General features: G+C 60.5%; 43 protein-coding genes and 3 pseudogenes (1 of these 46 running past the window's edge). 21 read left to right on the top strand and 25 right to left on the bottom strand.

Features of this window, described 5'->3' with window-relative positions:
* The 5 genes and pseudogenes from IF809_RS26400 to IF809_RS26380 all read left to right on the top strand — a co-directional run.
* Positions 1-130: the end of an OsmC family protein gene (locus tag IF809_RS26400; protein WP_462838981.1), read on the top strand. 296 nt of this gene lie to the left of the window's left edge; 130 of the gene's 426 nt are visible here — the last part of the coding sequence; its start codon lies beyond the left edge, outside the window; its stop codon occupies positions 128-130.
* Positions 131-165: 35 nt separating this feature from the next.
* Positions 166-594: a cupin domain-containing protein gene (locus tag IF809_RS26395; protein ID WP_462838980.1), complete on the top strand. Its 429-nt coding sequence runs from the start codon at positions 166-168 to the stop codon at positions 592-594.
* Between the two features lie 10 nt (positions 595-604).
* The gene (locus IF809_RS26390; RefSeq protein ID WP_462838979.1) at positions 605-1702 is read left to right on the top strand and encodes a mandelate racemase/muconate lactonizing enzyme family protein; all 1098 of its coding nucleotides are present in this window, start codon (positions 605-607) and stop codon (positions 1700-1702) included.
* 2 nt (positions 1703-1704) lie between these two features.
* Positions 1705-3501, top strand: a complete 1797-nt coding sequence (sdhA, locus tag IF809_RS26385; RefSeq protein WP_462838978.1) for a succinate dehydrogenase flavoprotein subunit — start codon at positions 1705-1707, stop codon at positions 3499-3501.
* 5 nt (positions 3502-3506) lie between these two features.
* Positions 3507-3647, top strand: a pseudogene (locus IF809_RS26380) (peptide-methionine (S)-S-oxide reductase); the annotation flags it as partial.
* Here the strand turns inward: IF809_RS26380 and IF809_RS26375 are convergent.
* Together IF809_RS26375 and IF809_RS26370 are read right to left on the bottom strand one after the other, a co-directional pair.
* Entirely contained in the window at positions 3644-4285 is a 642-nt protein-coding gene (locus tag IF809_RS26375; RefSeq protein ID WP_462838977.1) for a response regulator transcription factor, read from the bottom strand. The pseudogene IF809_RS26380 and the gene IF809_RS26375 overlap by 4 nt on opposite strands.
* A gap of 108 nt (positions 4286-4393) precedes the next feature.
* A complete protein-coding gene (locus IF809_RS26370; protein ID WP_462838976.1) occupies positions 4394-5068 on the bottom strand; it encodes a sensor histidine kinase in 675 nt (224 codons plus the stop codon).
* Positions 5069-6038: 970 nt separating this feature from the next.
* Between IF809_RS26370 and IF809_RS26365 the strand changes: the two genes are divergently transcribed.
* Positions 6039-6407, top strand: coding sequence for a response regulator transcription factor (locus tag IF809_RS26365; RefSeq protein WP_462838975.1), 369 nt, complete (start codon positions 6039-6041; stop codon positions 6405-6407).
* Positions 6408-6792: 385 nt separating this feature from the next.
* Positions 6793-13212 carry an ATP-binding sensor histidine kinase gene (locus IF809_RS26360; RefSeq protein WP_462838974.1) on the top strand — a complete coding sequence of 2140 codons (6420 nt, stop codon included), beginning with the start codon at positions 6793-6795 and terminating at the stop codon, positions 13210-13212.
* A gap of 16 nt (positions 13213-13228) precedes the next feature.
* On the opposite strand, the gene IF809_RS26355 is transcribed toward IF809_RS26360, so the two are convergent.
* A complete protein-coding gene (locus tag IF809_RS26355) occupies positions 13229-16027 on the bottom strand; it encodes an ATP-binding protein (RefSeq protein WP_462838990.1) in 2799 nt (932 codons plus the stop codon).
* 101 nt (positions 16028-16128) lie between these two features.
* Entirely contained in the window at positions 16129-16563 is a 435-nt protein-coding gene (locus IF809_RS26350; RefSeq protein WP_462838973.1) for a GFA family protein, read from the bottom strand.
* A 406-nt stretch (positions 16564-16969) separates the two neighbouring features.
* Here IF809_RS26350 and IF809_RS26345 point away from each other — a divergent pair, with 406 nt between their 5' ends.
* The 4 genes from IF809_RS26345 to mdoH all read left to right on the top strand — a co-directional run bounded on the left by IF809_RS26345 (position 16970) and on the right by mdoH (position 23412).
* Positions 16970-18136, top strand: coding sequence for an adenylate/guanylate cyclase domain-containing protein (locus IF809_RS26345; protein ID WP_462838972.1), 1167 nt, complete (start codon positions 16970-16972; stop codon positions 18134-18136).
* Positions 18137-19329: 1193 nt separating this feature from the next.
* Complete coding sequence (locus IF809_RS26340; protein ID WP_128966891.1) at positions 19330-19491, top strand: DUF2934 domain-containing protein; 162 nt, start codon at positions 19330-19332, stop codon at positions 19489-19491.
* Positions 19492-19930: 439 nt separating this feature from the next.
* Positions 19931-21310 (top strand): glucan biosynthesis protein G, encoded by a 1380-nt coding sequence (locus IF809_RS26335; protein ID WP_462838989.1) that lies wholly within the window; start codon positions 19931-19933, stop codon positions 21308-21310.
* Entirely contained in the window at positions 21298-23412 is a 2115-nt protein-coding gene (gene mdoH, locus IF809_RS26330; protein ID WP_462838971.1) for a glucans biosynthesis glucosyltransferase MdoH, read from the top strand. The genes IF809_RS26335 and mdoH overlap by 13 nt, the downstream gene beginning before the upstream one ends.
* Positions 23413-23890: 478 nt before the next feature.
* Here mdoH and IF809_RS26325 read toward each other — a convergent pair whose 3' ends face one another.
* The 16 genes and pseudogenes from IF809_RS26325 to IF809_RS26250 form a co-directional block, all read right to left on the bottom strand.
* On the bottom strand, positions 23891-25213 hold the full coding sequence (locus IF809_RS26325) for an MFS transporter (protein WP_462838970.1): 1323 nt from the start codon (positions 25211-25213) through the stop codon (positions 23891-23893).
* 188 nt (positions 25214-25401) lie between these two features.
* Entirely contained in the window at positions 25402-26199 is a 798-nt protein-coding gene (locus tag IF809_RS26320) for a Crp/Fnr family transcriptional regulator (protein WP_462838969.1), read from the bottom strand.
* Positions 26200-26491: 292 nt separating this feature from the next.
* Positions 26492-26816: pseudogene (locus IF809_RS26315) on the bottom strand (sensory rhodopsin transducer).
* A 42-nt stretch (positions 26817-26858) separates the two neighbouring features.
* Positions 26859-27158 carry a cytochrome C oxidase subunit IV family protein gene (locus IF809_RS26310; protein WP_453979314.1) on the bottom strand — a complete coding sequence of 100 codons (300 nt, stop codon included), beginning with the start codon at positions 27156-27158 and terminating at the stop codon, positions 26859-26861.
* Positions 27155-27799 (bottom strand): cytochrome c oxidase subunit 3, encoded by a 645-nt coding sequence (locus IF809_RS26305; RefSeq protein WP_462838968.1) that lies wholly within the window; start codon positions 27797-27799, stop codon positions 27155-27157. The genes IF809_RS26310 and IF809_RS26305 overlap by 4 nt, the downstream gene beginning before the upstream one ends.
* Complete coding sequence (locus tag IF809_RS26300) at positions 27799-29469, bottom strand: cytochrome c oxidase subunit I (RefSeq protein WP_453979312.1); 1671 nt, start codon at positions 29467-29469, stop codon at positions 27799-27801. Before IF809_RS26300 ends, IF809_RS26305 begins: the two co-directional genes overlap by 1 nt.
* Positions 29462-30403 (bottom strand): cytochrome c oxidase subunit II, encoded by a 942-nt coding sequence (gene coxB, locus IF809_RS26295; RefSeq protein WP_462838967.1) that lies wholly within the window; start codon positions 30401-30403, stop codon positions 29462-29464. Before coxB ends, IF809_RS26300 begins: the two co-directional genes overlap by 8 nt.
* The gene (locus IF809_RS26290) at positions 30400-31173 is read right to left on the bottom strand and encodes an SCO family protein (RefSeq protein ID WP_128965744.1); all 774 of its coding nucleotides are present in this window, start codon (positions 31171-31173) and stop codon (positions 30400-30402) included. Before IF809_RS26290 ends, coxB begins: the two co-directional genes overlap by 4 nt.
* Positions 31170-31574, bottom strand: a complete 405-nt coding sequence (locus IF809_RS26285; RefSeq protein ID WP_128965745.1) for a hypothetical protein — start codon at positions 31572-31574, stop codon at positions 31170-31172. Before IF809_RS26285 ends, IF809_RS26290 begins: the two co-directional genes overlap by 4 nt.
* Positions 31564-32634: a hypothetical protein gene (locus tag IF809_RS26280; protein WP_462838966.1), complete on the bottom strand. Its 1071-nt coding sequence runs from the start codon at positions 32632-32634 to the stop codon at positions 31564-31566. Before IF809_RS26280 ends, IF809_RS26285 begins: the two co-directional genes overlap by 11 nt.
* On the bottom strand, positions 32631-33161 hold the full coding sequence (locus IF809_RS26275; protein ID WP_462838965.1) for a c-type cytochrome: 531 nt from the start codon (positions 33159-33161) through the stop codon (positions 32631-32633). Before IF809_RS26275 ends, IF809_RS26280 begins: the two co-directional genes overlap by 4 nt.
* A complete protein-coding gene (locus IF809_RS26270; RefSeq protein WP_128965746.1) occupies positions 33158-33676 on the bottom strand; it encodes a DUF3341 domain-containing protein in 519 nt (172 codons plus the stop codon). Before IF809_RS26270 ends, IF809_RS26275 begins: the two co-directional genes overlap by 4 nt.
* A complete protein-coding gene (nrfD, locus tag IF809_RS26265) occupies positions 33673-35040 on the bottom strand; it encodes an NrfD/PsrC family molybdoenzyme membrane anchor subunit (protein WP_462838964.1) in 1368 nt (455 codons plus the stop codon). The genes IF809_RS26270 and nrfD overlap by 4 nt, the downstream gene beginning before the upstream one ends.
* Entirely contained in the window at positions 35037-37889 is a 2853-nt protein-coding gene (locus tag IF809_RS26260) for a 4Fe-4S dicluster domain-containing protein (RefSeq protein WP_462838963.1), read from the bottom strand. The genes nrfD and IF809_RS26260 overlap by 4 nt, the downstream gene beginning before the upstream one ends.
* The gene (locus IF809_RS26255) at positions 37877-38530 is read right to left on the bottom strand and encodes a cytochrome c3 family protein (RefSeq protein ID WP_462838962.1); all 654 of its coding nucleotides are present in this window, start codon (positions 38528-38530) and stop codon (positions 37877-37879) included. Before IF809_RS26255 ends, IF809_RS26260 begins: the two co-directional genes overlap by 13 nt.
* A gap of 27 nt (positions 38531-38557) precedes the next feature.
* Positions 38558-40852, bottom strand: a complete 2295-nt coding sequence (locus IF809_RS26250) for an FdhF/YdeP family oxidoreductase (RefSeq protein ID WP_462838961.1) — start codon at positions 40850-40852, stop codon at positions 38558-38560.
* Between the two features lie 294 nt (positions 40853-41146).
* Between IF809_RS26250 and fdhD the strand changes: the two genes are divergently transcribed.
* The gene (fdhD, locus tag IF809_RS26245; protein ID WP_128965751.1) at positions 41147-41974 is read left to right on the top strand and encodes a formate dehydrogenase accessory sulfurtransferase FdhD; all 828 of its coding nucleotides are present in this window, start codon (positions 41147-41149) and stop codon (positions 41972-41974) included.
* A 620-nt stretch (positions 41975-42594) separates the two neighbouring features.
* Positions 42595-43497 (top strand): annotated as a pseudogene (locus IF809_RS26240) (HNH endonuclease).
* Between the two features lie 118 nt (positions 43498-43615).
* Here the strand turns inward: IF809_RS26240 and IF809_RS26235 are convergent.
* The 3 genes from IF809_RS26235 to IF809_RS26225 all read right to left on the bottom strand — a co-directional run bounded on the left by IF809_RS26235 (position 43616) and on the right by IF809_RS26225 (position 48484).
* Entirely contained in the window at positions 43616-43969 is a 354-nt protein-coding gene (locus IF809_RS26235; RefSeq protein WP_128965752.1) for a hypothetical protein, read from the bottom strand.
* Positions 43970-44202: 233 nt separating this feature from the next.
* Positions 44203-45126 (bottom strand): response regulator transcription factor, encoded by a 924-nt coding sequence (locus IF809_RS26230; RefSeq protein WP_128965753.1) that lies wholly within the window; start codon positions 45124-45126, stop codon positions 44203-44205.
* Positions 45116-48484 (bottom strand): hybrid sensor histidine kinase/response regulator, encoded by a 3369-nt coding sequence (locus tag IF809_RS26225; protein WP_462838960.1) that lies wholly within the window; start codon positions 48482-48484, stop codon positions 45116-45118. Before IF809_RS26225 ends, IF809_RS26230 begins: the two co-directional genes overlap by 11 nt.
* A gap of 170 nt (positions 48485-48654) precedes the next feature.
* Between IF809_RS26225 and urtA the strand changes: the two genes are divergently transcribed.
* The 8 genes from urtA to IF809_RS26185 all read left to right on the top strand — a co-directional run bounded on the left by urtA (position 48655) and on the right by IF809_RS26185 (position 56422).
* Entirely contained in the window at positions 48655-49914 is a 1260-nt protein-coding gene (gene urtA / locus IF809_RS26220) for an urea ABC transporter substrate-binding protein (RefSeq protein WP_128965755.1), read from the top strand.
* 140 nt (positions 49915-50054) lie between these two features.
* Positions 50055-50981 (top strand): urea ABC transporter permease subunit UrtB, encoded by a 927-nt coding sequence (gene urtB / locus IF809_RS26215; protein ID WP_128965756.1) that lies wholly within the window; start codon positions 50055-50057, stop codon positions 50979-50981.
* A gap of 22 nt (positions 50982-51003) precedes the next feature.
* A complete protein-coding gene (urtC, locus tag IF809_RS26210) occupies positions 51004-52143 on the top strand; it encodes an urea ABC transporter permease subunit UrtC (protein ID WP_462838959.1) in 1140 nt (379 codons plus the stop codon).
* Between the two features lie 65 nt (positions 52144-52208).
* Entirely contained in the window at positions 52209-52964 is a 756-nt protein-coding gene (urtD, locus tag IF809_RS26205; RefSeq protein ID WP_453979292.1) for an urea ABC transporter ATP-binding protein UrtD, read from the top strand.
* A gap of 11 nt (positions 52965-52975) precedes the next feature.
* On the top strand, positions 52976-53665 hold the full coding sequence (gene urtE / locus IF809_RS26200) for an urea ABC transporter ATP-binding subunit UrtE (protein WP_462838958.1): 690 nt from the start codon (positions 52976-52978) through the stop codon (positions 53663-53665).
* 24 nt (positions 53666-53689) lie between these two features.
* Positions 53690-54919 (top strand): formamidase, encoded by a 1230-nt coding sequence (fmdA, locus tag IF809_RS26195; protein ID WP_462838957.1) that lies wholly within the window; start codon positions 53690-53692, stop codon positions 54917-54919.
* Positions 54920-54985: 66 nt separating this feature from the next.
* Positions 54986-55336: an FmdB family zinc ribbon protein gene (locus tag IF809_RS26190; RefSeq protein ID WP_462838956.1), complete on the top strand. Its 351-nt coding sequence runs from the start codon at positions 54986-54988 to the stop codon at positions 55334-55336.
* A gap of 45 nt (positions 55337-55381) precedes the next feature.
* A complete protein-coding gene (locus tag IF809_RS26185) occupies positions 55382-56422 on the top strand; it encodes an aliphatic amidase (protein ID WP_462838955.1) in 1041 nt (346 codons plus the stop codon).
* 212 nt (positions 56423-56634) lie between these two features.
* On the opposite strand, the gene IF809_RS26180 is transcribed toward IF809_RS26185, so the two are convergent.
* Together IF809_RS26180 and IF809_RS26175 are read right to left on the bottom strand one after the other, a co-directional pair.
* Positions 56635-57180, bottom strand: a complete 546-nt coding sequence (locus IF809_RS26180) for a hypothetical protein (protein ID WP_462838992.1) — start codon at positions 57178-57180, stop codon at positions 56635-56637.
* Positions 57093-57410: a YrhB domain-containing protein gene (locus IF809_RS26175; protein ID WP_462838954.1), complete on the bottom strand. Its 318-nt coding sequence runs from the start codon at positions 57408-57410 to the stop codon at positions 57093-57095. The genes IF809_RS26180 and IF809_RS26175 overlap by 88 nt, the downstream gene beginning before the upstream one ends.
* Positions 57411-57671 lie beyond the last annotated feature (261 nt).

Here is a 57671-nt window from a genome sequence, read left to right as displayed (position 1 = left end):
ACTGCGCGCGAAGATTCCAAACATCGAAGAAGATGCTTTCGTCCGCATCGCGGGCGAAGCCGAGAAGAACTGTCCGGTCTCCAAGGTCCTCAACGCGACGATCACGCTCGACGCAAAATTGATCGCTTAACGGCAGACGTCCTCGCCAGAGGAAAGGCTAGAAGCATGGCGCGCAATCATCAGCCCGATCAGTCTCGGTTCAGGGTAATCCGGCCCGAAGATATCGACTGGAAGCCGTTCCCAGCATTTCCGACCGGAGCGCGTCTGGCCGTCGTTGTAGGGCATCCCACGGAGCCCGGTCCCTATGTGGTTAGGGTCAAATTGCCCGACGGCACGAAGCTGATGCCACACAAGCATCCAGAAGACCGAATCTACACGGTGATGTCGGGCGTGTTTTACATCGGGCTCGGTGAGACCTTTGACGGGGACCAGGTCAATGCCTATCCCCCGGGAAGCGTCATCGTTTTGCCTGGCGACACCTGGCATTTCCATTGGGCGAAGTCCGGTGAGTACGTCACGCAGGTGACGGCGATCGGTCCGCTCGGCCTCGAGTACCACGATCCCAGCGACGATCCGCGTCATAAGCACGCGTAGGGCCGACCTTATGATCATCACCGCAATCGAAGCTATCCCGCTACGCATTCCATTCAAGGCCGGAACCAAGTCGGCCTCTTCCGTCTGGGGTGATAGCAATCTGCCTGCCGCCGACTCCTTGCTCGTCAAGGTGGCGACGGATCAGGGGGTGGTGGGGTGGGGTGAGGCCTTCGGCTTTCGCGCGGTTGCATCCGCAAGACTCGCGATCGAGCAACTGATTGCGCCAATTTGCATCGGCCAGAACGCTACGCAGATCGAGCCTCTGATGGTGGATATTCAGAAGAAGCTGCACGTCTTTGGACGTGGCGGCGCGTTGTCTTTTGCCATCTCCGCGATCGACATCGCGCTTTGGGACCTCGCAGGTAAAGCCGCCAATATGCCGCTGTGCGGGTTGCTCGGCGGCGGCGAGAAGGAACTCGATTGTTACGCAAGCCTGGTACGTTATTCCGAGCCTGCGTTGGTCCGCACAGCCGTCCGGCAGGCGATCGACGCCGGATTTCGCGCCCTTAAGCTTCATGAGATCGAGCTTCCGGCCATTCGCGCCGCCCGTGAGGAAGCCAGTGCTGATATCGAGCTGATGCTTGATGTCAACTGTCCGTGGACGCTCTACGAGGCGCGCCAAAAGGCGGAAGAGCTCAAGGCAATCCACTTGAAGTGGCTGGAAGAGCCGGTCTGGCCCCCGGAGAATTTTGATGGCCTCGCCGTAGTGAGAGCTTCCGGCATGCCGACCGCGGCTGGGGAGAATGTCTATACCTTGATGGACTTCGAGCGCCTGTTGGCAGCAAAGGCCGTGGACTTCATCCAGCCGAGCCCGGCCAAGATGGGAGGCCTCAGCGAGCTCCGCAAAGTCTTTCCGCTCGCCGCAATCCACAACATTCCGGTGATGCTGCACTCCTTCTATGACGGGCCGGGTCTATTGGCGGCGATCCATGCGACAGCGGCGCTCGGGACCGCCGTTTCGATGATCGAATGGCGCTGGTTCGATCTCGAAGCGACGATTTACGGGGACGCGCTGAGGACGAAGGGCGGCAGGATTGCGGTGCCGCAGGGACCGGGCCTTGGACTTGATCCTGATCCCGATGTCATCAAGGCCTATCGCTGGAAATAGTCATGACCGAAGCCTACGAGCTCGTCGAGCACAGCTATGACGTGGTGATTGTCGGGGCCGGCGGCGCCGGGATGCGCGCTGCGCTCGGCATGGCCGCGTCGGGATTACGCACGGCCTGCGTCACCAAGGTGTTTCCGACCCGAAGCCATACGGTCGCCGCTCAAGGCGGCATGGCCGCCTCGCTCGGCAACATGGGCGACGGCGACAATTGGCGCTTCCACATGTACGATTCAGTGAAAGGCTCGGACTGGCTCGGCGACCAGGACGCGATCGAATACATGTGCCGCGAGGCGGGGCCCGCCGTGCTCGAGCTCGAGCACTACGGCGTGCCGTTCTCCCGCACCAAGGACGGTACGATCTACCAGCGTCCGTTCGGCGGACAGACCATCGGTTTCGGCAAGCAAATGGCGCAACGGACGTGTGCGGCCGCCGACCGTACGGGACATGCCATCCTGCACACGCTCTACCAGCAATGCCTGAAGCACAACACCAAGTTCTTCGTCGAATATTTCGCGCTCGACCTCTTGATGGATGACGACGGCGCCTGCCGCGGCCTGCTCGCCTGGAACCTGGAGGATGGCACGCTTCATCGCTTCCTTGCCCATCGCACCGTGCTGGCGACCGGCGGCTACGGCCGGGTCTATTTCTCCTGCACGGCCGCCCATACCTGCACGGGCGACGGCAACGCGATGGTGTTGCGCGCGGGCCTGCCCTTGGAAGACATGGAGTTCACGCAATTTCATCCGAGCGGCATCTACGGTTCAGGCTGCCTGATTACCGAAGGCGCGCGCGGCGAAGGCGGCTACTTCACCAATTCGGAAGGCGAGCGTTTCATGGAGCGCTATGCGCCGAGTGCGAAGGATCTCGCCGGACGCGACGTCGTCTGCCGCGCCATGACCATCGAGATCAACGAGGGCCGCGGCTGCGGTTCGCGCAAGGACTACATCGAACTGCATCTGGAGCATCTCGGCGCCGACATCCTGCATGAGCGCCTGCCCGGCATCAGCGAGACCGCGCGGGTCTTTGCCGGCATCGACGTGACGCGGCAGCCGATCCCCGTGCTGCCGACGGTCCACTACAACATGGGCGGGGTGCCGACCAATCTTCATGGCGAGGTCACGACCAAGCACAAGGGCAATCCCGAAACCGTGGTGCCGGGCCTGATGGCGATCGGCGAAGCCGCCTGCGTCTCCGTGCACGGCGCCAACCGGCTCGGTTCCAACTCGCTGCTCGATATCGTCGTGTTCGGCCGTGCCGCGGCGCTCCGTGCGACCGAGATGCTGCGTCCGGGCGAAGGCCATCCGCCGGCGCCGCAGGCATCCACCGACGAGGCGATCGCGCGGTTTGACCGCATCCGGTGGGCGAAGGGCAAGACGGGCACGGGCGAGATCCGGCTTGCGATGCAACGGACCATGCAGAAGCATTGCGCGGTGTTCCGGACAGGATCCCTTCTGGATGAAGGCGCTCGCGAGTTCGGCAATGTCATGGCGGCGATGCGCGACGATCTTGCACTGGCCGATCGTTCCATGATGTTCAATTCCGATCTCGCCGAGGCGCTCGAGCTTGACAACATGCTGTCGCAAGCCAATGTCAGTCTTAGGTCCGCTATTGGCCGGACCGAAAGCCGTGGCGCCCATGCCCGCGAGGATTTTCCAAAGCGGGATGATAAGAATTGGCTGAAGCACACGCTGTCCTGGGCGGATGGGGAAGGGCATGTACGGCTTGACTATCGGCCGGTGCATCTGCAGCCCCTGACCAATGAGGTCGCCGCGATCCCGCCCAAGGAGCGCGTCTATTGAAATGGATGGAGGTATCAAAGACGACAGAACGCGCCGTGCTGGCCGGCGGTTGCTTCTGGGGCAAGCAGGACCTAATCCGAAAGCTGCCGGGCGTTATTTCGACCTGCGTCGGCTACACGGGCGGCAAGGTGAAGAATGCCACCTATTGGCCAAGTTTCCGGCGGTTCGGCTTTAGGACGTCGGCCATCCGAACAAGCTCGGCGTAGGTGCGTGCGCCCATCTTGTGCATCGCCGCGCCGCGGTGAATTTTGACTGTGATCTCGCTAATTCCGAGATCGCCGGCGACTTGCTTGTTCATTTTTCCGGCGGTGACGTGCAACATTACTTCCTGTTCGCGCGGGGACAGTGTCTCGAACCGTCCTCTCAGTTGCGTAATATCGCTTTCGATCGCACGTCTTTGGCGGTCACGCTCAATGGCAGCCATTACTGCATCGAGCATGTCCTGATCGCGAAACGGCTTGGGAAGGAAATCCACCGCGCCGTGCTTCATCGCGTGAACGGACATCGGGATGTCCCCGAAGCCTGTCATCATAACCACCGGTATTCCGACCCCGATCTGAACCAATCGGCCTTGAAACTCGATGCCGTTCACGCCCGGGAGCCGGACGTCGAGAACAATGCAGCCTGGCCTGTCCAGAAGGTTCGCGGATAGAAAATCCTCAGCCGTTGCATAAGTCTCCGTTTGAAGTCCCACAGAGTCGAACAGCCCCTCCAATGCACTGCGCATGGAAGCGTCGTCGTCGACGACGTGTACAAGGGGTTTCTCGTTGGTGGCGGGCCGCATGCGTCTAGACACACCGTATTTTTGCGGAAATGTCTAACATAAACTGGCGTCGGGCGGCGATCACACCTGTGTATAGGTATCACCGCGGGCCGGTTCCCGTCGCGGATATCAAACGACCGCCAGTGCCTTGGCTACTGCCGAGGCTGAACAGGGCGCATAGATGGAAAACAATGATCCGTGCCCGACCACCGATCGGACCTCAATTCGATGTCCGAGCACCTCGATTGCGTGGCGGACAATCGAGAGCCCGATGCCGAGGCCATGGCTGCGTTCGGGCTTCAGGCGCGTAAAGGACTCGAAGATATGCGGCAACTGATGTTCCGAAATGCCGATACCGGTATCATAGATGTCTATCCTGACATCGGGCGTCTGGCGTCGGCAGCCTATCAGAATGCGTCCTCCAGGATCAGTGTATTTGATGGCGTTGGTCAGTAGATTGCGCAGGACACACTCGAGCAAGACCGGGTTACTTGTAACACAGGCGGTTGTGGAGGCCACCCGAAGGTCGACACCCTTTTGGAGAGCGACCTCTTCGTTTTCGTTGTGCAGCCGCCAGAACATCGGTCCGAGCTCAACGCAGGCGAGCTCCAGCGCCCTTGTGCGTTCGGCCAGGTAAAACGCATCGACGAGCCGATCGAATTGCTCAGTGATCCTGGCTACGGCTCGCTCGCCGCGATCAATCCAGGCTTGTTGCGGCAACCCGTCTACGCGTGAACGCAGCATCGTATAGGTGCTTTGGATGATCTGGAGAGATTGCCGGAGGTCATGTCCGATCATCGCCATGAGCGCCGTTTGTACTTCCCCTTCCACTGGCTGTTCAGGCCGTTGTTCTCTTGAGCTTGACGTAGCAACAAAGCACCCGACCGTTCTCATGGCTGTTCCCGTTGAGTCCTGATCTTCGCACCATCAAAAGCCGGTCCTCCACGACTCGCCATCGTACGTTCCGGTGTCCAGATCAGCCGATCGTATGATGAAAGCGCGTGACGATGGAGCTTCAGTAATTGTTGCGTCGCCCTTGAACTAACCCTTCCGTATAACTGAGCCGACCCCTCGTCTGATTCATTTTGAATTCAGACCGTCTGTATTGATCAACAACGTCCCTGAGACAATGTCGATCAGGAGGGGGTGGTGGAGTCGCTGCGGTCCAACATTGACTGGATCGGTTCGATCTCGGTTGAAGGATTCCGCGGCCTGTTCGCCAGTCTTGCGGCCGCTTTCGTCCGGGAAGGTCCTGCGCGCGCAACCGATCTGGGAGCTGCCTCCGGTCAAAGCGGGGCGACCGTCTACCGGCTTCCTGGGGACTGAGATGGTGCGCGAACTCGCATCAAAGAGGCAGGTCTTGATTGTCAAATGGCTATGTCGGGGAAGTAGCCGGCAATGGCAGCGGCGGTGTCCGCCGCGAAGCGACGTGAACAATCGTGTTGCCTGGGCCCAAGTCCTGCAGAATTGGGCTGGCACGAGGCCCGTATCGGTTCAGGATCGTGAGTATGCCCTTGAGACGGCTCCACGTATCGCCCGCGCGACGGATTGGAGAGCCGCCCCAATATTCAATCCATCGTTCACCCGGGCGGGACGGGCGAAACAGCAATGCACTCGTGCTCGGCCTGAAGACGGTGGTCGACTTTTGAGCGTAACGTAAAGGGTTCCCTCGAAGGGAACTATAACACTCTTGTATAATTCCTGAGCGCCAAAGGCAGGCGCAAACATCGCTGTCCCCGCTTCTCACGACTAATTCGGGGCAAGGATACGTTGAGTGGCGCGGGATCTCGAAATCGCAGTAATCGACGACGACGAATCGTTCCGGACGGCACTTGTAGAGTCGCTGTCTTCTCTCGGATTTCGATCTGACGGTTATGCCTCCAGCGAGGACTACTTGCGTGTGGGCCGGCAGCGGCCGTTCGACTGCATTGTGACGGACATTCACATGCCAGGAATGAGCGGGTTGGACCTGGCAAGGCGCTTGTCTGGCGATGGGGCGACTATACCCGTAGTGCTAATTACGGCACGCTCAGATGCGAACCTGCAGGCCAGGGCCAAGGCTGCCGGAGCGGCGAATCTGCTCAGGAAGCCATTTGAAATCAATGATTTGATCAAGTGCATCGAGGACGCGGTGAACGGTTGAGGAACCGCAAACTGGCGAGCGCACAGCTGCTGTCCATAAGAATTCACAACGATTGACTGGGAGGTAATCGCCGCAGCGTTCAAAGTACTGGCGCGTCAAGCAAAACGGGATGCCAAATGGCCGGGTATGGCAGGTCTGCGGGCACCATCCGCCTTACACCGGGGTGCACATTGATGCTCGGGCGGCCAATGATATCCGGTGACCGCGCCATGGAAGCTGCGCGGGAGGCTCTGGCTTGCCAGCAAATCCATCGCATCGACCTGCCTGCCGCACGAGCTTTGACAAGGGCAGATGATGCGCGTGCTCAGAATTGCTTTAGATTCACAATGTCGGCTCGAGGCGAGCGTCCTGGCAACGGGGCGCTTCCGAGAGTGGGAGTGGGCCCGTGAATACGCTCAATGATCATAAAAAGAATGGCGCGTTCCAGATATTGTCTCGGGATGGTGAGTTACTTTTGCGCAGGATCAAGCGCGATAGGGATGATATAAGGCCAGTCTCTTCGGAAACCGTACTTGCCGCATCCTTACCGACCGAATCCAGCAATCAAGATCATCTAACCCGTGAATTGGAGCTCGCCGAATATCTCGACGAAAGATGGGCGCTCCGGCCTCTGAGCATTATAGAGGAAAATGGCAAAACCATTCTTCTCCGCGAGGATCCCGGCGGCGAGCTGCTAAGCCAGCTCATGGATGCGCCTTTGGACGTCGCGCGCTTCCTGCACACTGCGATCGGCATTACCGACGCGATCGGCAAGATGCACGAGGCGGGCCTGGTCCATAAAGACATAAAGCCTGCCAATATATTCGTCGCAAGCACTGATCGAGGGGTTCGACTGACCGGATTCGGAATAGCCTCTCGCATTCCGCGCGAACGGCAACCGCCTGAACCGCCTGAGTTCATCGCCGGAACGCTCGCCTATATAGCCCCCGAGCAAACCGGACGTATGAACCGATCGATTGACTCGCGAAGCGATCTCTATGCCCTCGGCATTACGTTCTACCAGATGCTGACCGGAAGACTGCCCTTTAGTGCCGCTGACGCGACGGAGTGGATCCATTGCCACATAGCGCGGCGCCCAGCCCCACCGAGCGACCTGCTAGCGGACATCCCGCCCGCGATATCGGCCATTGTGATGAAGCTACTCGAGAAGGCGACAGAGGATCGATACCAGACGGCCATCGGATTGTCGCGCGACCTTCGCCGCTGCCTGGAGGACTGGGACAAGTCGCACCGCATCGACTCATTTCGCCTCGGGGAACATGACGTTCCCGATCGGCTCCTCATCCCCGAGAAGCTGTACGGGCGCGAACGCGATATCGACACGCTCCTTGCCGCCTTTGACAGCGTCCTTGCCAATGGCGCCCCGGAACTGGTGTTGGTCACTGGATATTCCGGTATCGGCAAGTCTGCCGCTGTTAACGAACTGCACAAGGTCCTGGTTTTGCCGCGCGGTCTGTTCGCATCGGGGAAATTCGACCAGTACAAGCGCGACATCCCCTACGCGACATTGGCTCAGGCGTTTCAGAGCCTTGTCCGGCAACTGTTGGTCCGGCCTGAAGAAGAACTGCGCGTCTGGCGTGATAGATTGCTCGAGGCATTGGAGCCAAATGGTCAGCTGATTGTAGAGCTCGTCCCGGAATTGAAGTTGATCATCGGAGAGCAGCCAGTCGTAGCCGAACTTCCACCTCAGCAGGCAAAAGCGCGTTTCCAGCTGGCGTTTCGCCGTTTCATCGGTGTATTTGCTCGCGCAGAGCACCCACTCGCGTTGTTCCTCGATGACCTGCAATGGCTCGATGCTGCGACGCTTGATCTGGTCGAGAGCCTGTTGACTGAGCCTGACCTGCGTTACTTGCTGCTGATTGGCGCATATCGAGATAACGAGGTCGATTCGACCCACCCGCTGGTCCGTAAGCTCGACTTGATCCGCCGCGATGGCGCAAAGACGCGCCAGGTCGCGCTTGCGCCTTTGAGAAGCGAGGACCTGACCCAGCTCATCATGGACGCGCTGTATTGCGGTTCAGGCCGGGCGGCGGCGCTGGCTCGGTTGATACATGAGAAGACCGCCGGAAATCCATTTTTCGCTATCCAGTTCATTTCCACGCTTGTTGATGAAGGGTTGCTCGCCTTCGATCATGTGAAAGCGCGATGGGACTGGGAGGTCAGTCGCATTGATGAAAAAGGGTACACCGACAACGTCGTGGACCTCATGGTCGGCAAATTGAATCGTCTGCCGGCAGACACCCAGGCGACACTGCAGTTGCTTGCGTGTCTTGGTAACAGCGCAGACATCACGTTTCTTCCGACCGCCTTGGGAACGTCTGAAGGCAAGATGCACGCTGATCTATGGGAAGCCCGGCGCGCCGAATTGGTCCTGCGATCAGAGACTTCCTATACTTTCGTTCATGACCGCGTCCAGGAGGCCGCATATTCTCTAATACCGGCAGGGCAACGTGCAAAAGCCCATCTCAGGTTAGGAAGGCTCCTTAACGCGCATACCCCTCCGGAGAAGCGAGAGGACACGATCTTCGAGATCGTCGCTCAGTTGAACCGAGGCATCGAATTGATCGAGTCGCGCGATGAACGCGAGCAGCTTGCAGGGCTCAACCTGATAGCCGGCCGGCGAGCAAAAGCATCGGCCGCATACGCCTCGGCGCTCAAATATCTCGCCTGCGGTGCAGCACTTCTGCCCGACGACTGCTGGGCACGCCAACACAATCTCGCCTTTCAGCTGGAATTACAGCGGGCCGAATGCGAGTTCTTGACAGGTGATCTCAAAGCCGCAGATGAACGGCTGACGATGCTTGCATCCTGCGCGGCGAGCGAAGTTGAGCGCTCTGCTGTCACATGTTTGCGTGTAGATGTGTACACAGCACTCGATCGACCGGATCACGCCGTCGAAGTGTGTCTCGCGTATCTCCGGACATTCGGTATAGAATGGTCCGCTCATCCGACCGGTGACGAGACGCTACGAGAGTACGAGCAAGTATGGGTAAACTTGAGAGAGCGGGCGATCGAGGAATTGATTGATCTGCCTCTGATGAGCGACCTGACCCTACTTGCGGTTATGGACGTCCTGACCAAGGTGGCGGCGCCAGCTATATTCACGGACGCAAACCTCTTTTCGCTTGTGATCTCTCGCATCGTCAATCTCAGCCTCCAGCACGGAAACAGCGATGGCTCCTGCTTTGCTTACGTGTCTTTCGCGCTAACGACTCGCGTGCGCTTTGGAGATAGCAAGCGGGGATTCCGGTTCGGACATCTTGGTTACGCGTTGATTGAACGACGCGGATTGAAACGCTTTCAGGCTCGAACCTACCTGGCTTACGGGAAGCTTTTGCCGTGGATTGAGCATGTGCGAGCGTCCTACGAGGTCGCGAACCGCACGATCGACGCTGCGCTGAAGGTCGGCGACGTGACTTACGCGACCTACAGCCTGAACCTCCGGAATGCATACCGTCTTGCGGCTGGTGATCCACTTGAGGAGGTGCAGTCCGATGCCGAAGGTGGAATCGTGTTCCAGCGCAAGGCCGGGATAGGGCTATCCGTCGTTGCTGTCGCCACGCAATTGAGCCTCATCCGAACCCTTCGAGGGCTCGCGCCGACGTTTGGTTCAATGGACGGCATCGAGTTCGACGAAGTGTCGTTCGAGCGCCAACTGGCGAGTGATCCCAGTATGGCGGCCTCTGAATGCTGGTACTGGGTCCGAAAGCTCCAGGCTCGTTTTATTGCTGGAGATTATTCAACTGCTGTCCAGGCTGCAGCACGAGCGAAGGCGCTGCTTTGGAGTTCCGCAGCGTTTTTCGAGGAGGCCGAGTATCACTTTTACGCCGCTCTGTCCCATGCGGCCTGCTGCGATGTCAGCTCTGCCGAGCAACTTGTCTCTCACCTGGAGGCTGTGGCTGCGCACCATCGACAGCTCGAAGCCTGGGCGCGGGATTGCCCTGCAAATTTTGAGAACCGCCTCGCACTTGTTGGCGCGGAAGTGGCCCGTATCGAGGGCCGGGAGCTGGATGCCATGCGCCTGTACGAACGTACAATCCAGACTGCGCATGCGAACGGATTCGTTAATAACGAGGGTATCGCCAATGAGCTGGCGGCCAGGTTTCATACAGGACGGGGTCTCGAGACGATTGCACGGGCCTATTTGCGTGAGGCGCGATACTGCTATGAGCGCTGGGGAGCGGATGGGAAAGTTCGCCAGCTTGACAGCCTGCATCCCTGGCTTCGTGAGAACGACCCGGTAGGTCGTGCTGCGGATGCGACGATAGCGACACGAACCGAACACCTCGACTTTGCGACTGTCGCCAAGGTGTCAAGGACACTATCCGGCGAGATCGTGCTGGAAAATCTTATCGACGCATTTATGCGGCTTTCCATTGAGCATGCGGGAGCTGAGCGCGGCGTGTTGCTTCTGGCAGGTGCGGATGGACTGCGACAGGAGGCCGAAGCGACAACGGCTGGTACTGGCATCATCGTACGTCGGCCGGTATCGCCCCCAACCACACTTCCCAACTCCGTTGTTCAATATGTCATGCGAACCCGGGAGATCGTCATAATAGACGATGCGTCCGCTCACCCGATCTATTCCGCAGACGCATATGTGATCGAGCGGAGACTACGGTCCGTCCTTTGCTTGCCGCTCATTAACGACGCCAAGCTAAGCGGGGTCCTCTACCTCGAGAACAATCTGGCTCGCCGGGTCTTTACGCAAAATCGGATTGCAGTGCTGAAGTTGCTGGCCTTCCAGGCCGCGATCTCTCTCGATAACACTCGCCTCTACGCCCATCTGGCCCAGGCAGAGCAGGCGCTTTCCACCAGTGAACGTAACCTGCAGCTCACAATCGACACGATACCGGCGCTGGTTTGGTCGACCCGAACTGATAGCACTGTTGAGTTCGTGAATGAGCATTATTGCGAGTACGTCGGGCTGCGTCCCGAGCAGTTCCAATCGTTGGGGTGGACTGTTGCGGTCCATCCGGACGACGTCGACCGGCTGAAGGCGGTCTGGACTGAGTTGGTCGCGTCAGGGAAGGGCGGCGAGGCCGAAGCGCGGTTCCGGAGAGCCGATGGTCAATACCGCTGGTTTCTCGCGCGTGTGAGCCCGTTACGCAATGTCGGTGGAGAGATCGTGAGATGGTACGGCGTCAATACTGATATTGAAGATCGGAAACGAGCGGAAATCCATCTCACTGGCGAGAAGCAGATTCTGGAAATGATAGCCTCCAGATCTCCGCTACGCGAAATCCTGACGGCATTGTGCAATTTCTTTGAAGGCTTTGCTCCAGATTGCTCCTGCGGGATCTATCCAATCGACGCTAGTGGCAAGACATTCCAGTATGGCGTAGCGCCATCTCTTCCGGATAGCTATACCGACCCAATCGAGGGAGCGTTGGTCGATGCTGACGACTCACCTCGCGGCCGGTCGATCAGCCGAAAAACCCAGATTATCGCCAAAGATATTCAGACGGATGACCGTTGGATGGCCGCACCATGTCGCGTCCATGTCCTTGAGCATGGGCTGAGAGCGGTGTGGAGTACACCAATTTTTTCGCGAAAAGGCGCAGTAATTGGCACGGTTTGCATCTACCAGCAGGAGCCGGGGGGGCCGTCGCCACATCATCAGGAAATCATCGCTCATGTAGTTCACCTTGCCAGCATCGCGATCGAACGCTCATTGGCGGAAACAGCGCTCAGGCGAAGCGAGATGTTTCTGACGGAAGGCCAACGGATCAGTTTGACCGGCTCATTCTCCTGGCGGGTAGATGCCGATGAATTCGTCTTCTCCGATCAATTATATCGCATCTTCGAACTCGAGCACGGCACGGCCATGACCTTCGACCTCATAACCCGGCGGGTCCATCCCGACGACCTTGCGTTACTGGCGGACAAGATGGAGCAGGTACGAGCTGGTCAAGACAATCCTGAATATGAAATCCGGCTGCGAATGGACGATGGGCGGCTGAAATACATTCGAATCTTCACCAGGGTGATTTGTCACGATGATGCTCGACTGGAATGTCTTGGAGCGGTTCAGGACGTCACCAGGAGACGTCTGGCTGAGGAAGCTCGCGATAAAGTAAGATCGGAATTGGCGCATGTCGGCCGCGTCGTTAGCCTTGGAGCGTTGACGGCATCGATTGCACACGAGGTCAAGCAACCGCTTGCATCGATCGTCACGAACGGTGAGACGGGATTGCGCTGGCTGGCTCGCACAGAGCCCAACCTTGAGAAGGCCCAGGTCTTCATCAAACGGGTCGTTGATGATGCGCGAAGGGCAGCTGAAATCATAGATCGAATCCGAACGATGGCAAGCCGTGGCGCGGTCAGGCATTCGGAGTTCAAGCTCACCGAGATAGTCACCGAATCGATGGCATTCCTGCAGCACGAGTTTCAGACGCGAAATGTGAGCGTGGCTCTCGATCTGGAGACGGGCATTCCAAAGGTCATTGGCGACCGCACTCAGCTGCAGCAGGTCCTTGTGAACCTTGCTATGAATGCTGTGCAAGAGCTCACCAGCAGGGAAACGATCGACAAGAGGGTCGCCGTGCGTACCCGGCAACTTGATGACGAGACCGTAAGCTGCACAGTTGAAGACAGCGGACCCGGCATTGATCCCGAGCGCTTGCCCCACCTGTTTGACAGCTTTTTCACAACCAAGGAGACCGGCATGGGTCTTGGGCTGCCTATCGCGCAGTCGATTATCGAAGCTCACGGCGGGCGGATTTGGGCTGACAATGAATCGACTCTGGGGGGTGCCAGGTTCGTTTTTGAGCTACCTATCAGCTCACCGGCAACAAACCGGTGATAGCACCCCAAATGGATCACCGAAGTTGCTCAATCAGGGTTTTCGCCGCCACCAGATCTGCCGTTTCAAATCCTTCCCGGAATTGGACAAGCGTAGATTTCAGAAGTTCTCGCGCCTCTGCGGGCCTGTTTTGCCTGACGCGCAAACGTGCGAGACTCATTGCTGTTCGCAATTCCCAGGAAAGGACATGCTGGCGCCTCGCCCAGGTCAGTGATTGTTGGAAGCAATCCTCTGCAGCGTCAGTGGCCGAGGGGCCGTGTTGAAGCTGGAACAGCTCTCCCTTAATTCGGAGGAATTCAGCAATGTGCCAACGTTCCTCGTCCTCCTCGGAGCGGCCGATCGCCTCCTGGATTACAGCCAGACCGTGCGAGACCTCTCCGACCGCTCCAAGAGCCTCGGCCAGATAGGCGTAAGTACCTCCGTATCGCATGTTATGCAGAGGGAGCTTGTTCATCGAAGCACGTAGTGTTTGCAGGCCGGGGCGATGGTCGCCGCTCGCGATCAGGAGCATGCCCTCAAAACAGTGCCCCCAATTGCTCCAGAGATCCAGACCGTGCTTGGCCGAGTTGTCGATCAAGCGGGCGATGAATGACTGCGCTGCACGGTAGTCGCCGCGCCAGAGGGCGATCGGACAAGCGGCCTGAGCCAGACCCAACGAAAGCGACATTGCGTGTTTCATTGAGTCTGCTTCATCAAGCAGATCATGGACCGTACTCATCGCTGCGTCGGGCTGACCCAGCGCCCACAAAATCCTTGCCAGAATGGTCTGGGCCACGATCTTCTGGTCGAACTGGAAACGGACCACGTGAGTGTCGCTGATCAAGCGACTGTGGCCGTCAAGCATTGATTCGATATGCCGTCGTCCATTCACGTGATCTCCAAGATAGAATTGGGCGAGTCCAACCAAACGGTCGCCTAGGAGCGAATCTGCCGGATCTGACGAGTTGGCGCCCAATTGTCGCAGCTGCTCGGCGATACGGAGGGAATCCCTAAATTTTCCCGTATTAAAACGAACCTGGAACAATCCCCAGAGGGCACGCGATTGATAGTCAGTGTTATCCAGGCTTTGAGCATATTTCAGGGAGTGTTCCCAAGCCTCATTTGCTTTTGGGCCTGGACCATCTGTGTAAATCAACGATGCCCCGAGTGCTGCGAAGAGCTTCATCTTGCGGCTCGCATCGATTTCGGCAGAGCCTTGGGTGTATGCCAAGGCCAGCTCGGTAAATTTTCGGCATTCGGCATTCAAGGACAGCTGCGTCCAGAGAGGGATGCAGGCAATCGTGAGGTCTGCGCCAATCTGGTCATTACCAGCAGGCGAAAAGGCCCAGTTCAAGGCTGAACGGATATCCTCGATCAAGGGTGTCGCCGTCGACAGGAAATGCCTTGTCGGAATTTTGTCGTTGTCGGCTTGGCTGCTTTCGAGCGCATGAAGGCAAAACTCGGCGTGTAGCTGTGCGATGTGCTCCGCCTCGCCGGTCTCGGATAACTTGTCGGCAGCGTAAGCGCGAGTCGTATCCAGCAGGCGATATGCACGCTCTGCGTCTCTGATATCAGCACTGACAAGAGACTTCGCGATCAGTTCGTCGATTATTTCGAAGACTTCGGCCGCGGGAATATCACCGTTAGCCACGACGGCGATTGCTGCTTCGAGGGCGAATTTAGCAGGAAAGATGGAAAGACGCCGCAGCGCTGTACGCTCACGTGGCGGCAGCGTCTCGTAGCTCCAATCGAGCGTCGCTTCCAGCGTTTGATGCCTTGGAAGCGCAGTTCGCTTCCCTCGTCGCAGAAGCCGGAAACGGTCTCTCAGATAGTTCGCAACACCCTTTACTCCAAGAGCACTTACGCGCCCCGCTGCCAGCTCAATCGCCAGGGCGATCCCGTCGAGTTGACGGCAGATGTCGGCGACGATTGGCGCGTCTTCATCTACCAGTTCGAATGAGCCGATACTCGAAGCGGCGCGTTCGACGAACAGTTCTACCGCAGGAAACGTCAACGCCTGCTGGGCGCTTAGTTGGTCGGAAGTAGAAGGGGCCGTAAGAGGAGGGAGACGATAGATAGCTTCACCATCGGCGCGAAGAGGCTCCCGACTTGTGGCAAGGACATGAAGGGCTAGCGTGCCCTTGAGTAGTCCTTCCGCCAGCGCTGCCGTAGCCTCGACAAACCGCTCGCAACTATCAAGAACCAACAGGAAGTGTTTATTTCGCAGGAATGTTGTCAATGTCGCCGTCGCGTCTCCTGATCTATTATCAAGACCAAGCAATGAAGCCAGCGTGGTAGACAGTGTCATAGGGTCGATCAGGGGCGCCACATCGACGACGCAGATGCCGTCTGTGTAGACGTCAATCTGCTGCTCTGCCACGGCGAGCGCGACAGTCGTCTTTCCTACACCGCCTGGGCCGACAATAGTCGTGAAACGATTCCGAGCGAGGCGGCTTGTAACCTCGTTGATGGTATCGGCACGGCCGATTACCCTTGTTAATCGCGAGGGTATGTGACTTGTCACGTGAAGGTTACCCACTTCCGATGCCATTGCCCGGTACGAGACAGGTGCTACGAAACGATAACCTCTCCCTGGCACTGTCACGATGTAGCGGGATCCAGACTCTCCATCGCGCAAGGCTTTCCGAATAATCGCCATCTGTGTCCTGAGATTACCTTCGTCGACCGAGACGTTGGGCCAGGCGCGTGCAATCAATTCGCCTTTCGTAACGAGAACCCCAGCGCGCTCGACTAATGCCGTCAGGACGTCGAGAGCTCGAGCCCCTATTTGTATCGGCCTTTCGTTCTCGAGCAGGAGCTGCTCCGATGGCCGCAATCGAAACGAACCGAAAGAAATTTCCCCATCGGCTGTATCAGCCGGGTGAACAGGCCTTGGTGGCAAAGCCGGGCTCCGGTGTTGCAGCGCTCATCGCACGGTCATTCCGACATCAGCGTGCCTGAACCACCAAGCTCTTTCGGAAAGTCCATTTGCTTGGGGAGGCCGTCTTTCATTGGAAGAACCGTTTCTTGATAATGCACATGGATACTTGGAATAAATGACAGGCTTGGCAGCAGGTGGGCGTAGACGTCTACCAAAGCCAAGGGGTTGATATCCGTAAGCAGATGGCCGCCACAGACTGTGCACCATTTGCGTTCGATCTGGGAAGTCTTGCGATAGCCGCGCAGCTTGTCCGTACCCCGGGTAATTCGAACCTTGTCGCGGCGCCAAAGGGTGAATGCATTGACGGGAGCAGCTCCCCATTTGCGACAAGAGTTGCAGTGACAATAGCCCATGACTTCGGGGCGCCCGGTGACTTCGAGTTCGACTGCCCCACAAAAACAGGTTCCAACGTGAGTTGGATCGTCGTTCACGCCATGCTCCGCCAAAGCTTCGACGCCCTCTGGTGGCGGTATCCTAGCCGCTTAGCACGTGCAAACAAGGTGAATTTATACCTTCTGGCCACGCGAGCCACGTCAGTGGGAGTAGGCTGAAGGTCTTCCTTTGTCGTTGCACGTCACTCAGAGCGATTGCGGAAGGAAGACGCAATCTAAGGTCGAGAGGACGGAAACAAGTGTTCGCTCTGATCGCCCGTGGACAAGATGCGAAGCGTTGATCAAACGATAAGGCGCCTTGGTCGGGTCGAAGATCCGCCGGTTAACACGAAAGTATGGCAATGACGTACCAGGGTTTGATGGTGGAGTATTGATCCGGTCAATATCCTTGCTGCGCGCTGGGAGCGCAATATGGACACGCCGTCGAAAGCAGCCTTGGCCTACCATGAATCTTATTGAGGTTCTGCATTGGCTTACGAGCGAGACTCGCAATGAGCGTTTCATCGACAATATTCTCGTTCAATTGTGTGAGCGGCTTCGGAGTGCTGGCATTCCGATCAAAAGGGCATCCCTCCATCTTCTAATGCACCATCCGCAATGGCTGGGAGCTCGAATCATTTGGACAGATGGCCAGCAGGAGGCCGAAGTCATCGCGATAGACTATGACATCAGGGAGCGATCGGAATACATCGACAGCCCCATAAAGCGAATCCACGATGGAGCGGACGAGATTCGTAAGAACCTTGAGCTCATCACGCCATCAGGGCTGGAATATGCGGGATACGATGAACTGCGGGCGAAGGGGCTGACCGACTATTTTGCCTGGCCACTGCATCATACGCTCGGAAAGCGGCACGCTGTGGCTTTTGCCACCGATCGGGCCGGCGGATTTGAGGACGCTCACATTCTGGCCTTGCTTCAAGTGCTGCCAATCTTGGCGCTAGTCAGCGAAATCCGTATGAAGAACCGGCTGACTCGAACGCTGCTCGAAACATACGTGGGGCCGCATGCTGGCGAACTCATTCTCGCTGGCGCTACCCGGCGCGGGAGTGGAACTACGGTTCGAGCTGCTATCATGATTTGCGATCTGCGGGATTTCACGCGCATCTCGGACAGTTGGCCGCGGGACGACGTAATTGATCTGCTCAACGGCTATTTCGATGCGATCTCCGAGCCGATCACGCGGCATGGGGGCGAGATATTGAAGTTTATCGGCGACGGATTGCTTGCCATATTTCCGGTCAGTGAAAGGTCGGCCTGCGCGAACCTTCTCCGTGCAGTTTCCGAAGGAAGTCAAGCTATCGTCGGTCTAAATCGAAAGAACCACGATGTAGGCCGTGGCCCGTTGAACTACGGCATAGGCGTCCACGTCGGAGACGTCATGTATGGTAACATCGGATCGCAGACTCGGCTTGACTTCACGGTTATTGGGCCCGCGGTCAATATGGCTTCACGGCTCGAATGCCTCACGAAGCAGTTAGGCAAGTCCGTGCTGCTCTCCAGGGCGTTCGCGGACCTTGTCGAAAGTGAATTCGTTCTGGAGCGAGTCGGGAAATACTCGGTCCGCGGTTTCGCAGAACCAGTAGAGGTTTTCGCCTACGAGACCGAATGAGTTGAATGAGAGGCCGCGTTTTCGGTTGCTGTCGGGGCTCCGAGGAGCAGACCTGTAGCTAGGCCGGGCATTCAGGCCTTCTAAATCGAGCAGCGTGCATTCAATTGCGATGAGAGGCGCCGCTGCCAAACAGTGGTGCTCTTGATCGCTGACGGTATTTGAAGTTCGTTTCCAATGCGAGCAGATCAGCATCGATTTCGCGCGTGAAGGTGCCGCCGGCCGATAGACCCTGATAGGTAGTGGAATTGGCAGTGCCGTCTGAGGAGCAATTTTTCCTGTGAATTCAAGACCAAAAAATTGCGGCGGGTATACCGTCGGCGTTTGTCCGTCAGTCTTGAAGAATTGTGCTTGCAAATCAACGACGAAGCGTCGTTCGAAATGATTGAGTGGGAATAATTCGGAGCTGCTCGCAGCTATCCGAATTTGCTCAAAACTTCGATCTAACTCGCTGAAGCTCAAAATAAGTCCTGTCGACACTTATCGTCGACTATCGGTGGGCCGTGTTCGCCTTTGTCGGATTGGCTGACGGTACCTTCATCCTTATTCCCGACCCGTTTTGATCGACACCGTTCGGCATCGAGACCGATCTCGCTAATCTGGCGGCGCTGCGCGCGATTGTCGCCGGCGAAAACTTCTCACTGTTGCCGATTTCGAGCTGGCCCTCCAAGAAGATGTGCTCGGCGTGGTTCAGCCCGACATGGCAAAAGGGGCGGGCTTACCGAATGCGGAGAACTCGCCCGCGAGACCCTGAGAAAGGGAAGACGTTCTGTCCGCACTTTCTCGGCGGAGGCATCGGACTGCTTGCGTCTGCGCATCTCCTCGCGGCGGTCGGCGGTGATGGCTGGGTCGAGGTCGACGCCAATGATAATCCCTTGCGCGATGCTCTGTGGCCTGATCGTCAATGTCAGGGACCGCACGATTGAACTGAACCAGAATCCTGGGCTCGGAATAGAGGCTGATTTCTCCGCCATCGAACGCTATCGCAGCATCTGGGCTAGGAAACGAGGCCTGGCGGCTTCCGGCACATTTCCTCTCGCTTGAGGGACCCGATGACGTCGCCCGGAGCGTGAAAAGCTTGATCCTTCAGCTGCGAATGTCGAAGGTCAGGGTCGTTCAACCATCCGATCTATTTGAGCCGTCCATGAAGGAACTCGCGCGCCTCGTGAGGCTTTGCTTCTGAAAGGATGGAAGCAATGGCCGAGCTGAGTGAGGAAGATATCCGCAATCGCGCGTACCGACTTTGGCAAGAGGCCGGCGAACCACCCGGGGAAATGGATACGTTTTGGTACGAGGCCGAGAAGGAGCTCCTCGCCGAGCGAAGACAGGTTGGCGAGATGCCGTTGGAAGGCAAGTAGCTCAGCTGGAAAGTTTCCGCTGCCCCGAACGCGGATCGATCAACATTGTTGGCCCAGTGGGACGAAGCAGGACAGTGCCCGCAAAGGTCATAGGTCGAAACGTCCGCATCTAATTTGTCATGATCGCCGTGGTAATTCAGCTCATCGGGTTGCCGATAGGAATGGCATGTGGCGCGGCAGGGGCAGGGCAGGTCGCCCTATGTCATCGGACCATCCATCGGCAGCTTTTGACCTAAGCTGATGCCCTCCAGTGGAACTCGCGGGCGCTGCGGTCGTTGCTTGGGCGCGGCAGAAGCAGCCAGTAGGAGAGCGTGTGAACCGACGCCAGCTTGTTCAAGGGTCGGCTGTGCTGCCAGCGTTGCTGCTCGCTTCGCGCAGCGGCTTCGCTGCGGCGTCAGACGACGTGTTCGGGCCGTCCACTGTGAGGGACCTAGCCCGTATGCTGGCCAGCAAAGCCTACGAGGCGCCGGATGAGACGCTGCCGAGCGGGTTGAAAGACCTCGATTACGATCAGTACCGGTCGATCCGCTTCCTGCCCGAGCGCGCGCTCTGGCGGGGCAAGAATCTTCCGTTCGAAGCGCAGTTCTTCCATCGGGGCTTCTTCTACAAGAATAGAGTGAACATCTTCGAGGTCGCGGACGGAAAGGCGATCGAGCTCAAGTACCGCAAGGCGGACTTCTCCTTCGGCGATAAGGTGCCCCCGTTCGAGGACAGCGATCTCGGGTTCGCGGGTTTCCGCATACACGCGCCTATGAACCGAGCTGACTATTTCGACGAGGTCTGCGTCTTCCTGGGCGCGAGCTATTTCCGCGCCGTGGCCAAGGGGCAGACGTACGGGCTTTCCGCCCGGGGACTTTCGATCGATACGGGCGAAGCCAAGGGGGAGGAATTTCCACTCTTCAAGGCATTCTGGCTAGAGCGACCGGCGCCTGGCGCGACCTCGTTGGTGATCCATGCCCTGCTCGACAGCAAGAGCTGCGCAGCGAGTTTTCGATTCACCGTGCGCCCCGGGGACACCACGGTGTTCGACGTCGAGATGTCGGTCTATCCGCGCATCGAAGTGCCGCGGGCCGGGCTCGCGCCTATGACCAGCATGTTCTTCTTCGGCCCGAACGACCGCAACGCCGTCGACGATTTCCGTCCGTCCGTCCACGATTCCGATGGCCTTGCGGTCTTTAACGGAAAGGGCGAAAGCCTCTGGCGTCCGCTCAATAACCCGCGCGATCTCCAGATCAGCACCTTTCAGGATCTCAATCCGCGCGGGTTCGGGTTGATGCAGCGGGAGAGAAACTTCTTCGCCTATCAAGACATCGAATCCAGCTTCGAAAAACGGCCCAGTCTCTGGGTGGAGCCGATCGGGGATTGGGGGGAGGGCGGCGTGATGCTGTTCGAAATCCCGACCAAGGAGGAAGTCCACGATAACATCGCCGCATTCTGGCGGCCGAAGACCCCACTGCAAGCCAAGGGCGAGCACAACTACACCTATCGGCTTCACTGGGGGCCGGATAGCCCAAAGCCGCATTCGCTGGCCCGCTTTACGCGAAGTGGGATAGGGGCGCGGGGCGAGGACGCCCGCCTCTTCGTCCTCGATCTGGTCGGTGAGAACCTGAAGGGCATCGATCCTGCCGGCGTCAAAGGTGTCGTTACCGCGGAGAAGTCCGAGGTGAAGAACCTCGTCACGCAGCCTAATCCCCACACCGGCGGCTGGCGGCTGAGCTTCCAATGCCAGGTGAAAGGCGAGCCGATCGAGCTGCGGGCGCTTCTGACCGAGGGCGACAAGCCCTTGTCGGAAGTCTGGGTCTACCGATGGGCTCCCTGAACACGGCGCCCCAGCCGGTCGCCGGCGATATCGCGACGCAGCGACTGCTGCCGCGCGAGACGCCCCTTCCGATGGCTCCTAGCGACCTCGCAAAGAACCGGGTACCCGACCGCGTTCCTGCGGCGGTTGCCCCCGCGATGGCTTGGCGGCGCGGCTTGATCCTGCTCTCGACGGCGGCGCTCACGGGCGCCGGCGGCTACGAGATGTATCGCGTGTTGGAGGTTGGCGGCGTCACGGTCCTCGAAGCCATGGTGTTGGCGCTGTTCCTCGTTCTGCTCGCCTGGGTGGCTTTCTCGTTCGCGTCCGCACTTGCTGGTTTCTTCGTGCTGCTGGCCCATCGTCCGGACGCGGTAGATGCGGAGCTACCTTCGATCGCAAGCCGCACCGCCATGCTGCTTCCCACCTACAACGAAGACCCGCACCGATTGACGGCGCGGCTTCATGCGATCATCGACTCCTTGGAGGCGACCTCGCACGGGGAACTGTTCGACTGGTACGTTCTGAGCGACAGCACCGATCCGGACATCTGGGTCGCCGAAGAAAAAGCGCTGCTCGCGTTGCGGCGGGCGGTCGGAATACCTCGGCTGTACTATCGCCACCGCGCCGACAATACGGCGCGCAAAGCCGGCAACATCTCAGAGTGGATCACGCGGTTCGGCGCCGTTTACGACTTCATGATCGTCCTCGATGCCGACAGTCTCATGAGCGGACAGACCATCGTCCGACTGGTCCGTGCGATCGAGATCAACCCGACCGCCGGCCTTGTCCAGACACTGCCCATGATCGTCAACGCGCGAAGTCTGTTCAGCCGGGTCCAACAATTCGCGGGCCGTCTGTACGGCCCGATGATTGCCGCCGGGGTCGCATGGTGGCACGGCTCGGAAGGCAACTACTGGGGGCACAACGCGATCATCCGCGTGAAGGCGTTCGCCGAAGCGGCGGCGCTGCCGCAACTTCGGGGGCGCAAGCCGTTTGGGGGACACATCCTCAGCCACGATTTTGTCGAGGCAGCGCTGATGCGGCGGGCTGGTTGGGGCATCTATATGCTGCCGACGCTCAGCGGAAGCTACGAAGAGGTGCCACCTTCGCTGCTCGATTTCGCCGCGCGCGACCGCCGTTGGTGTCAGGGCAATCTTCAGCATCTCGCCGTGGTGCCCGCGCGTGGTCTCCACTGGGTATCGCGGCTGCATTTCATGGTCGGCATCGGGGCTTATCTGACCGCGCCGCTGTGGCTGCTCTTCCTGCTGCTGGGGATGCTGATCTCCCTGCAGGCCCGCTTCGTGCGTCCCGAGTATTTTCCGAAGGGTTTCTCGCTCTTTCCGACCTGGCCCGCTCAGGACCCCGTGCTCGCCATCTGGGTGTTCGGTGCCACGATGGGTCTGTTGCTGTTGCCCAAGCTGCTTAGCCTGGTCCTCCTCTGGACGCGGCGATCGGTGCGCAGGCAATTCGGCGGCGCGTTGCGTGTCTCCGCTGGAGTTATTGCAGAGATCGTGGTGTCGGCGTTGATGGCGCCCGTGATGATGATCTTTCAGTCGATCGCGGTGGTGGAGATTCTGGCCGGCCGTGATGCGGGCTGGCAGACGCAAAGACGCGACGACGGTACGGTTGAGCGCCGCGAGCTCTATCGGAAGTACGGCATTCCGACGTTGTGCGGGGTCGCGATGTCCGCAAGCGCGTACGCGGTTTCGCTGCCGCTTCTGCTCTGGATGTCACCCGTTATCCTGGGGCTAGTGTTCGCCGTTCCAATAGGCGCGCTGACAGCCAGCCCCGCTTGCGGCAAACTGTTTGGCACCCCTGAAGAGCGAGAGGCGCCTGCGGTGCTGCGCCGGGCCAACGAATTGAGCGCGGGGGCGGAGATCGGCATCAAACCCGCGTTGGTGGAGCTGCGCGAAGACGCCGCTCTCTTGGCCTTCCACCTCGCGCAGTTGCCGCCTGCTCGCGCCGTACGGCCCGACATGATCGACGCCAACCTGGCGGTCGGTCGCGCCAAGATCGATGCAAGTGATAGCTTCGAACAAGCGGCTGCCCACCTGTCGCCGCGGGAGGTCTTCGCGACCTTGAATGACGGCTCGGCGCTCTCCACCGTGTTGCGGAAACGATGAACGCGCACGACGGGCCGGGCCCCAAGGTCTACTGCGAGCGCTAGGACCTTCCCGACCGTCGCGCCCAGCCTTGTCTTCACGGATGGGTGGTTGCTCCGTATCCACGCGGAAAGAGCAAACCCGGAACCGGTGGGGCCGCCTACGTCGATCAACGCCACATTGATAAAGGATTCCCGCTCTCGAAGCATTCACGCGCCTCGTCGTGGTCAGTTGCTTCCACGACGCGATAGCCGCACTCGCGACGATATTCTGCCAACGGATGGCGCGCGAGCACGTCCCGCTCGACGAGCAATGCAGTTGCTGCTTGCATACTACTACAGCCCCGGGCATCTCCGCGATCTGGATTGCGATCTGCTTGGGAGCGTAGCGCCCTGGAGTAATTTCTCGGTACCTCCGCATGCTCGACGAAGCGAACGGGAGAAGACATCGACGCACCGGTAGCGAAGGTCTGGTGCGCAAAAGGCCGAGCAGGTCTCCATTACGGAGCCGATGATGGCGACCGCTCGAGTGTATCGTCATGCGAAATTCCGAGTACAATCCCCATTGCGATTATGCCGAGACCGGCGAGCAGCAGAAGCCCGTCTCTATAGCTGCCCGTGTGGTCTCGGAGCCAGCCCATCGCGAATGGGCCGGCGAACCCCGCGAGATTGCCGATGGAGTTGATCACGGCAATGCCGGCGGCGGCCGCGGCTCCAGACAAGAAGGCGGTCGGCAATGTCCAGAACACCGGCAGGCAGGCGAAGATACCAAAGCCGGCAAAACAGAATGCGAGCATTTTCAGGCTTGGATCACTCAAAAGAGCAGCTCCTACGAGTCCGGCAGACGCTATGAACAGGGGAATCGCCGCATGATAACGCCGCTCCGCAGCCCAATCCGAGCGCCTTCCCCACCAGATCATGGCGATCACGCCAACAACGTACGGGACTGCAGAGACGAGGGTGGTCAGAAAGGTGTTGAGCCCGAATGCCTTGACAATTTGGGGCAGGAAGAAGCTGAGCCCGTAATTGGTCGCGACTGCACCAAAGTAGATTAGACTAAGAGCGATTACGCGCCGATCAAATAGGACTTCGGCCACCGTGTACATGCGCACGGCCTCCCGGCTGCGACGTTCGGCCAGAAGTCGCTGGCTGAGCCACTCGCGTTCGTCGCTTGCCAACCAACCTGCGTCTTGCGGGCGATCGGTCAAATAGAAGAACACGACCACGGCGAGCACAATCGCAGGTATCGCTTCGATGAGAAAAAGCCATTGCCAGCCGGCAAGGCCGAAGCCGCCGTGAAGATAGAGCAGGAGCCCTGAAACCGGCGCGCCGATCACTGTCGAGAGTGGAATGGCGGCCATGAAATATCCGACGATCCTAGCGCGGTATTCCGCCGGGAACCAAAGAGTGAGATAAAAGATGATCCCTGGAAAGAAGCCAGCCTCCGCCGCACCGAGCAACACGCGCAGGAGATAGAAGCTATTCTCATTGCCAAGTCCGGAAACGCGCGAAATCCAAGGAAGGCATGCCATCAATCCAGACAGGATGCCCCAGCTGAGCATGATGCGGGCGATCCATGTGCGCGCACCTAGACGTTCGAGCAACAGGTTGGATGGCACCTCGAAGATGAAATAGGCGATAAAGAAGATGCCGGCTCCGAACCCGAACGCCGTCTGTGACAAGCCGAGATCCGCGTTCATGGTGAGCGCGGCAAACCCGACATTCACCCGATCTAGATAAGCAACAAAATAGCAAACGACGAGAAACGGAACGAGGCGTCTGGTGACTTTGGCGATTGTTCTGGCCTGGAGGTTGTGTGGCATGTGACATGTCCTCTCAGGAAAAACTCACAGTTTTGACGCACGTTCCTGGCTTATCTGCGTTGGCGCGATCCACTTGGCTCACGCCCAAGTCGTTGCGGTTGTGCCGCGGCGAGCCGTGGCGGTCGCTCGGTGATTCCAGGGCGCCGCGAGCGGGCATATCTCAAAAAAAGATGTGCCGACTGAGTAAATCACAGAACACGCTCGGCAGGAGAGCGGGGCGAGATACCAAACGTCGCTATCTGTCGGTCATACTCGCGCTGTATCAATCTATAGCAGGGGCAGGCGGTCCGCTCCAGCGTTGCCTTGTCCACGATCCTTATTGCAGCGCGAACGTTTTGAATCATGCCGTGACTCTCCAGAGCCTCCAGACACTCGCTCACGCTAGCGCGACGGATGCCGAGCAACTGGCCGAGAACGGCGTGTGTGAGCGGCAATTCGTTGCACTCCAAAGCTGACATGCCCATAAGCAGCCAGCGCGCCAATCGCTGCTTCACGGAATGAAGCGAATTGCAGGCACCGCATTGCGATGTCTGGAACAGGACCAGGTTAATGTACCGCAGGATCAATTCACGAAGCACGGGTAAGTCTTTGAGAGCGGCAACGAAATGCGCGGAGGATATTCGCAGGGCGGTTCCTCCGACTTGAACGACTCGTCGGTGCGGTGGACTCGAGTCGTCGGGTGCGAGAACGAAGGGCGTGCCGACCATACCTTCAGATCCGATTAGCCAAGCCTCGACGAAGCGGGAGTCGTCGACCTTGGCCGAAACGGAAACAAGACCGCCACAAATAAAATAGATGTGCTCCATCGGCAAACGCCAATGATGCAAAACCTGACGCGATCTTAGCTCGACGGCGTTGGCGATCGATGAAACGAGGGCGAGCTCTCCATCCGGAATGCGCTTCAGAAGCCTGTTTGTACCCGCGGCCTTGTGAGGTGCGCTTGGAGCGCCTCCTTGCGAGCCGACTCCTTTGCGCCCGCCGTACATCAGAGCAACCGTCCTCTTATCTCAGTGAGCCGCGCGTTGACGAAACCGGGAGCCCGTTCATCGGACTAATTTAATTCCAGGGATCGTGCTGGGTTCCAATTGCGATGCAGCGGAAGGGGGCCGAAATGTTAGCGGTGCGCCCGTCTGCAGCGAGTTCGAGCTCCGTCCGCCCAGGTCCGGGCGACCGAAACGCTCTTGCTTCGACCGGGCGCGGTTACGCTCGAGGTGAGCGACTGAATAAGCGACAGAGATTAGCTCCAGGCTCTGAGTTGGGCCCGGGAGCAGCACTGGGCTATGTTGCCGGAAAGGCGACCGTGGTAAGCAGGGCCATTGCTGGTTGCCGAGAATCGAGGCGTATATGCTGAACCACGATCGGCGAACTAGCCTCGTGAGGCATAGCTCGTGTCCCGGGGGACCGGTGCCGGGTCGGTCAGATCATTAAAGCGCATGTGCAGCGTGCGCTTAGCGGGCACTCTCACCAGATAGGGCCCAACCGGTTCGCGGGTTTCGAAGAAGAGGGTGATCCTGACTTCTACATCAGTGTCTCCCGTGTTCAGAAAGCAAGCTGCTTCATGCGAGACGAGATCATAGGCGTCGCTTACGCTATCGCTCGGGATGCATTTTTTGGTGCGGGTAAAGGGATTGGAGTCGTCGGCGGCCTAAGGCCGTGCGAGGACGTCAGCGAAGGTCAGTGCGAACATTGCGATCAGGAAAACAAGCCCTGAAATTGCTGCGACCCGGATCAGCGGCTTCGCTGAGGCGAGCTCCATGAAGAGCAAGACCACGAGGGTCGATTTTGCCGCAGCAATGATGATGCCGCTGGCTGTCGTTACTCGCCCCATAGGAATGTAGGCCGCAAAGAGGCTGAGCAGGAGAAGCGCTAGAAGCGCGGCCCAAATCAGAAGATTCTTCGCCATCAGACGGCGGACAGCACCGCTCGATTCAGTTCGTTCGCTCATGATGCGCGGCCCGGCAGATAAATCAGCGGGTACAGGAAGATCCAGACGATATCGACCAAGTGCCAGTACAAAGCGGTGACCTCGATCTCCGGATTGTCATGCAAGGGCAGCTCGCGCCGGAGCAGCACCCACACAAGGCGGCCAACCAGCGCGATGCCGATCGACAGGTGGATCGCGTGAACGGACGTGACCAACCAGTAGAAGCCGTAGAAAAGCTGGGCGCCCGCTTGCGGCAAGGCGAATCCGGCGCCCGGCACGAGGTGCTTGTCGATGTCCTCCCTATATTCGAAGCCCTTGGTGACGATGAAGGCGATGCCGAGCAGCGCCGTGGCGATGAGGCCGGCAAGGACGAGCCGCCGCAGCCGTACCGGCGCTTCGGCGGCCTGCGCGGCGATTGCCATGGTCAGGCTGCTGGTCAGCAGCACCGCGGTATTGATGGTGCCGTACCAGATATTGGTTTCGCGCCCGGCGGCGGCGAACGCCTCGGGATGCTCGATCCGGCAAACCGTATAGGTCAGCATCAAGGCCCCGAAGAACAGCGTCTCGCTGGCCAGGAAGACCCAGATGCCGAACTTGCCGGCCTCGCGCTGCCGGCCGAAATCGAACCAGGGTTCTCTCAGCAGTGCACTTTCGTCACTCATCAGATCTCTCTCGCATTTTGCATCTCGGGAGGGGCGGTCCCGGCCGACATGCCTTCCGCGTGGTAGTCGTAGGGTCCCCGATCGACGCGCGGCTGCCGGTCGAAGTTCTTCGGCGGGGGCGGCGACGACGTGGTCCACTCGAGGCCCGTCGCGCCCCAAGGGTTCTTGGCGGCCTTGCCGCCGTAGAACAGGGACCAGGTGAAATAGCCGAGCGGCAGCAGATACGCGACTGCGAGTACCGCTGCGCCGGCCGACGACATCACATTGTAGATCTGGAATTCCGCCGGATAGGTGTGATAGCGCCGGGGCATGCCCAGATAGCCCGCGACGAATTGCGGCAGAAACGTCATGTTGAAACCGGCATACATCAGGATAGCGGCGAATTTCGCCCAGCTCTCCGGGTAGAGCTTGCCAGTAACCTTGGGCCACCAGAAGTGCAGGCCGGCGAAAAAGGCGGAGACGGAGCCGCCCACCATGATGTAATGGAAGTGAGCGACGACGAAGTAAGTGTCGGTGACGTGGATGTCCACCGGGATCGAGGCGAGGAACAGGCCGGACAACCCGCCGGTCGTGAACAGTCCGACGAAGCCGAGCGCATACAGCATCGGGGATTCGAAGCTGATCTGCCCGCGGTACAGCGAGGCGGTCCAGTTGAATACCTTGATCGCCGAAGGCACCGCGATGATGAAGGACAGAAACGAGAACACCAGGCTGGCCAGCGCCGACTGTCCGGAGACGAACATATGGTGGCCCCAGACGAAGAAGCCGATACCGGCGATCGCCAGCATGGCGTAGACCATGAAGTCGTATCCGAAGATCCGCCGTCGCGCGAAGCAGGGGATGATCTCGGACACCACGCCCATCGCGGGCAGCACCATGATGTAGACGGCCGGGTGCGAGTAGAACCAGAACAGGTGCTGGAACAGGATCGGATCGCCGCCACGTGCTGGATCGAAGATCGGCAGGCCGAACACGCGCTCCGTGATCACGAGCAGCAGCGAGATCGCGAGCACCGGGGTTGCGAGTACCATGATCAGCGACGTCGCGTAGATGCTCCAGACGAACAGCGGCAGCCGGAACCAGGTCATGCCGGGAGCGCGGAGCATGTGGGTGGTCGCGATGAAGTTCACGCCCGTTGCGATGCTGGCAAAGCCGACGACGAACACGCCGGCCGCCGCCGCGAAAACATGAGTGTTGGAGAACATCGTCGAGTAAGGCGTGTAGAACGTCCAGCCGGTGTCGACGCCGCCGGCGACGAGGGCGTACACGGTGAATGCGCCGGCTGCGATGGTCAAATACCAGCTGAATAGATTGAGGCGTGGAAAGGCGACATCCGGCGCCCCGATCATCAGCGGCAGCAGGAAATTGCCGAACGTATTGGGGATCGACGGCACCAGGAAGAACCAGACCATGATGATCCCATGGAACGAGAATAGCTTGTTGTAGGTGTCCGAGTTCATCAGCCATCCATTGGGCTGGAACAGTTCGAGCCGCACGGCCGTGATCGCGGCACCACCCAGAAAGAAGAAGACCGTGATGGTCACCGCGTAGAGGATGGCGATGCGCTTGTGGTCGGTGGTGACGAGCCAAGACCTGACCGTGGCGCCGTGGCGCAGATAGTCCGGACGCGGCGGCAGAGGCAGCTCTCCGGCGAGCAGGGCGTCAGTCATGTGGCGTCTCCTCCCTGAGCGAACGGATATAGGCGGTCAGGCTCTGGATCTCGCCATCGTCCAGCAGCCCCTTGAAGCTCGGCATGATCGGTTCGAAGCCCGCGACGATGCCGCGCTTCGGCTGCAGGATGGAATCGCGGATATAGGCATCGTCTGCTGTGACTGTGCGCCCATCCGCCAGTTGCACCGCGCGGCCATAAAGGCCCGCGAGGCGCGGTGCGTGGATGCTCGACGAGACGGCATGGCAGCCCGAGCATCCCTGCGCCACGAACAGCTTGGCGCCCTCATGCGCGAGGTCGTCGCCTTCGGGTTGCCGGGTTAACCACTGGGCATAGTCGTCCTGGCGCATGACCACGATCGTGCCTCGCATCATCGAGTGATTGGTGCCGCAATATTCGGCGCACAGCAGCGGAAAAGCGCCGGTCTTGCTGGCCTGAAACCAGATGTCTGTGTCGCGGCCGGGCAGCACGTCCTTCTTGACCCGGAACGCAGGCACGAAGAAGGAATGGATCACGTCCTGCGAGCTCATCAGCAGATGGACCGGCCGATCCAGTGGCACATGCAGGGCGTTGATCTCACGAGCACCGTTCGGATGCTGCGTTTTCCACATCCACTGCTTCGCGACGACGTGGATCTCCAGCGCGCCCGGGGGTACCGTCAGGCTGCTGAGATCGGCGGAAGACGCCCACCAGAACAGGAAGGCGAAGGTGAGCAGCGTCGCGACGGTCCAGCCAATCTCGAATTCGCGGCTGAGGAATTCCGGCATCGGGCCGCGCTTGGCAGGCGATCCGCGCCGGTAGCGAACGGCGAATAGCAGGATCAGCCCGAACACCAGCACCACAGTGGCACCGGACAGCACCATCAGTAGCTCAAAGATGTGATCCACCGTGACGGCGTGGGTGCTGGCCTCCGGCAGAGTGAACAGCGAGTTCATGCCGAAGCTCCGCGACGCCTGCTTCGCATCAACATGAGCCCAATCAGTCCCGCCATGACGACGACCGTCCCGGCTCCGAAGATCTGAAGGACGGTCGTGATCCTGCTTGTATAGATGCCGTGCACCGCGTCGAAGCCGTAGCAAAGCAGCGCGATGCGTCCGGCAAGTCCGCCGTTGCGACCATTGCCGGCCTCCAGCAATGCAAGGCGCAGATCGCCGGGCTGGAGCGCCAGACTAGACAGCGCCCGGACGAGCCGCCCGTCCGGCGCGAGCGTGACGAACGCTGCCGGATGCGCGATGGCGTCGTCGTCGCCGTCGACCTCGGTATGATAGCCGATGGCGTCGAGCAGCGCGGCGATGGTCTCGCGCGATCCGGTCAGGACCGCTGTTCCCGCGTCCCCAATCTGCCCCTGTGTGAAGCGGCGTGCGTCATCGATGCCGTCGCGCGGGTCGATGCCGACAATGACGAGGCTGTAATCCCGTCCCGGTGTGAGGCCGGTCTGACGCAAGGCTGAGCTTGCGATGGTCAGTGCCGGCCCGCAGATCTGCTGACAGGTGAAGTCCGCCGGGATCAGCAAGGTCGGACGTCCATTGATCGCCTCGCGCACGGATACCTGCCGGCCGTCGAGATCGGTGAACGTCAGGGAGAGCGGCACGTGCGCACCGGCGAGAGGGTCAAAGCCGACACGCCTGATCTGCTGCTCGGTCAAGCCGGCCCGTGCAAGGGAGGGCCACAGCGCAAGCATCAGGAGGAGGATGGCCCGCTTCATGGAGAGCCTCCGCTTGGAGCGGGAGTGGCCGCGGGCGGAGCCAGAATGGGATCATAGGCGTGTGCGCCGCGTTGCGCGACGAGCCGCATCGCCTCCACGATCGGGATGCGCGCGATGTCATGGTCGCGATCGATCCAGGCATAGCCGGAGAGCCGGGCTTGCTGCGCGGTGGTGAGCCGCGCGAGGTCGACTTCAGGCGATGTCTGCAGCTCCGGCGAGGGGAACTGGCGTTTCACGCGCGGGCTGAAGGAGTCTGGCGCCTGTGAATGCATGAAGAGCAACAGTCCGGCGATGGCTGCGGCGACGAACAGCAGGAAGCCGCCGACGACTGCGAGCACGGCGCGGTTATCGATGTCCGCGGGTTGCGGACGCGCCCGGTTGCCCATTTCCTCAGCCGGCATGGTGCGCCTCCGCGGAGGCAATGCCCCTGCCGAAGAGTACGGACGCAACGCTCAGGCAGACGAGCGAGCAAAGTCCGGTGAGCGCAACAGCAGAGGGCCGGACGAAGGCGGGGACGATCAACCACGCAAAATGCAGGCTGGTCCCGAGCAGCAGCAGAACACCGACCGCGCGCAACCCCGCGCGGCTGCGGCGCACGCGAGTGAGCAGGAGCATTGCGAAGGGCAAAACGGCTCCGAGCGCAAAGGTCGCAATCAGCAAGCCGGTCCAGGCTTCCGAGGCGCGCCTGAGGAACCACGCGGCCTTGTGAGGCAGATCCCCATACCAGGCGACGACGAACGTCATGTATTCGAGATAGACGACGCCCAGCAACGTTGCCATCAAGACCATGCCGATATCGCCCCACGCGTCGCCCGCGACGTCCGAGGTGCCGAACACTGCTGCGACGCCCAGCGCCGCCAACAATTGTTGTATGGTAATCATGGACGCGAACGCGGTGGATACGTAATGGGGTTCGACCGAAAGGAACCAGTCGACCGCGACCATGCTGATCGTGAGACCGAAGAAGGCAAGGCCGAGCGCGGCCAGCAGCCGCCCGCCGAGACCCGACGCAAAGATCACAGCAAGCGCAGACCATCCGGCGAGGGCGACGGCCGCGCGCAGGATGAATGACGTCTGGCCCAGATACCAGACTGCGACATCCGGCTTGATCTGGCCGGGATCCGCAGCCCAGGGATAGATGGATGGCAGGCCGGCGAGGACCGGGAGGCAGGCGATGGCGACGAGCGGCATCATGGCGGCCAGCGCACGCAGTGTCGGTCCGGCGACGACGCCCCAACGTCCGCCGGTCAGGCGGTGGATGAGCAGCAATGTCATGCTTCCGATGGGGGCGCAGCTCCATATCGCGAACGCGACAAGCCAGCCTCGCAGCAGGGCTGGATAGGGACCCAGGCGTCCGGCAGCCAGTACCAGCGCGGCCGCGAGTGTCAGCAGGGAAACACCGACCGCAACGCCTGGCCTGCCGAATGCACCAAGGGTTTGGTGGCGCAGCGTGGCAATCATGGCAGCTTGCTCCTCAGCTGCGGCACGTCCGCCATGTCGGTGTGCTGCGATTGCTGGAGCGCGCGGATATAAGCGACGATGGCCCAACGGTCGCGCGGCTCGACCCGGGCCGCATAGGAATACATCGCGCCGTAGCCGTTGGTGATCACGTCGAAGAAGTGCCGTGCGTCGGCCGCACGAAGCCGGGCGGAATGGTAGGAGGGCGGGGCGGGAAAGCCGCGCTGCACGATCATGCCGTCGCCATGCCCGGAGAGCCCATGACAGGGGGAGCAGTAGATGTCGTAACGCTCCTGGCCGCGCGACAGCAGCGCCATGTCGACGCCCGGCGGCGTCGACACCTGCTGCGTGCGCTCCAGATCACCCTGCGCGACGGTGCCTGTCGGCGGGGATTGGGCCTCGGTGCCGTCCCTGAACAGTGCGGCCTTCGAGAACGTGCCGTAGCGATTCTGCTGGGACATGGAATGATCGCCGCAGCCTCCGAGCGCGGCTGATAGCATCATCAAACATGCCAGCCGCCGCAGGGTCATGGCTCGCGAAGCTCCGTGACGGCAACGGCTCCTGCCTCGGTGAGCACCGTCCGCAAATCGGCTGTGTTGTCTCCCGACGCCGTCAGCAGAAAATAGCGATCCTGCGTGGCGCGCTCGAAGCCCGGAATGTCGAACAAGGCGTCGTGCAGCCGCGGCAGGCGGCACGACCGAAAAAAAGCGATCACGCCGCTGAGCGCAGCGGCAAAAATGCCGATTTCGAAGGGGACCAGCAGGAACACCTGCCAGGAATTGAGCGGCCGTCCGCCGCTGTCGATCGGATAGTCGATCACCGCGCTGTACCATTGCAATGCGAACGCGAAGGCCGCCGTCGTGAGCCCGCCGACCAGCATCGCGACACGAATCCGCGAACGGTCCAGCCCGAGATGGTCAGCCAGGTCCTCGATCGGATAGGGCGTGAAGGCCTCGAGGGCCGCATGCCCGGCGCCTCTCACGCGCTGCAGCGCCGCCTTCAGCGTTTCGCCATCCATGAACTCCGCCAGCAGCTTCTCTGTCATGCGGCTTGCTCCTCATGGGCGAGTTGGCGCATGTCGAACATGGAGACGCTCGGCACCAGCCTCATGAACAGCAGGAACAAAAACGCGAAGAAACCGAGCGGCGCGACCAGGAAGCTCCAGTCCCAGAAGGTGAAGTGGAAGCTGCGCCAGAGCGAGGGCATGTAGCCGTGTGAGAGCGTGTTCCAGACGATCAGAATGCGCTCGAGCCACATGCCGATGTTGATCGCGACGGCGACCGGTATCAGCACCAGCAGCGAACGTCGCGCGAACGGCCACCACAGGATCTGCGGGATGAGGCAGTTGCAGGCCAGCAAGGCCCAGTACAGTGGCGCGTATGTGCCGGTGAATTCGAAGCGCACTGCCTCCCGCTCGGCGTGCTCGCCGCCATACCAGCCCATGAACCATTCGGTGGCATAGGAGTAGAACATGACGATGGACGCCATCAACAGGATGCGGGCCATTGCGTCGAAATGGCGCGGCGTGATGATGGCCTGGAGGCTAAGACCCCACCGGATCGCGGCCGCGAGCACCACGACCATGGCGAAACCCGAATACATCGCGCCGACGACGAAGTAGGGCGGGAAGATGCTCTCCTGCCAGCCGGGCATGAGGCTGGCCGCGAAGTCGAGACCAACGATGGAATGCACGGAGCAGACGAGTGGGACGCCCAAGGCAGCCATCGTCGTATGCAGCGTTTCCAGGCGAGACCATTCCCGCGCCGAGCCGCGCCATCCGACTGCAAAAGCGCCGTAGAGCAGCTGGCCGGCCCGATGGGGCGTGCGGTCACGCATGGTGGCGAGGTCAGGGATGAGACTGACGTACCAGAACAACAGCGAGAACAGCAGGTAGCTGATGATGGCCCAGAAGTCCCATACAAGGGCGCTGCGCCATTGCGGCCAGAGTGCCATGGTGTTCGGATAGGGCGCGAGCCAGTACGCGTAGATCGGCCGTCCGAGGTGGATGATCGGCATCAGCCCCGCGATCGCGACGGCGAACAGCGTCATGGCTTCCGCGAAGCGGTTGATCGAGGCGCGCCATCTCTGCCGCGTCAGCAGCAACATCGCCGAAATCAGAGTGCCTGCATTACCGATGCCGATCCACCAGACGTAGTTCGCAATCGCGACACCCCATACGATGGTCGAGTTGATGCCCCAGATGCCGATGCCCTGATAGAAAAGCCAGATGATTGCTCCGAGCAGCCAGAGCACGAAGGGGAAGGTGATGAGGAGCGCGAACCACCAGCTTCTGCCGAAACCGGTGAAGAGCGGATCCGCGATCGCTTGCGTGATGGCGACGTCACCTGCGCGCTCGGACGAGATCCAACGGTGTGCCGGAGGGTCCCGGGCCACGAGAACCTTACTCATGTCCGTTCCTCCGCGTCCGGCCCGGCCGGGTTGCGAACATCGGCCAGGTAGGTCGTCCGAGGGCGCGTGCCGAGATGGCCTAACAGGGCATAGTGGCGCGGATCGGCCTTGCGCGTGTTGACCTCCGCTTCAGGCTGGTTCATGTCCCCGAAACTGATGGCGCGAGTGGGGCAGGCATTCTGACATGCGGTCCGGACTTCATCGGGATCTATCGCACGGTTCTCGCGTTCCGCGGCCCGCCTGGCTCCGCTGATTCTTTGAACACAATAGGTGCATTTCTCCATCACCCCGCGCGCGCGAACGGTCACTTCCGGGTTCTTCTGTCCGCGATAGGAATCCGCGCCGAGGTTGCCGTATTCCTCGCCATCCGCGTAGCCGAAGAAATTGAACCGCCGCACCTTGTACGGGCAGTTCGCCTCGCAGAAGCGGGTCCCGATGCAGCGATTGTAGACCTGAGCATTCAGGCCTTCATGATCGTGGACGGACGCTGCAACCGGGCAGACCGGCTCGCACGGCGCATGCTCGCAATGCATGCAGGGGACCGGTTGAAAGCCGAGCTGCGGGTCGTCGGTGGCGCCGTGATCGTAAACGTCGACACGCATCCAGTGCATGTCCCGTCCCATTGCGACCTGCTCCGGTCCCACGACGGGAACGTTGTTCTCGGCCTGACAAGATACCACGCAGGCGTTGCAACCAATGCAAACCGACGTATCGATCACCATGGCCCAGGCATGCCCGTCGTCGGTCTTCGGGGGGGGAGGCATCAAGCTAGGTTGGTCGGGGGGCGTCGTCGAGGGCAGCGCGCGGCCAAGTTGATACGACCGATATAATTGGCGGACGTCTTCTGGCGTTCGGACGATGTTCTGGGTCGTCAGTATCGGTTCTCGACGTCCCGTCCGCGTGATCGAAACCTGCGCAAGGCGCCAGGGGTTGTCCGAGGTTCGGAGAGCATAAGCATTGGCGCCGACGCCATTGCCGATTGCGCCGGCTTTTTGCCGGCCTCCGCCAAACGTAAGCGCACAGACCCCAATCGCCGATCCCGGTTCTATCAGGACGGGGACTTCGATCGACCGGCCCCCCGCGCCGATCGACACAAGGTCGCCGGATTGGATGCCAAGCCGCCTTGCATCGTTCGGATGCAAAGCCAGCGCATTGCCCCAGACTTGTTTGCTCAGCGGTTTCGGACATTCCTGCAGCCAGGCGTTGTTGGCAAACGAGCCGTCCCACATGCAAGGGTCGGGACGAAGAACCAGGCTTAGACCGTTCTTCTTCTCCTGAGCTTCGGCGCCCGTACTCGAGGGGGAGACCGATACAGCAGGTTTCACGGCAGGAGCGCCGGTTCCCGGAATGACGCCCTCTTGCAGCACGCGTTGCCACCACGCCTCGAAATCTTCCGGAGCCGCATCGCGCCAAGTCTGTCGAACCAGCTCATAGGAGCTCGCGTCCTGTTCACCGGCCATCCAGGCCAGAACCTCGTGAATGCCGAAGCTGCTGTACAGGGGCTTGATCAAAGGTTGGACGATGCTCGCTGTCCCGTCGCTGGCCCGCAAATCTGACCACGCCTCGAGTTGATGATTCTGCGGCACGTGCCAAGTCGCGAGAGCCGCGGTCTCGTCGACATACTCTCCCATATGCAGCCGAAACTGCGCCTTCTGCGCTCTCGCCTCGAATTGCAAATCGACCGGCGCGTCATAAACGGGGTTGGCGCCGATGATAAAAAGCTGACGCACGCGCCCGCCTTCGAGATCATCGGCGAGCTGTTGGAGCGTTCCGGCCCGCCTGCCCGAGGGAGTGTGATCGATCGGATCGATGAGCCGAACGGGTGCATTCAGCTGGGCGTTTATCCAGTGCGCAATTGCGTGGACTTCCTTCGACATCCCAGGCCCTGCGACGACGAGCGCTTCGCTCTTGTGAGCATTCAAGTCCAGCAAGATCTTTCGAAGTAGCAGGCGCTCACGCTCAGGAAGCTCGGGCGCGCCAAGGGGCGCGCCGAGTTTCCGTGCCAGGCTTGCGGCGAACTGCTCGATTGCTTCAGGGCGGAGAGCAAGGCGTTCGTCTGCCTTGGCTCCGGTCAACGAGAGCGCACTTTCGAGGCAATAGAGGCGGGAGAAGGCGTTGGCGTCGTTGCGGCGCATTGCGAAGCCGCGGCCAATTCGTATCTGGTCGGGCCCGTGCCCCAGGGGATCGGCATCGAGGGCGACGATCATCCGTGCTTGCGCGAAATCGGCCAAGCTACAAACGGCCTGACCAAAAGCGAGTTGCGCACCCTGACGCGCGTTCTCGTCGTCGGTCGGATCGTAGGCGTGCCAAGCCGCGGTCGGGAACGCCTGAAGCAGACCATCGATTTGGCGTAGAAGAGTGGGCGAGGTGGTGCGGCAGGTCAACAGGCGCAGGCCATCCCCTTGACGACTGCGGGCCTCGGTCAGCTCTGCGGTAAGCACTCCAAGGAGCGCTTCGCGCGACGCTATGGCGCCCTTGTGCAGAATGGTACGCGAGCGGTCTGGATCATAGAGCGAGAGAACGGCGGCTTCGGCGAAAACATCGGTGGCTCCTAGGCTGCCCGGATGACGCGGGTTGCCTTCCACCTTGATCGGCCGGCCGTCTACCGAGGTCACGATCACGCCGCGGCCGATGCCGGCCAACCCCAGTGTCGTCGCGAACTTCAGCGCTTCGCCGGGAACGATCCGTTCCGGCATCCTGACATAGGGCAGGATTTGCTCGTCCGGTTTGCTGCAGGCCGCGAGGCCACTTGCCATGCCGGTCGCGAGCAGGCCGAGTGCCTGACGGCGGTTGAGCTTGCTGCGCCGAAACGGGTCGGGGCGCGTCGGCAATTCTTTCAGCGGTGGCATATGGTGCAATCCGTCAGATGACCGGTCTTGATGTGGTAAGTTGCGGCGAGCTTGGACCCCGCCTCGCTCTGGTTCTTCGGCGCTTGCCAGTTCCGATCGAAAACCGCCTCGGGAGGACGCAAGTGAGGCTCAGGGTTGCGATGGCAGTCGAGGCACCATTGCATCGTAAGAGGAGCTGCTTGCCGCATCAGCCGCATCTGTCCGACGTCGCCATGACAGGTGGTGCATCCCACTCCTTTTGCGACGTGGACCGAATGATCAAAATAGACATAGTCGGGAAGCCGGTTGACGCGCGTCCAAGCCATCGGCTTGTTACCGGCAAGGCTCTCCCGTACCGGCGCCAGCATCTGCGCATTCGTCCAGATCTGCGAATGACAGGTCATGCAGGTCTCGGTCGGAGGAATGCCGGCAAAGCGCGCCTTCTCCACGGAGGTGTGGCAATAGCGGCAATCGAGGCCGAGCCCGGAAACATGATGCTCGTGGCTGAACGGCACCGGCTGATTCCGGGTGACGTTCTGGTTGGTGACGTAAGGAGACCGCATCACCTCATAGGAGAGCCCAACTGCAAGCACCGGTGCTGCTCCAATAGACGCCATGACCAAGGTCGCAATCGTGTTTGCGCCTGGACGAAAGAGCTGCATTGTTCGCCCCCAACCGCGCTAAGACGCTCACGCGCGAATTCGGACAGGAACTGATTTTGCGGCCGGCGTCTTCGAATGTATGTCGTGGTGCGACAGCGGGATCAGCGGGTTCATTTCCGGATAGTAGGCACCGACGCAGCCGTCCGGCAGTCTGAACGGGGTCACCTTGAGCGGCCCGACCTCCCGCGCCACGCCATCCTCGGCGTCGCTGACCAGGAAGACCATTTGGCCCTCCTGGAGGCCGGCGCGCGCGATATCGTCTGGATTCATCAGCAGCACGTCCCTTGTGCCCTCAATGCCCCTCATCCGATCGCTGTAGCCGTAGATCGTCGTATTGAACTGATCGTTGCTGCGCATGGTCAGCAATCGGTAGCGCCCGGGCGCATCCGGGAAGCCGGTCGAACTGAGCGTCTCGGGGACGGTAAACTCGGCCTTGCCGCTTTCCGTCTTCCAGATCCGTTCGCGGGCCGAATTGCCGCGATAGAAACCGCCGGGCGTGAACATCCGTGCGTTGAAGTCGTGGAATTCGTCTGGATAAGTCTCTGCGATCTCGTTGCGGATCAGATCGTAGTTGCCGACCCATTCATCCCATTTGAGTTTCGGGTTGGGGGCCAGGATCGACTGGGCGAGGCCAGCGACGATCGCGACCTCGGATTTCAGGTGTTCGCTTGCTGGCTTGCGCAGCCCAATCGAGCCCTGGATGCAACTGAAAGTGTCTTCCATGGTCACGGCTTGCTGCCCGCTAGCTTGGATATCCTCCTCCGTCCGGCCGAGGCACGGCAAGAGATAGGCGGCCTTGCCGTGCACGAGATGGCTCCTGTTGAGCTTGGTGGCGATCTGAACCGTCAGCTCCAGCCCGTGCCAAGCCTCTTCCATCTTCGATCGTTCGGGGATGGCGCGCACGAAATTTCCACCCAATCCGACGAAGGCCCTGACCTTGCCGGCGAGAACGCCTTCGCAAGTTTCGACGGTGTTCATGCCCTTCTCGCGCGGCGGCTCGAACCCGAACTGCTTGGCGTACTTGTCGAGAGGGACGAGCTTGGGCTTTTCCGAGATGCCGACCGTGCGCTGACCCTGCACATTCGAATGCCCACGCACCGGCGAGATTCCCGTGCCGTCTCGGCCGATGTTTCCCTTCAGAAGCAGCATGTTGACGAGCATGGCCACGTTTTGGAATCCGTGCACGTGCTGGGTCAGTCCCATGCCATAGATCCCGATCACGCGGTCTGCCTCGACATAGACCTGCGCGGCTCCCTCGATGACCGCTCGGCTGAGGCCAGAGGCGGCTTCGATGTCGCCCCAGGAAATCGCTCGGACCTTGGCTTCGAACTCTTCGAAGCCATGCGTGTGCTGTTCGACGAAGGGAGCATCGATGACACGTTTGCCCTGCTGCTTGGCCGCATCGTCAGCCGCAAACACATGCTTGCAGATTCCGACAATGACGGCGATGTCGCCGCCAACCTTCACCTGGTGGTACTGGCTGCTGATCTGCGTGCTTTTGCCTGTCAGCATCTCCGCCGGGTTCTGCGGATTGATGAAGACCTCAAGGCCCTTTTCGCGCACGGGATTGAAAGTAATAATCTGAACGCCGCGCTTGGCCGCATCCTGGAGTGGATGCAGAAAGCGAGGGCTGTTCGATCCGGTATTCTGCCCAAAGAAGAACATCGCGTCGCAGTTGCTGAGATCGTCGAAGACGACGGTTCCGACGCCGGCGCCAATCAGCTTCTTCAGCGCCACCGACGTGGTTTCGTGGCACATGTTCGAACTGTCGGGCAGGTTGTTGTTGCCATAGACCCGCGCGAACAGGGCATAGAGGTAGGAGGTCTCGAGGCTGGCACGGCCCGACGAATAGAACACGACCGACTTGGGATCGAGCGCCTTGAGCTGCAAACCGATCGCCTGAAAAGCTTCATCCCAGGAGCAGGGCACATATTTATCTGTGGCACTGTCGTAGCGCAGCGGATGGGTCAGTCGACCCTGCTGCTCGAGGTCGTAATCCTTCCAGCAGAGCAACTCTGTCACTGTGTGTTCGGCAAAGAATTCCGGCGTACAACGGCGGGAGGTCAGCTCCCAAAGCGTCGCCTTGGCACCGTTCTCGCAGAATTCGAAGGTGTGGTAGTCGGCCGGCTTTGCCCAGGAGCACGACACACACATGAAGCCTTTCGGCTTGTTTTGCCGACGAAGGGTGTTCAAAGCCGCGGGCGAGTCCCACTCTTTGCCGAAGATGCGCGCTATCCCTTCCAGAGAGCCCCATCCGCCAGCTGGACCGTCGTAGTGAACCGTTTCGGCGTTCTCGTCACCGGCTTCGTTTGGTCGCGCCATGATCCTGCTTCTCTTTGGGAACCCACCCAGCCATGCAGCGCCAACGTATGTTGGTCATGCAGGTTCCTCGGCGCTGCTTCGGAGGCAAATGAGATGATCGGGCGCCAAAATGCCGAGAATGCAGTGCGATGCGACGAGGTGCGGGTGGCGCGGGAGCGATAGTCTGCTCGCTAACGTACGGGGATTAAACGCCTCGCGAGATGTTGATCAGATCGCTCGCACGAGACCGTAAGATGATCGTGCAGGAACCGGGCCGGCCGGCAGAGGTTGCCAGACGCTGTTCCGGAGCTGGCCATGGATGATCGCTGCAGCCTAGACAAACCAGAACTGCTCTGGCGGGGACGAGATCCCATACCGTCCTCGCGCAGGGTCGCGGAGGAGCGCCCCATAGCGCTCACCTACAACGGCTCGACTTATGCGGTGATGATGGCCTCGCCCGTCGATCTCGTCGATTTCGGTATCGGCTTTAGCTTGAGCGAAGGTATTGTGGCGGGGCAGGATGATATCCTCGGCATTGAGGTCGTCGAACTCGAACTCGGTTGGGAGGTGCGGACTTGGCTTGAAGACGAAGATGCCGGTCGCCTCGCCAAACGGCGGAGAGCAATGGTTGGGCCGGTCGGCTGTGGTTTGTGCGGGATCGAAAGCCTCGAGCAGGCTTGCGCGCAGCCGCCGCGCATTTCCATGCGGGTCGGATTTCGGCCCTTCGATATTCTGACCGCGATGCGGTCGCTACGGTCGCTTCAGCCGCACCATCAGGCGACAGGCGCGATGCATGCTGCGGCATTCTGGGATGGCGATGGCATCCCTCTGGTCAGAGAAGACGTCGGCCGCCACAATGCGCTCGATAAACTGGCTGGTGCGGTGGCCAGGGCCGGTCTGGAGACGACGCAAGGCGCTGTCCTCATGACCAGTCGGGTCTCAGTCGAACTGGTGCAGAAGACCGCGCGAATGGGCACGCCGCTCCTCGTCGCCGTGTCGGCACCGACTTCACTGGCAATCGAGACCGCCGAGCGGGCCGGCGTCACCCTCGTGGCGGTCGCGCGGGACGATGGATACGAGATATTCAGTCACGCCAGCCGATTGATGTTCGAACAGAGAGAGCGCGTTTCCGCTCCGATGTAGCCGGCAGCTCTCGAGCCATTGTCCCGCTGTATCGGCCACGGTATGGCGCTTTCGTTCGGGCGCGGGCATCCCGGCGAGCTGATCCACTTCAAACGGGATTAGGCCCGCGGGGCAACGTGAGGGGCCACTGTGCATCGCAGATCTCCGGAAGCAGCCTGTTCATGAGGTCGGTGAGAGGCGCCGCGGCATTCAGCGCTACTTCGCAAGGCGTCGCGGGCTCTTTCTTCGGTCAGATCTCGAACAGAGCGTCGTCAATGCGCACGGCGAGCGCGTCCGTCCTATGATCGTCAGGATCTCAAAACTGATCGGCGACTTCAGGAGGAACTGCAGCTTCGACTGCACGGCAAGGGGGCTGACCGTGACGAACGCGCGCCCACCCCAGTTGGCACAGCCAATCGGTGTCGATAGCTGCTGATGCGATTGACGCTCGAGAGCGTGGGAATTTTTCTGTGGAATCAAGAGCGAGGAGTTTTGACGGACCAGCGATCGGCATTTGACCGTCGAGCTTGCTGAATGCTCCTTATAAATCAAGGTGCTAGCGACAATTTAAACAATGGAGTGAGAGTAGGGGGCTGCCTATTCAATTTCCTTCAGGCTTGAGAGGCGGCGCCGCTTAGACTATGTCATTTGGCGTATTCATCCATCGATCGGACTCGATCTACGATGACAGCCCCGCTGAACGATATCAGTTTCCCGGTCAGTATTTCCGCCGCGTTGAAGCCTGCATTGGCGATTGGATAATCTATTACGAGCCGAGCAAAGTTGCCGAGACGCGCGGCTATTTTGCGATTGCTCGGGTTCAGCAGGTTATTGCTGACCCTGGCTCTCCGGGGATGTATCTCGCTCTGATCGAGTCCGGAAGTTATCTCGATTTTGCAAATCCGGTTCCTTTCAACGGGCCGAATGGTCCCGTGGAACGCGGCGTCCTGAACGAGTAGTGGCGAATTTCGGGGCGTGCTCAGTCGGCAGTTCGCCCAATCTCGCCCGACAATTTCAATAGGATACTCGAACTTGGTTTCGCAGAAGGCGCGCCGCTGCTGCCCAGGGTTGATGCCGATGTTCGGTTGGCTCAACTCGATGAGAGCGAGCAGGCGCTGTTCCTATTTGAACAGCATAGAGATCGTATCAGCCTTACCGTATCCAGAGTTCTGAGAGATCGCGTTTTCCGTCGGATCGTGCTGCGTGCCTATGATGAGCGCTGCGCCATTACCGGATTGAAGCTCATCAAGGGACTGGGGCGCGCAGAAGTTGCGGCGGCGCACATTCGGCCCGTAGAGGCAAGTGGGCCGGACATCGTGAGCAATGGGATCGGTCTGTCGGGTACGGCTCATTGGATGTTCGATCGTGGTTTGATCAGCCTGTCCGATGATATGGAAATATTGATCTCGCGTCAGACGAACGACCTGGAAGGGGTTCGATCGATCATGAACAAGTCCGGTCGTGCGATAACGCCAAGAAGGTCATCGGATCGGCCTCATCCGCATTTTCTGCAATGGCAGCGCGAGCATTGCTTTAAGCGTTAGGCGAGCCTTTGGCGCGTAGGATGAGCATGCCTAGGATGGATTTCGCTGGTGGCGAAGCTCATCGCGTTGACGTTCACCAACCCCGGCACTGGCCATAATCTCGAGGCGGCTCGACAATCTATACGGCGTCAGCCGGGACAAAACAGCTGATGATGATGCTGCCGCGGTGGTGCGCGTACCACACCACTGCCTGACCGATCGGATTGCCGTGATCGCGGATGATGGCGCGCTCGGGGACAGCCATCCACTGTCCTTCAATCGGCACCCAATAGGCGCCGTCTCGATAGTCATAGTCGGTGCGATGGCCATCGGAGATGTCGCAGCACGGCACGCCGTTCGGCGCTGTCGCGCTCTTGAACCATGCGCGGATGTCGGGCGAGACGTTGTCGTATTGTCCATGGTCGAAGCCGAGCGCCGCGCCGGTCAACGCCGAGACGAACCCCAAGAGAGCGACCTGCACGAGCCGTCGCATGCGATCCTCCACGACCCTGTCTTCTCGTGTTCTTGCTCACCTGCTGGCGAGCACGATTCGAGGTCGGCATGATTAAGCCTGAGCTCCGCCGTCGTTGCATGCTCAAAAAGTGAGCGTTTCCACTGCACTTGGAATGATGCGGCGCAAAATCGGCGCTTCGTTTCGCTCCGCCGTCGGTAAGTTCGGCCCCCGGCAGCGCCCTCAATCAGGTCCAATGCTTCAAAGAACGCGTCTTAGGTGTTGCGCCGGTTTGCGTTGACCGCGATCGCTGCCGCCGCTGTGCGGTTCTCGACGCCGAGCTTGGAATAGATCTGCTCGAGATGCTTGTCCACGGTGCGCGGCGAGAGCCCCAGGATCTGGGCGATGTCGCGATTGGTTTTGCCTTTCGCCAGCCAGGACAGCACTTCGCCCTCGCGCGCGGTCAACCCGAGTTCGCGGGGGAATTCCGCCGGCGACTCCGCGCTCGTATCTTTCGCCAGCCGCAACAGGAATTCGTTCGGGCCGAGCTTGCCGACGTATTGCAGTCGCAGCAGCTCGCTGTCTGCGGACATCGAGGCCGTCTTCGATCCGGCTTTGCCTGTTTGGACCTGATTGATCCATTGCGGGATCGGGTGGGGCAGCACCAGGTCATGATCGGCGTCGACCGCGAGCGCATCTGCGAGCAGCTTCTGCGCCTGCGGCGTGGCCCATTTGATCTTGCCGGCATCATCCACCGCGAGCAGATAGCGGCCGGAAACGTCGTGCGCTGCGCGGGCACTCTGGGTCAGTCGCGCGTTGGCAAGGTGGACGCGAATGCGCGCCAGCATCTCCTTGATCGCGATCGGCTTCGTCACATAGTCGACGCCGCCGGCTTCCAGTCCGCGCACGATGTGCTCGGTCTCGGCAAGGCCCGTCATGAAGATGATCGGCACGCCGTCGAGGCCGGCATCGCGTTTGAGCCGCTTGCAGGTCTCGAATCCGTCCATGCCGGGCATCACGGCATCGAGCAGCACGATGTCGGGCGTGATCTGGTCGACGATCCGCATTGCGGACACGCCGTCGAGTGCGACCATGACGGTCATGCCCGCGCCGTCGAGCGCATCGGTGAGGAGCCGCAGCGTCTCGGGAGAGTCGTCGACGACGAGGGCGACGTCGCGCTTCTTGGGATCAGTGATCATAGCTGTACACGGTTTTCAGCGTCGCCATGTATTGGTCGAGATCGAAGCGGTCGAGTAGCGCCCGCATGTGGGTGACGAAGTCGGCGTGCTCGGGAAGCTCGGTGCCGATTTCGTCGAGCTTGAGCTGGATCGCCCTGATATAGCCGAGCCGACCGAGCTCGATCAGCTCCTCGACATACTTCACGGGCGGCAGCGAGCCGCTCTCCGGTTTCCACAGCGGCACCGGCGCCTGGTCGGCCTCGTACTGCCATTCGAGCTTGAGCAATTGGCGGATGGTTTCCAGCAGCCGCGGGATGTCGATCGGCTTCATCAGGTAGCCGTCGTGAAATGGCTGCGCCAGCGGCGCGCCATGCGCCTCGAGCGCGCTCGCCGACACCATCAGGATGCGTGCGGTGTGATGGCCGCTGGCGCGCAAGGTCTCCGCCACCGTCCAGCCGTCCATGCCGGCCATGGAGATGTCGAGCAGGAACAGGTCGGGCCGGCAGTGCTGCGCCAGCGCGAGGCAGCCGGGACCGTCGGGGGCGCTGAGCAGGATGAAGCCGAGCGGCGCCAGCACCTGACGCAGCAGGTCGCGATGTGTCGGATCGTCGTCGGTGATCAGGATCGTCTTGCGCGGCCCGCTATAACCGTAGATCGGCGCCTCCACCGGAGCGTCACGCCGGGGATTCGTGACCTCGGAGAGCAGGAGTTTCACGCGGAAGGTCGCGCCATGGCCCACTGTGCTGGTCACCTTGATGTCGCCCCCCATCACGCCCGCGAGCAGGCGGCTGATGGTAAGGCCGAGGCCTGTACCGGTCTGCGGCTGCGCCACGCCGAGCGCGCCGCGCTCGAACGGAGCGAAGATGCGTTCGAGATCGTCCGGCTGGATACCGGGGCCGGTATCGACGACCTCGAACTCGGCGACCGGGCTGCGATAATGCACGACGAACTTGACGCTGCCGGTCTGGGTGAACTTGATCGCGTTCGACAGCAGGTTGATGAGGATCTGCCGAAGCCGTTTTTCGTCGGCATAGACCACGAGCGGCAGCACCGCCGGTCGCTTGAACACGAAGTCGATGCCCTTGGCGGCAGCTTGCAGGCGGAACATGCCGACGAGCTGATCGAGGAAATCGCTGAGACGAACCTCGTCGCGGGAGAGATAGAGCCGTCCGGCCTCGATCTTGGAGATGTCGAGGATCCCGTCGATCAATCCCGACAGATGGTCCGCGCTGCGGCGGACCACGCGCACCTGATCGCGTGGCCGCGGCGGCAAGCTGTTGTCCTGCTCGAGCAATTGCGCATAGCCGGAGATCGCGTTCAGGGGGGAGCGGAGCTCGTGGCTCAGTCCAACCACATAGCGGCTCTTGGCGAGGTTGGCGGATTCGGCGACCTCCTTGGCGCGCTGTAGTTCGGCGTCGGTGCGCTTGTGAGCGTCGATTTCCTGGATCAGGAGTGTGGTCTGCCGCCGGGTTTCTTCCTCCGCCGCCCGACGGCTCTGCTGCGCCAGCACGAACAGCCAGGCGACGACGCCGATGATGATGATCAGCGCGAAGAACACCTTCCACAGCACGTCGGCCAGCAGCGCATCGGCATGCACGGTTGCCGAGGTCTGCAGGTAGATCAGCCCGAGCACCAGGCCGATGAGGCCGGCCGAGACCGCGAACACGCCGATATACTGGCCTACTTGCGAGTTGATCCTTGTATGGATCGCCTCGGGCAAAAACTTGCCGAGCGCCGCCGAGACCTGCGCGCCGGCCCGCGCGTGCGGCTTGCAGAGATCATGGCAGCGGGCGTCGAGCGAGCAGCACAGGGAGCAGATTGGTCCGGCGTAGGCGGGGCATGAAGCCATGTCCTCCGGCTCGAAGGAGTGCTCGCAGATGCAGCACTGGATCGACTCGACATTCTGCCATGCCCGCTTCGGCTTCCGCGCGATATAGTACTTGCCGTCGGTGGCCCACGCGATCAGCGGCGCAGAGACGAAGGCAGCTGCGAGCGCGACGAAGGCCGATAGCGCCTTCGCGGTCGGTCCGAACAGTCCGTAGAATGCCGAGATCGAGACGATGGTCGCGATCGTCATGGCCCCGACGCCGACCGGGTTGATGTCGTAGAGATGGGCGCGCTTGAACTCGATCTGCGGCGGACGCAGGCCGAGCGGCTTGTTGATGACGAGATCGGCGACCAGCGCGCCGACCCATGCGATCGCGACGTTGGAGTAGAGCGCCAGCGTTTGCTCCAGCGCCTTGTAGACACCGATTTCCATCAGGAGCAGCGCCACCACGACGTTGAACACCAGCCAGACGACGCGACCGGGATGGCTGTGCGTCAACCGCGAGAAGAAGTTCGACCAGGCGATCGAGCCGGCATAGGCGTTGGTGACGTTGATCTTGACCTGCGACAGGATCACGAAAGTGCCGGTCAGCGCCATCGCGAGATCCGGCTGCGACAACACATAGCGAAACGCTTCGAGATACATGCTGGCCGGCTCGGCGGCCTGTTCGAGTGCTACGCCATGGCTCAGGGCGAAATAGGCCAGAAAAGATCCGACCAGCAGTTTCAGCGCGCCGAAAATGATCCAGCCGGGACCGGCGCTGAGCAGCGCGATCCACCAGGAGGTTCGCGAGGTGCGGCGGTCGCGCGGCAGGAAGCGCAGGAAGTCGACCTGCTCGCCGATCTGCGCCACCAGCGAAAACACCACCGACGCGGCGGCACCGAACATCAGCAGATCGAGATGTCCGTTCGGATTGCCATGCTCGCCGGCGAACTTCCGCCACTCCGTGAACGAATGCGGATTGGCCCAGGCGATCGCCAGGAAGGGGAGCACATGCAGGACAATCCAGATCGGCTGCGTCCACAATTGGAAGCGGCTGATCAGGGTGATGCCATAGGTCACCAGGGGAATGATGACGATGGCGCTGATGAGATAGCCGAGCGGGCGGGGGATACCGAAGCATAGCTCCAGCGCGGCCGCCAGAATGACCGCCTCGAACGCGAAGAAGATGAAGGTGAAGGACGCGTAGATCAACGAGGTGATCGTCGAGCCGATGTAGCCGAAGCCAGCGCCGCGGGTCAGCAGGTCGATATCTGTGCCGCATTTTGCGGCATAGTAGGCAATCGGCAGGCCGCACAGGAAGATGATGACGCTGACGACCAGGATCGCTGCGGTCGCGTTGGCCGCGCCATAGTTCAGCGTGATGGTGCCGCCGATCGCTTCCAGCGCCAGAAACGAGATCGCGCCAAGCGCGGTGTTGGCGACGCGGGCGGCGGACCAGCGCCGCGCGCTCTTGGCGGTGAAGCGCAGCGCATAGTCTTCCAGCGTCTGGTTCGCAACCCATTGGTTGTACTGGCGCCTGACGCGGTCTATTCGCTGCCGCCCTGCCACGCTTTACCCCACTCCCGATACGGACCCGGAGCCCTCGCAAATCCCGTACCAGAAGCCTACGTCGGCATTTTGCGGTGCAGTATACGCGATCTTGCGTATGCTTGCGCTGCACAAATCCGGGCCATCCTCACGACACCAATCGCGTGTCCTCGAACAAAGGTGGGGTGCTCATGTCAGACGAAGCCAACAAGGGCCTGTTGTCGCCGCTCAGGCGCAAATTATTGATGGGAATGGCCGCCGTGCCGGCGATGACGATGCTGCCGCGCGCATCTTTTGCGCAGGCCCCTGCGACATCGGCGGTCAATACCACGGGTCTCGCGGTCACCGACACCGAGGTCACCGTCGGCATCCTGCACTCGGCCACCGGCACGATGGCGATCTCGGAGACCGGTTCGATCGAAGCCGAGAAGCTCGCCATCGAGCAGATCAACGCCGCCGGCGGCGTGCTCGGGCGCAAGATCAAGTTCATCCAGGAAGACGGCGCTTCGGACTGGCCGACCTTCGCGGAGAAGGCGAAGAAGCTGCTCGTGAACGACAAGGTTGCGGCCATCATGGGCTGCTGGACCTCGGCCTCGCGCAAGGCGGTGCTGCCGGTCGTCGAACAGTACAACGGCATGCTCTACTACCCGACCTTCTATGAAGGTCTCGAGCAGTCCAAGAACGTCATCTACACCGGCCAGGAAGCGACCCAGCAGATTCTCGCCGGCCTGAACTGGATCGCCAAGGAGAAGGGCGCGAAGACCTTCTTCTTCATCGGCTCCGACTATATCTGGCCGCGCACCTCGAACAAGATCGCGCGCAAGCACGTCGAGAACGTACTGAAGGGCAAGGTCGTCGGCGAGGAGTACTATCCGCTCGGCAACACCCAGTTCAATTCCGTCATCAACAAGATCAAGCTGACCAAGCCCGACGTGATCTTCACCGACGTCGTCGGCGGATCCAACGTCGCCTTCTACAAGCAGCTCAAGGCGGCCGGCATCGATCTCGCCAAGCAGGCGCTGCTGACGATCTCGGTCACCGAGGACGAGATCGACGGCATTGGCGGCGAAAACATCGCGGGCGCCTATGCCTGCATGAAGTACTTCCAGTCGCTCGACAATCCCAACAACAAGGCCTTCGTGCCCGCGTTCAAGAAGATGTGGGGCGAGAAGACCGTGATCGGAGACGTGACCCAGGCCGCGTATCTCGGTCCGTGGTTGTGGAAGTTGACGGTCGAGAAGGCGGGCTCTTTCGATATCGACAAGATCGCGGCGGCATCGCCCGGCGTCGAGTTCAAGGGCGCGCCGGAAGGTTATGTGCGCATCCATGAGAACCATCACCTTTGGTCGAAGACCCGCGTCGGTCGCGCCAAGCTCGATGGCCAGTTCGAGCTGATCTACGAGACCGCCGATCTCGTCGAGCCCGATCCGTTCCCGAAGGGCTACCAGTAAGCCGTCGCCACCATCCCGGGCAAAGAGCTCCCTGATGCGGACCATCAATCCGCGTCTCACGACCCCGCGCCGCGATGTCGATCGCGGCGCGGGACCCTGTGCCCTCGGACGCGAGACCGCGTCTTCGACGGAGAAACCAGATGTTCGGCGACTATTCGATTGGCGACCTCGGCTCGATCTTCGTCATGCAGGGCTTTGCCGGGCTGATCCTGTTCTCCGTCTACGTGCTGATGGCGCTGGGGCTCGCGATCATCTTCGGCCAGATGGGCGTCATCAACATGGCCCATGGCGAGTTCATGATCCTCGGCGCCTACGTCACCTGGATGACGTCGAACTTCTTCCAGTCCTATCTGCCTGGTCTGTTCAGCGGCTACTTCTTCCTCGCGATGATATTGGCCTTCCTGGCGTCCGGCGCGCTCGGAATGCTGGTCGAATGGGTGCTGATCCGGCACCTCTATAAGCGCCCGCTCGACACGCTGCTGGCGACCTGGGGCCTCAGCCTGATGCTGCAGCAGGCCTATCGCTCGATCTTCGGCGCGCGCGAAGTCGGCGTCGAGCTGCCGCAATGGATGCTGGGCTCGCTCCACGTCACCGACTCGATCGAGGTGCCGATCAACGGCGTCTTCGTGATGGGCCTGACGGTGCTGATCACGATCGGCGTCGCCTACATCATGTTCCGCTCGCGCTGGGGCCGCCAGGTCCGCGCCGTCGTGCAGAACCGCATCATGGCAGGCGCCGTCGGCATCAATACCGCGAAGGTCGACCGATACACCTTCGCCCTCGGCTGCGGCATCGCCGGCGTCGCCGGCTCGGCCTTCACCATGATCGGCTCGACCGGGCCGACCTCGGGCCAGCTCTACATCGTCGATACCTTCCTGGTCGTCGTGTTCGGCGGCGCCGCAAGCCTGCTCGGCACTATCGCCTCCGCCTTCTCGATCTCGCAGACCCAGTCGACGCTCGAGTTCTTCATGTCGGGTTCGATGGCGAAGGTGCTGACGCTGCTCGCGGTGGTGGGAATTCTGATGCTGCGGCCGCAGGGCCTTTTCGCCCTCAAGGTCCGTAAATAACGAAAGTGCAGGGGGCTGACCCATGAACGATAGTCGTTTCGCCACGCGTTCGGAGTTGATCGGCATCCTGGTGCTCGCGGTCTTTCTGGTCGTGATCCTGCCGCTCTGCCTCGACGTCTTTCGTCTCAACCTGGTCGCCAAATATCTGACCTATGCCTTCGTCGCGCTGGGGCTGGTGATCTGCTGGGGTTACGGCGGCATCCTGAGCCTGGGGCAGGGCGTATTCTTCGGCCTCGGCGGCTACTGCATGGCGATGTTCCTCAAGCTCGAGGCCTCCAGCGTCGAAAACACCAAGATCCAGTCGACGCCGGGCATCCCCGATTTCATGGACTGGAATCAGATCACAGCGCTGCCGTTCTTCTGGAAGCCGTTCCACAGCCTGACCTTCACCATCGCCGCCGTCATCCTGGTGCCCGGCATCTTCGCCCTGATCATCGGTGCTGCGATGTTCAAGCGTCGGGTCGGCGGCACCTACTTCGCGATCATCACGCAGGCGGTTGCGGCGATACTGACCATCCTGATCGTCGGTCAGCAGGGCTACACCGGCGGCATCAACGGCATGACCGACCTGCGCACGCTGAAGGGATGGGATATCCGTCCCGACCACGCCAAGGTCGTGCTCTACTTCTTCGAGGTCGGCCTGCTGTTCGGCTGCATCTTCATCGCGCAGTTCGTCCGCCATTCGAAGCTCGGCCGCATCCTGGTGGCGATGCGCGACCAGGAGGACCGGGTCCGCTTTTCCGGCTACAGCGTCGCCAACTTCAAGATCTTCGCCTTCTGCATCGCCGCGATCTTCGCCGCAATCGGCGGCGCCATGTTCGCGCTCAACGTCGGCTTCATGTCGCCGTCCTTTGTCGGCATCGTGCCCTCGATCGAGATGGTGATCTACACCGCGGTCGGCGGCCGGCTCTCGATCCTGGGTGCGGTCTACGGAACGATTCTCGTCAACTTCGCCAAGACCAGCCTCTCTGAGTCGTTTCCCGAGCTCTGGCTGTTCGGCCTCGGCGGCCTGTTCATCGCCGTGGTGCTGGCATTCCCGAATGGCCTCGCCGGCATCTGGGGCGATTACGTCCAGCCGCAGATCAGCAAGCTGATCGGCGCACGCAAACCGAAGCCCGGCTGGACCGACAACTCGGTCGCCGACAGCGCGCCGGCAGAGTGAGGAAATAGATCATGCTCGTCGGTCATCACGATGCCGATGCCACGCTGGCAGTGAGGAAATAGATCATGCTCGTCGGTCATCAACCAAAGCCCTTCCTGCTCTCGGTCGAAGGCCTCACCGTCTCCTTCGACGGCTTCAAGGCGGTCAACGATCTCTCCTTCTACGTCGAGGAGAACGAGATTCGCGTCATCATCGGCCCCAATGGCGCTGGCAAGACCACCGTACTCGACCTGATCTGCGGAAAGACCAAGGCCACCTCGGGTTCGATCGAATTCCGCGGCAAGGACCTGACCAAGCTGAAGGAGAACCAGATCGTCAAGGCGGGCGTCGGTCGCAAATTCCAGACGCCGTCGATCTACGACGACCTCACCGTGTTCGAGAATTTGGAGATCTCCTATCCGCGCGGCCGCACCGTGTTCGGTGCGTTGACCTTCACCCGCGATGCCGCCGTGCGCGACCGCGTCCACGAGGTCGCCGAGATGATCTTCCTCAAGGACCGCCTCGACATGAGCGCAGCACTGCTCAGCCACGGCCAGAAGCAGTGGCTCGAGATCGGCATGCTGCTGATCCAGGATCCGGACCTGTTGATGCTCGACGAGCCCGTCGCGGGAATGAGCGTTTCCGAACGCGCCAAGACCGCCGAGCTGCTCAACCGCATCATCAAGGACCGCTCGGTGCTCGTCATCGAGCACGACATGAAATTCGTCGAGGACATCGCCCACAAGGTCACGGTGCTGCACCAGGGCCAGATCCTCTCCGAAGGCACCATGGAGAAGGTGAAGAACGATCCGAAAGTGATCGAAGTTTACCTCGGCCATTAAGGAGCACGTCCATGCTGGCAATCAATGATCTCCATGTCGCCTACGGCCAGAGCGAGGTGCTGCACGGCCTCAACGTGTCGGTCGCGCCCAACGAGATCGTCGCGATCATGGGCCGCAACGGCATGGGCAAGACCACGCTGATGAAGTCGCTGATGGGGATCGTGCCGACCCGGAGCGGCTCGGTGGTCATGGACGGCACCGAGCTCGGATCGCTGCCGAGCTACGACCGCGTCGCCAAGGGGCTCGCCTATGTCCCGCAGGGGCGGATGATCTTCTCGACCATGACGGTCAAGGAGAACATCGAGACGGGCCTGGTGGTGTCCGGCGGCGCGGAAGTTCCTGCTGATATCTACGAGCTGTTTCCGGTGCTGCTGGAGATGAAGGGACGCCGCGGGGGCAATCTCTCGGGCGGGCAGCAGCAGCAGCTGGCGATCGCGCGGGCGCTCGCGACCAAGCCGAAAGTGCTGCTGCTCGATGAGCCGACCGAAGGTATCCAGCCCTCGATCATCAAGGAGATGGCGCGCACCTTGAAGCGAATTCGCGACGAGCGGGGCCTGTCGATCGTCGTCTCCGAGCAGGTGCTGAGCTTCGCGCTCGACATCGCCGACCGCGTGCTCGTGATCGAGAACGGCGAGATCGTGCGCGACGATCCGCGCGAAAGCGTCGATGCCGCGCAGATCTCGAAATTCCTGTCCGTCTAACCAGTAACCAAGGGGAGCATCTCGATGCCAGACACGCTGATCAAGGTCGATCTCACGAAATCGGCCTATGAGAACGACAAGATCCACAACCGCTGGCATCCGGAGGTTCCGATCGTGGAGTGGGTCAGCCCGGGCGACGATTTCATCATCGAGACCGTCGATTGGACCGGCGGCTTCATCAAGAACAACGACTCGGCGGACGACGTGCGCGATATCGACCTGTCGATCGTGCACTTCCTGTCCGGTCCGATCGGCGTCAAGGACGCCGAGCCCGGCGATCTCCTGGTCGTCGATCTGCTCGACGTCGGTCCGCTCAAGGAGAGCCTGTGGGGCTTCAACGGCTTTTTCTCCAAGCAGAACGGCGGCGGCTTCCTGACCGATCACTTCCCGCTGGCGCAGAAGTCGATCTGGGACATCAAGGGCCTCTACACCTCGTCGCGCCACGTGCCCGGCGTCAACTTCGCCGGCCTGATCCATCCCGGCCTGATCGGCTGTCTGCCTGATGCCAAGATGCTCGCGGCCTGGAACGCGCGCGAAGCCGAACTGATCGCGACCAATCCGGACCGTGTTCCGGGCCTTGCCAATCCGCCGTTCGCGCCGACCGCCCACGCCGGCCGGGCCAAGGGCGACGTCAAGGCCAAGATCGGTCTCGAGGGCGCCCGCACGGTGCCGCCGCGCGAGCATGGCGGCAATTGCGACATCAAGGATCTGTCGCGCGGCTCGAAGATCTACTTCCCGGTCTATGTGCCCGGCGGCGGCCTCTCGATGGGCGATCTGCATTTCAGCCAGGGCGACGGCGAGATCACCTTCTGCGGCGCGATCGAGATGGCCGGCTGGCTGCACATCAAGGTCGACGTCATCAAGGACGGCGTGGCGAAATACGGCATCAAGAACCCCGTGTTCAAGCCGTCGCCGATCACGCCGAACTACAAGGATTATCTGATCTTCGAGGGCATCTCGGTCGACGAGGCCGGCAAGCAGCATTACCTCGACGTTCACATCGCCTACCGCCAGGCCTGCCTGAACGCGATCGAGTATCTGAAGAAGTTCGGCTATTCCGGCGCCCAGGCCTATTCGATCCTCGGCACCGCGCCGTGCCAGGGCCACATCTCCGGCGTGGTCGACGTGCCCAACGCCTGCGCCACGTTGTGGCTGCCGACGGAGATCTTCGACTTCGACGTGATGCCGTCGGCGGCGGGTCCCGTGAAGCACATCACGGGCGATATCCAGATGCCGATCTCGCCCGACAAATAGTCTCCATGCGAGGCGGATGCGGCGCGTGAGCCCCGCATCCGGCGTGCGACAGCGAAGGGAGCGACGATGCCCGTCTATGAATATCTCTGCCGTGATTGCGGACCGTTCACCGACATGCGGCCGATGGCCGAATGCGACGAGCCGCAGGCCTGCCCGCGCTGCGAGATCGAATCGCCGCGCGTGATCCTCACCGCGCCGGCGTTCTCCTGCATGCCCGCGGACAGGCGCAAGGCGCACGCCACCAACGAGCAGAGCCGGCATGCGCCGAAGACGCTCGACCAGTACAAGGCTGCGCACGGTCCGGGCTGCGGCTGCTGCGGATCGGGTCCGAAGAAGAAGCCCGGGCGGCTCGTGACCAAAAGCAGGAGCGGCGCGGTCGGCTTTCCGACCGCGCGGCCCTGGATGATCAGCCACTGACGCTGCGGACCGAAGAAACTCGACCAGAACAGAAGGGCGTTTCAAATGCTTCACGGTGACATCTCTTCCAGCAACGACGTGGTCGGCGTGGCCGTCGTCAATTACAAGATGCCGCGGCTGCACACCAAGGCCGAGGTGCTCGACAACGCCCGCAAGATCGCCGACATGGTCGTGGGCATGAAGCTCGGCCTGCCGGGCATGGACCTCGTCATCTTCCCGGAATACTCCACCCACGGCATCATGTACGATTCCAAGCAGATGTACGAGACCGCCTCGCAGGTGCCGGGTGAGGAGACCGCGATCTTTGCCGCGGCCTGCCGGAAGGCGAAGGTCTGGGGCGTGTTCTCGCTGACCGGCGAGCGCCACGAGGAACATCCGCACAAGGCGCCCTACAACACGCTGATCCTGATGAACGACAAGGGCGAGATCGTGCAGAAATATCGCAAGATCATGCCCTGGGTGCCGATCGAAGGCTGGTATCCCGGCAATTGCACCTATGTCTCCGACGGCCCGAAGGGGCTGAAGGTCAGCCTGATCATCTGCGACGACGGCAATTACCCGGAGATCTGGCGCGATTGCGCGATGAAAGGCGCGGAACTGATCGTGCGCTGCCAGGGCTACATGTATCCGGCCAAGGAGCAGCAGGTGATGATCTCCAAGGCGATGGCCTGGGCCAACAACGTCTATGTCGCGGTGGCCAATGCCGCGGGGTTCGACGGCGTCTATTCCTATTTCGGCCACTCCGCGATCGTCGGCTTCGACGGCCGAACGCTGGGTGAGACCGGCGAGGAGGAATACGGCATCCAGTACGCGGGCCTCTCGAAGACCTTGATCCGCGATGCACGCCGCAACAACCAGTCGCAGAACCATCTCTTCAAGCTGCTGCATCGCGGCTACACCGGCATGATCAATTCCGGCGAAAGCGCGAAAGGTTTGGCCGCCTGTCCCTATGACTTCTATTCGAAATGGATCGCCGATCCCGAAGGCACGCGCGACATGGTCGAGGCGATGACACGTCCGACAGTCGGCACGGAGGAATGCCCGATCGACGGCATTCCCAACGAGAAGTCCGCGACGAACTACTAGGGCGTGTACTCATAAAATTGAGAGAACCGCTCATCCGAGCCGCGTCGTCGGATTTACCTCCGAAAGCTGACGTTCGCCGGGGCGGTCGGCAGGTCAGCTAAGGGCCAGCAGCGGAAGTAACGCACGGCCAGCAAGCGGCCTTGCTCATCGTGATGAGATCGCGAACGGTCCTATTGCAAAAATCCAAAAGCCGTAGGCAATTTCGTTTCTCATCATCCAAGTGCGATATTTTTGCCCTTCGCCATTGAACAACTTTCTATCCACTTGCCCTGCAAACTTCCGGCCGAACGTGACGTCCTTATACCAAATGGCCTAAACCGAATACCCAGATCGGTGCGGGTTACGATAAAGGTTAGTCCGCTTGCGACCAGCAAAACTACGAAGACAAAGATAGGAAGCAGCAGACCATCGGCCAGTATGGCAAGCTTCACCATAAATAGCAGTGATGCATACCCCAGCAAGTGAAGGCCGAAGACCTGCACGACGTTCAAGCCAATAATGAACAAAAGGATGATCTTCGTAGCTTCGAAGGTGTAAAGGATCACATTGGGCTTTTGGTGAAACTCAATTACTTCATGGCAGCCGATCTTACCCGTTGTTTCCGCGCCTCTTCCAAATTTGGCCGCCCTGCGACTAGTCAGTCGCACTGGTGTGATAGTTGTCGTCTCGCTTACCAAGTTGGAGGTTGCGGCGGACGTTGAAGAGAAGCTGGAGAGAGCGTTTTCTCGTACTCTGCAAGATGGTGCTCTAGCGGCCACGCGGTAGCTCCGACAATTCGAAGCTCAAGTGTATCTCTGTCCACAAGGATGGGCGCATTTCCAAGAAGCTTTGCGGACTCGTCACCGGCATCTAAAAATTGCATCGATTCATAAGAGAATATCCAACCGTAGGGCTTTGCGACTGTGGCTTCGCGAACTATGCGAGCCTGCCCCTCGCACGTGAGTTCGACCCATAGCGTTGCCAATGCTGCGGCTCTTTGAAAGTCCATCTTGTGGTGATCCTTCAGCCTCTCTCACAGTCGTGAGGTTTACGTTCGGTGTAAGGGGCGAGCGTTGTCGAATAGGACGACGACTTCTGCAATGGGTCAAAAGCTGAAATACTCGCTATGAGTCCATCTGGTCCGCTTTGCCCCGGACGGCGGACCTCGATCCAGCCATTTATGAGTACACGCCCTAGCACTACTTTGGCAGATTTTTGATTTTGTCGCGTTTTATAGGATTCCCGAATCAATTTTTCAATGATTCATGGA

The organism is Bradyrhizobium sp. UFLA06-24, assembly GCF_054967145.1.
This window is presented reverse-complemented; position numbering and strand designations above follow the sequence as displayed.

Bases quoted from the DNA above. Each gene is read 5' to 3' on its own strand.
- IF809_RS26325 (WP_462838970.1), bottom strand. From the start codon at position 25,213: ATGCCACACAACCTCCAGGCCAGAACAATCGCCAAAGTCACCAGACGC.
- nrfD (WP_462838964.1), bottom strand. From the start codon at position 35,040: ATGAGTAAGGTTCTCGTGGCCCGGGACCCTCCGGCACACCGTTGGATC.
- IF809_RS26340 (WP_128966891.1), top strand. From the start codon at position 19,330: ATGGCCGAGCTGAGTGAGGAAGATATCCGCAATCGCGCGTACCGACTT.
- IF809_RS26230 (WP_128965753.1), bottom strand. From the start codon at position 45,126: ATGATCACTGATCCCAAGAAGCGCGACGTCGCCCTCGTCGTCGACGAC.
- IF809_RS26235 (WP_128965752.1), bottom strand. From the start codon at position 43,969: ATGCGACGGCTCGTGCAGGTCGCTCTCTTGGGGTTCGTCTCGGCGTTG.
- IF809_RS26390 (WP_462838979.1), top strand. From the start codon at position 605: ATGATCATCACCGCAATCGAAGCTATCCCGCTACGCATTCCATTCAAG.
- urtD (WP_453979292.1), top strand. From the start codon at position 52,209: ATGCTCGTCGGTCATCAACCAAAGCCCTTCCTGCTCTCGGTCGAAGGC.
- IF809_RS26290 (WP_128965744.1), bottom strand. From the start codon at position 31,173: ATGAAGCGGGCCATCCTCCTCCTGATGCTTGCGCTGTGGCCCTCCCTT.
- IF809_RS26305 (WP_462838968.1), bottom strand. From the start codon at position 27,799: ATGAGTGACGAAAGTGCACTGCTGAGAGAACCCTGGTTCGATTTCGGC.
- IF809_RS26255 (WP_462838962.1), bottom strand. From the start codon at position 38,530: ATGCAGCTCTTTCGTCCAGGCGCAAACACGATTGCGACCTTGGTCATG.
- coxB (WP_462838967.1), bottom strand. From the start codon at position 30,403: ATGAACTCGCTGTTCACTCTGCCGGAGGCCAGCACCCACGCCGTCACG.
- IF809_RS26260 (WP_462838963.1), bottom strand. From the start codon at position 37,889: ATGCCACCGCTGAAAGAATTGCCGACGCGCCCCGACCCGTTTCGGCGC.
- IF809_RS26275 (WP_462838965.1), bottom strand. From the start codon at position 33,161: ATGACCCTGCGGCGGCTGGCATGTTTGATGATGCTATCAGCCGCGCTC.
- sdhA (WP_462838978.1), top strand. From the start codon at position 1,705: ATGACCGAAGCCTACGAGCTCGTCGAGCACAGCTATGACGTGGTGATT.
- IF809_RS26175 (WP_462838954.1), bottom strand. From the start codon at position 57,410: ATGGACTTTCAAAGAGCCGCAGCATTGGCAACGCTATGGGTCGAACTC.
- IF809_RS26335 (WP_462838989.1), top strand. From the start codon at position 19,931: ATGCTGGCCAGCAAAGCCTACGAGGCGCCGGATGAGACGCTGCCGAGC.
- IF809_RS26320 (WP_462838969.1), bottom strand. From the start codon at position 26,199: ATGTACGGCGGGCGCAAAGGAGTCGGCTCGCAAGGAGGCGCTCCAAGC.
- IF809_RS26375 (WP_462838977.1), bottom strand. From the start codon at position 4,285: ATGCGGCCCGCCACCAACGAGAAACCCCTTGTACACGTCGTCGACGAC.
- urtE (WP_462838958.1), top strand. From the start codon at position 52,976: ATGCTGGCAATCAATGATCTCCATGTCGCCTACGGCCAGAGCGAGGTG.
- mdoH (WP_462838971.1), top strand. From the start codon at position 21,298: ATGGGCTCCCTGAACACGGCGCCCCAGCCGGTCGCCGGCGATATCGCG.
- IF809_RS26310 (WP_453979314.1), bottom strand. From the start codon at position 27,158: ATGAGCGAACGAACTGAATCGAGCGGTGCTGTCCGCCGTCTGATGGCG.
- fmdA (WP_462838957.1), top strand. From the start codon at position 53,690: ATGCCAGACACGCTGATCAAGGTCGATCTCACGAAATCGGCCTATGAG.
- urtA (WP_128965755.1), top strand. From the start codon at position 48,655: ATGTCAGACGAAGCCAACAAGGGCCTGTTGTCGCCGCTCAGGCGCAAA.
- IF809_RS26250 (WP_462838961.1), bottom strand. From the start codon at position 40,852: ATGGCGCGACCAAACGAAGCCGGTGACGAGAACGCCGAAACGGTTCAC.
- urtB (WP_128965756.1), top strand. From the start codon at position 50,055: ATGTTCGGCGACTATTCGATTGGCGACCTCGGCTCGATCTTCGTCATG.
- IF809_RS26300 (WP_453979312.1), bottom strand. From the start codon at position 29,469: ATGACTGACGCCCTGCTCGCCGGAGAGCTGCCTCTGCCGCCGCGTCCG.
- fdhD (WP_128965751.1), top strand. From the start codon at position 41,147: ATGGATGATCGCTGCAGCCTAGACAAACCAGAACTGCTCTGGCGGGGA.
- IF809_RS26270 (WP_128965746.1), bottom strand. From the start codon at position 33,676: ATGACAGAGAAGCTGCTGGCGGAGTTCATGGATGGCGAAACGCTGAAG.
- IF809_RS26185 (WP_462838955.1), top strand. From the start codon at position 55,382: ATGCTTCACGGTGACATCTCTTCCAGCAACGACGTGGTCGGCGTGGCC.
- IF809_RS26280 (WP_462838966.1), bottom strand. From the start codon at position 32,634: ATGATTGCCACGCTGCGCCACCAAACCCTTGGTGCATTCGGCAGGCCA.
- IF809_RS26370 (WP_462838976.1), bottom strand. From the start codon at position 5,068: ATGGCGATGATCGGACATGACCTCCGGCAATCTCTCCAGATCATCCAA.
- IF809_RS26190 (WP_462838956.1), top strand. From the start codon at position 54,986: ATGCCCGTCTATGAATATCTCTGCCGTGATTGCGGACCGTTCACCGAC.
- IF809_RS26395 (WP_462838980.1), top strand. From the start codon at position 166: ATGGCGCGCAATCATCAGCCCGATCAGTCTCGGTTCAGGGTAATCCGG.
- IF809_RS26345 (WP_462838972.1), top strand. From the start codon at position 16,970: ATGAATCTTATTGAGGTTCTGCATTGGCTTACGAGCGAGACTCGCAAT.
- urtC (WP_462838959.1), top strand. From the start codon at position 51,004: ATGAACGATAGTCGTTTCGCCACGCGTTCGGAGTTGATCGGCATCCTG.
- IF809_RS26285 (WP_128965745.1), bottom strand. From the start codon at position 31,574: ATGCCGGCTGAGGAAATGGGCAACCGGGCGCGTCCGCAACCCGCGGAC.